This window comes from Ruegeria sp. G12, from assembly GCF_056533565.1.
In genome coordinates, this window is sequence record NZ_JBQFOO010000009.1 from 112,928 (window position 1) to 164,780 (window position 51,853).

Genomic DNA, 51,853 nt, shown 5'->3' on the forward strand with positions numbered 1-51,853 from the left:
TGCGGATCGAGAGCACTGTTGAAACAGCCCGGGCGCTTGGTCCAGATCAACTGGCAGCGGACCGTCGCTGGACAGCCCGGACCATTCTCCGGCCAACAAAGGAAACGCGACAGTCACGAGGACCAGCGAGGGCAGGGCTCGTTTTCTTAGCAGTCGAGGCAAGGGGTAATCTCTTTAGCAGAAACAATTGGCTGAAACATACCCATCTTTGACTTCTTGCCAGAAGCCTAAACTTGTCCGGCAACCCGCAGGTTGTCAGAAGTCAATCTCAACCCCCGGCAGGTTCAGCTCTTTCATCATGTCGCGCAATTCTTGCCGCGCGGCGATGTTCGAGATGTTCAGTTGCTTGACCCCGATATCTTTGAGGTCCAGCAGGGTCAGCCCGCGCGGGAACAGCTCGCGGAATATCACCCGCTCGGAAAAGCCAGAGGCGACGCGGAAGCCGATGCGTTGTGACAGCATCTCAATCGCGCGCTGCATCTTTTCCTTGTTGACCATGCGCTGGGTGCCGACCCGGTTGCGCACGACGACCCAGTCGATGGGTTTCAGCCCCGCCTGCGCCCGTAATTGGCGCGCGTTCCAGACCATCTCGGAATAAACCGAGGGCCCCAGAATTTTCTCACCCTTGGTGTCGATCCGCGCCAGCAGGTCGAAGTCAATAAAGCTGTCATTCAGCGGAGTGATCAGCGTATCGGCCAGCGAATGCGCCACCTGACTGAGCCTTGTGTGCGAGCCGGGGCAGTCGATGAGGATGAAATCGCTGTCGCTTTCCAGCTCGGATACGGCTGCGGACAGGCGGTGGTCATAGATGTTCTCACCCGGTTTCAGCTTGCTGGCGTCGATCTCGGGCAGGTCGTGGTGGCGGGGGCTGGGCAGGGCAATCTCTGAGCCGTTCAGGAAGTTGCCGCGGTTCTCGAAATAGCGACCGAGGCTGCGCTGGCGCAGGTCCAGATCCAGCGTGCTGACCTTGTGGCCCAACCGCGCCAGCGCGGTCGCCACATGCATGGAGACGGTCGATTTGCCTGCGCCGCCCTTCTCGTTCCCCACTACGATGATATGTGCCATGCCTGTATTCCCATGTCCCGCCGTGCTTGCCCACACGTTGTTGCCAGCCACTATATGTTGTGTTTGCGGGGAAGAAAAGAACCTCAAGCGGCCGTTTGGGGCTTTCTGTGGCCCAAATCCGGAAAACCAAACGCAGGTCGCAGGTTACGAGAGACGCGCTTGCCAAATCGCGGCCCGTGATTCACTGTCCAACTCAGGGTCCGGGAAGGAGAGCGCGGGTTGGAGCACCTGTTTCTGAACGTTCTGAACGTGGTTCTGCCCGTTCTGATCTGCGCCGGAATCGGCTATTGCCTTGCGCTGATCAAGGCCCCGTTCGACAACAAGGTGATCGGCGGCATCGTCTCGAAGGTCGGGTATCCGACGCTGATCATCTCGCACCTGTCCACCACCAGTCTGGCCGTTGGTACCTTTCTCGACATGATGGCCGCTGCCGCTTTGGCAATTGCTGGGTTCGGCGTTCTGGGGTTCGTGGCGCTCAAGGCGCTGCGCCTGCCGGTAAGGGCATTTCTGACGCCCCTGATGCATGGCAATGTGGGCAATATCGGCCTGCCGATCACGCTGCTGGCGCTGGGCGATGCGGGCATGGCCTATACGATGGGATTTGTCGTCGTCGTGCTGATCAGCATCTTCACCGTCGGCATGTGGATCCCGGCGGGGCAGTTTTCGCCGAAGAAACTGGCGAGTTCTCCGATCATTTACGCAGTAGCCCTGTCGCTGATCCTGATGGCGACGGGCACCAGCCTACCACGGCCGATTGCCAAATCCTTTGACATTTTGGGTGGGCTGTCGATTCCGCTGATGCTGCTGACGCTGGGGCATACTCTGGCGACGCTCAGGATCAAAAGCTTGGGCCGGGCGGTCCTGCTGACAGTGTTGCATCTGGCAATGGCCATCGCAATCGCAAGCGCCCTGATCTGGCTGTTCGGCTTTACCGGGGCCGAGCGTGGCGCGCTGATCCTGTGCTGCCTGATGCCGTCCTCGGTCGCGACCTATTTGTTCATCGACCAGCATGTGCCGGAATACGGGCCGGATGTTGCGGGGTTCATCCTGGTCTCGACCCTGACCACGATAGTCGTCCTGCCGGTGGCGTTGTCCTACTGGATTTAACGCGGCCCCTATGCGCAGACATCGGAATTTGTTTTAATGTCTTTGTGTTAGCCGCAGACAGATTTCCCGGGCCCCGGTGGCCCGGTCAGATTTCAGGGGCGTTTTGATGTCGAACACCGAGTCTACCCAATCCTCCGACATGACCGGCCCCCGCGTGGTTCTGGCGATGACGGCGATCTGCATGATGGTTGTCGGCTTCAACACGACCGCCGTTGCCACCATTCTGCCCAACCTCAAGGCCGAGTTCGATCTGACGCCGTCCGGCCTTCAATGGGTGATGGCAATCTACACGGTGGCCAGCGCGACCCTTGTCACCATCGTCAGCCGGCTTGGCGACATAACCGGCAAGATGGGCGTGTTCTTCTTTGGCATGATCGTCTTTGCCTGCGGCTCGGCCACCGTTTTGGTTGCGCAGGACGGCACCATGCTGCTAATCGGGCGCGGCGCACAGGGGGCGGGCGCTGCGGCTCTGTTCGGAACCTCACTTTCGGTGCTGACCGCCGCTACTCCCGAGGCACAGCGCGCAGGCGTCACCGGGGCATGGGGTGCCATTGTCGGGTTGGCCGTCGGGGTGGGGCCAATCGTGGGCGGCAGTTTTGCCCATTACATCAGCTGGCGCGCGGTTTTTGCCGCTGATCTGATCCTGCTGGCGGTGGCATTTTACATCGGCCTGCGGGTCAGCAAGCGAAAATACGTGCCAGACACGCGGTTGGAGGGTGCAACCTTCGACTACCCCGGCGCAATTGCCATCGTTCTGCTGCTGGGCCCGCTGTCCTTCGCCCTCAGCAATGGCGAGAGCAGGGGCTGGGACACCGCCTTGACCCTTGTGCCGCTTGGCATCGCCGCAGTGGCTGCTGTCGCGCTGGTCATCACTTCGCGGCGCAGCGATGACCCGTTGATCGAGCTGCGCTATTTCCGGCATCCACGGTATTTCATGGCGGCGGCAGGTATGTTCTTTGCGGGCTTCACGCTGTTCTGCTTTTTCGTCTATTTCAACGTGTTTGTACAGTCGCCAGACACCTTCGGCTACTCGTCCATCAGTGCAGGCATCTCGATCCTGCCGCTCAGCGTCAGCATGTTCGTCATCTCGGTCACGGCCCCACGCTTTCTTGCACCCTACAGTTTCCAATGGCCGATTATTCTGGGGATGGGGGCGATGGCCTGCGGGTTCTGGCTGCTGGTGACGACAACGAACACCACTGACTATGCCGAGATATGGTGGAAGCTGGTGATCGTCGGCGTTGGGATCGGCATCTGTTTTTCCCTGCTGCCCCGCCTGGGCCTGCGTCTGCTGCCGGAAGAGCATATGGGGCAGGGGTCAGGCGTGATCAACGCGTTTCTCTACTTTGGCGCAACGATGGGCGCGGTGGTCGGTGGCCTTGCCGAGGCCATCACAACCCGCTCTGGCCTGACCGAGGTCATCAACGCGCTGCCCGCCGGGTCTACCCAACGCGAAGACCTGGCTCATGCCCTGACCCACGGCACGCCGGGTCAGGTGCAGCAACTGATCGCAGGGCTGGACCCGGATACCGGAACGGCCTTGGCCAAGGCGCTGCGTGATTTGCAGGACAACGCGTTTGACAGCGCGATGTTTGTAGCCGCCATCGCGGCACTGATCGCCATGGTGCTGGCGCTGTTGCTGGTGCGGGGGCCGGTGCCGCCATTGCACAGCGCGGTGGAATTGACACGGGACAAACAGTGAAGGCTCTGTAATCCCTTTATTATGGATGCAGTCGGGTTTAGTCGCGACTGCCTGTGCCCCGAGCGTGCAGATCGGCGGGGGCACCGGTTGAGCTACAATCTGCGGTGGATTAAAAAACTGCGTTAAACCTGCTTGAAATCCCGAAGCTCCGGAAGGAAACGCAGAGCATGATTGCCTACGTTACAGTCGGTGCCGACGACATGGCACGCGCGAAACGGTTTTATTCGGCCGTCTTGCCTGCTCTTGGCTACGAGTTGGAGGAGGGGCCCGAGGGGCTCAGCTATGCGCTGCCCGTGCACCCGGGCCAGCCACCCGTTTTACCCGAGTTCTACGTCAAGCCGCCCTTTGACGGACGCTCTGCCTCAGCAGGCAACGGGTCCATGGTTGCGTTTGAGGCGCGTAACCAAAAGCAGGTTCGCGATCTTCACGCGGCGGCGCTTTTGGCGGGCGGCTCCGACGACGGCCAACCGGGTTTTCGCGCCTCTTATGGTGCCAATTTCTATGTTGGCTACCTCCGCGATCCTCAAGGCAACAAGATTGCCCTGTTCTCCAGCAATCCGAACGAACCGGGGCGAGACGGTTAATGTGAACTTAGCAAGCTGCGAAATCCATCCGCAAATGGCGGGAATACGGTCTTAAAGCCCGCCCACTCAAATCCAAAAACAAAAAAGGCCGCCCCAACGGGACGGCCTTTCGAATGCGAACCGGTTCAGGCTTAGAAGCCCAGACCTTCGTATTTCTTCTTGAACTTCGAGACGCGGCCACCGGCATCCAGCAGACGCGACGTTCCGCCGGTCCATGCAGGGTGCGAGGAGGGGTCGATTTCCAGAGCCAGCTGGTCGCCCTCGGCACCCCAGGTGGATTTCATCTGAACCACGGTGCCATCGGTCATTTTGACGTTGATGACGTGATAATCGGGATGGATGTCTTTTTTCATCTTTCCGCTCCTTACGCCTCGGCGCCAGCCTTGGGCTTGTAGTTGGTGACCTCTGCGATACGTGCGGATTTACCGCGACGAGTACGCAGATAGTACAGTTTGGCGCGACGGACGCGGCCACGGCGGACAACGGTGATGCTGTCGATGTTGGTCGAATACAGCGGGAACACACGCTCCACGCCTTCGCCAAACGAGATTTTGCGGACGGTGAACGATCCGGCGATGCCTTCGCCGTTCTTGCGCGCGATGCAGACGCCTTCGTAGTTCTGCACACGTGTGCGCGACCCTTCGGTCACCTTATAGCCGACACGGATGGTGTCACCGGCTTTGAAATCGGGGATGTCCTTCCCCAGGGCGGCAATTTGCTCCGCCTCAAGCTGTGCGATCAAGTCCATCGCAGGTACTCCTATCTGCTCGTGGTTGGTCCACGAAGTTTGGGCACGGCCTGAGAGCTCTTGGTCTTCACCGGGTCCTGCGTACAGCCCGCCAGAGGTCAGATCGAATGTTCCTTTGGTCCGGTCTGCGCGGACGCGTCCTTGCCGAAGAAAGCGGGACGTCACGCCATGTAGCAAACCAAAACACCGGAGTCGCTTGGCGCGGCACCGGATTGCGGTCGTTTAAGGAATTTGCGGACCGGGATCAAGCCTAAATCGCATTGTTAGTGGTGAGTTTCCGCCACCTTGAAAATGCGCCGTTGCCTTGTGCGCCGGATCGGGCATTCTGAGGGGAATTACAAGAGCAGAAATATCAGGCAGGACCCAAACGATGCGATTTGCACTTACGTTGGCGGTTGCCGGGATCGTACTTCTGTCCTGCGGGCGAAGTGGCCCGCAGCCTCAGGTGATCGAGCCGTCACAAGTCGTGGACCGGACGGCCCCGTCGGTGATCTATCCGGATTTCGGAGACGCCGATCCGCATGACTGGGACGGGCGGCATCCCGGCCATTATCCGGTTCACGGGCTGGATGTCTCGCGATGGCAGGGGCCAATTGACTGGCGCAGGGCCAAAGCCTCGGGCGTCAGTTTTGCGTTCCTCAAGGCGACCGAGGGCGGCGATGTGGCCGATCCTATGTTCGACGACCACAGGCGCGGCGCGCAGGCGGCGGGTGTGCCGTGGGGGGCTTATCACTACTATTACTTCTGCCGCCCGGCGCATGAACAGGCCCGCTGGTTTATCGAGAACGTTCCCAAAGGGGCCGATCTGCCGCATGTGCTGGACATGGAGTGGACCCCGCATTCCAAGACCTGCACCCTGCGCCCCGACGGCAAAACCGTAAGGGCCGAGGCGCAGCGGTTTCTGAATATCCTCGAACGTCACTTCGGGCGCAGGCCGATTGTTTATACGACCGTGGATTTCTACGAAGACACCGACATCGCGCGCCTGCCGAAAACCGAGTTCTGGCTACGCTCCGTGGCGGGCCATCCGCGAGAGGTTTACCCCCGTACGATTTGGCGGTTCTGGCAGTACACAGGCACCGGGCTGGTCCCGGGCGTGCAGGGAGGTGTCGATATCAACACTTTCAACGGCACGCCGGAACACTGGGCCGCCTGGAAGGCGGGCGGGTCTTAGGTGGGAGATCCGTAGGTTTCGATCGTTCCGCCGCCAATCAGGTGATTCAGTCGCCGCTCACGCTCTTGTCCGAATGAGTTGCGAAGCCAGAAGGATTCGCCCTGGGTCAGTTCGCGGCGTTCAAAGCCCTGCTCGCGCATGCAGCGGTCCACCTGATCAATCTCACCCTGCGCCCGCAGTTGGTCTTCGAAGGGAGCGGTTGCCGCAGGGCCGATAATGATGCCCCAAAGCAGGATGTTTGTCGCATAGGCGCCGATGACGGCGCTGGTGCCACCCTCATCGGCTTGCTGGGCGCAACCGTCCAAGGCGACCTTGGCCGAATAGGCGTTGTGACCGTCTTTCGTGGGAACCGAAGGCGCAAGAGGTTTGGAACTGCAAGCGGATGCAAGCAGAAGGCTCAAAAGTATAATCTTTTTCATGGTTTGGTCTGGGTATTCTTCTTGTTTGGCTATTCAAAAGTCGTCGATTTTCAGGATGAGTATCCCGCGCTTTGATCAACTTCAAAGGGTGTCGTCGCAAGTTTTCCACGTGCGACCCGTAAGCCACAGTCGCGCCGTTCAGTCGGCTGCGTCGCCCTTGGATTTCGCGTAGGCGTCCCAAATATCTGGCCGTCTTTCCCGAGTGATCTCTTCAGCCATTTGGTGCCGCCATTCGGCGATACGGCCGTGGTGGCCGGACATCAGCACATCGGGGATCGGGCGGCCATTCCACTCGGCGGGGCGGGTGTATTGGGGGTGCTCCAACAGGCCCGAGGAGAAGCTTTCCTCCTCGGTCGAGGCCTGATTGCCCAATACACCGGGGATCAGGCGCACGGTGGCGTCGATCAGAGCTTGTGCTGCGATCTCACCACCGGTCATGACGAAATCGCCCAAGCTGACCTCCTGAACGCCGTAATGCTCCAGCACCCGCTCATCGACGCCTTCGAACCGGCCACAGAGCAAAGTCATGCCATCACAGCGCGCGAGGTTTTGCATCATGCGCTGGTCCATCCGGCGTCCACGCGGGCTGAGGTAGATCAGCGGCCAGTTGCCTTGCACCCCGGCCATCGTGTGCTCGATTGCCGCGCCCAGCACATCGGCGCGCAGCACCATGCCCGCGCCGCCGCCCGCTGGCGTGTCATCGACGTTTCGGTGCTTGCCGATGCCAAACTGGCGCAGATCAACAGTCTCTAGCTGCCACAACCCTTCTTGCAGCGCTTTGCCGGTCAGGCTTTCCCCCAGAACGCCAGGAAAGGCCGAGGGGAACAGGGTGATGATCTTGGCCTTCCACACCCCGTGCAAATCCGGCGTGGGCGTCAAGAGCTCTCGCGGTTTCAGGGTTGGGCGGATCGCCTTGCGTCCATGAGATTTTGAGGGCGTGTCGGTCATCAGTGGCGGGTCAGTTCATCTTGGGCGGATTGAATAAGCGCCTTCTTTTGCGCCATTAACGCGCTGTCGTCCAGCGCCGAGCGGTTCAGCGCCAGCATTTCCGACAAGACCGCATCGGGCAGGCTGGGATTGGCTTTGCGCGGCAGCACTAGCTGCATGGCTTTTGAGCGCGGCAGGTCCAGGAATTTGGCAAAAGGTGCGCCGGGGCCGAACCGGCGCTGTCGCAGGTCTTCCAGCCGTTCTGTCTGTACGGTGACATCGGGAAGCGCATCGCGGATTGCGTCGGCTGTTTCGCGCAACTCGGGCAGGTGATCGAGATTGGCGTGGAAATCGTCGAAATCCTGCACAAGGCGCGTGCGCTGCAGGTCGTGGGCCCACAGGCTGCGCAGCCAGTCGGGCTTTTCGCGCAGGGATACGTAGACGGTTATGTCCACCTCCTCGCCAATCAGGCGGCGCTTTACCGCACTGACCAGAGTGGCGGCCAGAACGGGGGCCGCAGCGTAGCCCTCGGCGCTGTTTCTGCTGGGGCGCAGGCCTGCGAAATTCTCTTCGCTCAGGATCAGGCCGCGGCGGGTTCCGAAATCGAGCGTGGCTAGAAATTCGTTCAACTGGCCGCCGAAATCGGCAAGCGTGCCGTCCAGCCGGTAGATCGAGTGGCGCGTGGCGGCGTCGGCCAGTCCGTTCTTGCGGGTCTTGTAGGGCAGAACCAGCGAGAAATTTGGCCAGATCAGTTCCCGGTTTTCATAAAGGAACGACTGTGCTGCAGTGGTCCCGGTTTTGTGCAGACCCAGATGCAGCAGAACGCGCCGCATCAAAACAGGCCTTCGGGCGGGTCGGCGATGATGCGGCGCTTGTCCAGATCGACGGTGGGCACGCTGTCCAGCGTGAACGGCAGCAGAACGGTGGCTTTCAGCCCCGGTCCCTGTAGTTCCAACAGGTCCGCCGCGCCGTGGTTCTGCACCGCCTTAACCTTCCCCAGAAGGGTGCCGCCGGTGTCATAGACCTCAAGCCCGATCAGGTCGGTGTGGTAGAATTCATCGTCTGGCAGCGAGGGCAACTGATCACGCCGCGCATAAAGGCGCAGGCCGTTGATCGCGTCGGCCTGTTCCTTGGTCTCAACCCCGCCCAACCGCGCGGCAAAGCCGTTCTTGATCGACCGGGTCAGGACCAGCGGATAGCGCTCCTTGCCAGCCTCGTCCGTCAGGGGCGAATAAGCCTCGATATCCTCGGGAACGGCGCAGAAACTTTTCAGCCGCACCTCGCCGCGCACGCCATAGGATCCGGCAATGCTGCCGACGCAGATCAGATCACTCATTTTTACTACCCGTCACACATAGCCCGTCCTGCCATTGCCCGATCCCCTCGCAGGCCTCGCGCTGGTTGCTGCGTTCAAAGAACACGCCGACAATAAAGGCGATCATCAGCAGGATGGGAAGCCGTAACAATCCGAACATAGCTATCTTACCTCGATCGGCAGGGCAGAGGTCCGGTTTTCCCAACCGACCTGTTCCAGTTCCGGCGTGTCCGACAGGGTTTCCGGCCAGCCGACGCAGAAATAGCCGATCAGCCGCCAGTCATCAGGCACATCCAGATCGCGCGCCATTTGGTCGGGGTCCAGAATGGAGACCCAGCCCAGCCCCAACCCCTCGGCCCGCAAGGCCAGCCAGAACAGGGTGATGGCCGAGACCACCGAATATCGCCGCATCTCGGGCATCGTACCCGCACCCAGCCCCTGCCCCTTGTCGGTGGCATCGTCGCAGAACACGGCCAGTTGCACCGGGGCCTCTTGCATCCCCGACAGCTTTAGCTGGCTGTATAGCTGCGCCTTTTCGCCGGAATAACCGGTCAGCGCGTCGCCATTGGCGGTTTGGAAATTCTGCAGCGCCGCGGCGCGCGCGGCCTGACTTTCGACGCGAATGACGCGCCAGGGTTCGCTCAGCCCCACCGAAGGGGCCAGCCGAAACGCGTCGAGGCAGCGCGTCAGCACTGCCTCGTCCACAGGATCGGTGCGGAACCGGCGCACATCGCGCCGGAGCCGCAGCAACAGATCGAACTGCGTGCGAAAATCGTCTGAAAAAGCCTGATCCCGCACGTGCCCGCCTGCTTATTCTTCCGCAGCCGCTTCTTCAGCTGGTGCTTCAGCAGCTTCAGTTGCCTCAGCGGCCTTGGCTGCTTTTTCTTCCGCGCGCTCCTGAGCTTTCTTGCCCGGGGTGCCCTTGTTGGGGTTGTTGCGCTCGGCCTTGTCGCGGGCGCCGGCTGCTTCCAGCATGCGGGCGATCCGGTCGGTGGGCTGCGCGCCCTGATCCAGCCAGTACTGGATGCGCTCCATGTTCATTTTCACGCGCTCTTCGCTGTCTTTCGGCAGCAGCGGGTTGTAGGTGCCCAGCTTCTCGATGAAACGGCCATCGCGGGGCATACGGCTGTCAGCCGCAACAATGCGATAGAAGGGACGCTTTTTCGAGCCGCCGCGGGCGAGACGAATTTTCATTGCCATGGTGGTATCTCCTTTGAATGGCGTATCCGGGGTAAGCCCGGTTTAGTTCTGATGCTTCTTATGGTGTCGGATGACTTCCTGAATGATGAAATTCAGAAAAGCCTTGGCGAAATCAGGGTCCAGATCGGCCTCCTTCGCCAGGTCTTCTAACCGTGCGATCTGCGCGGCTTCGCGCGTGGGGTCGGACGGGGGAAGGTCGTGTGTCGCTTTCAGCTTGCCAACAGCCTGCGTGTGCTTGAACCGCTCGCCCAGCGTATAGACAAGGATCGCGTCCAGCCGGTCGATGCTTTCGCGATGCTCTTTGAGCAGCGTGGCAGCCTGTGTCACGGGGTTGGTCATGGGCCGGTCCTCTTGTCGGTCAGGTCGGTCTGCGGGTGACGCCAGATCTGGGCGGTCAGGCCCAAAAGCTTGGCATTCTCAACTTCCAGCTTTGCGCCAAGGCGTTCGGCCAGGGCGCGCGAACGGTCATTTTCGTGGGCGATGTACGAGATCACGCCGTTCAGCCCCTGATGCCGCGCGGCATAGTCGCGGGCGGCCTCTGCGGCCTCATATGCCAGACCTTTCCCCTCGGCTTCAGCTATCACGGTCCAGCCCAGTTCAGGTTCGGCCCACCCCGGCACGTCGATGATACCGGCCCAGCCGACAAACGCGCCGCTGAATTCCTCGGTCAGGTGCCACAAGCCATAGCCGCGCAGCGCCCAGTGTCCCAAACGACCGGCCAGCGAGGACCAACTGCCCAGCTCATCCTTGGGCCCGCCGACCATGTGGCTGCGTTCCGAGGCGTAAAAGGCAATCATCGCAGGCAAATCGTCCAGATGCGGCGCGCGCAGGATCAGGCGGTCGGTCTCGATGGTGGGGATTGTGAACGAGGTCATGCGTAAGCCTCCATCCCGCCATTCACCAGATCGCCCGGAGCCGGGTGCCGCCAAATCTCGGATTTGCCGTATTTGGGGTGTTCGTAGAGGTATTCGAACTGCGCACCCAGACGTTTGGCCACCGCCTTGCTGGCGTGATTGTCCAGATCAATCAGCGAGATCGCCGTCTCCCAGCCCAGCACATCATAGGCGTGGCTACGTGCAGCCTGCGCCGCCTCGGTCGCATAACCCTTGCCGGTGGCATGGGTCATCAGGGTCCAGCCGACTTCGGGCTCGGGCCAGCCTTCGGGAAACCACAGGCCAATGCGCCCAACATAAGCGCCGGTGTCCTTTTCATCGACGCTCCAATACCCGTAACCGCGTACGGCCCAATGCCCCAGAAGCGAGGCAAAGACCCGCCATACCTCATCCCGGCGCAGCGGGCCGCCGACGAACTTGGCCGCATCGCTGGCAAAGAACGCAGTGTCCGCGTCCAGATCAGCCTCGGACGGGGCGCGCATGATCAGGCGCTCGGTCTCAAGCCGGGGGATATGATCGTCGATCAGGTTCACTTTTTCTTACCAAACCCGCTGAGGCCCGGAGGCAGGCCCATGCCGCCGCCCAAGCCGGGCAGGCCGCCGGGCATCTTGCCGCCCATCGCCTTGGCCGCCTGTTCCAGCGCCTTGGGGTCCATGCCTGCGGCCATTTCCTCGGGCGAGGGGCCGCCTTTGCCGAACATGCCCTTCATGGCCTGTTTCAGCATCTTGCCTTTGCCCATCTTGCCCATCTTCTTCATCATGTCCGACATCTGCCGGTGCATCTTGAGCAGTTTGTTGAGGTCGCTGACCTCCATCCCCGAACCCGCAGCAATCCGTTTCTTGCGGCTGGCCTGCAGCAGCTGCGGGTTGGCACGTTCGCGTTTGGTCATCGACTGGATCAGGGCAATCTGCTGGCGTAGGATTTTGTCGTCGAGACCGGCCTGATCCATCTGCTTGGCCATTTTGTTCATGCCCGGCATCATGCCCATCATGCCCTGCATGCCGCCCATCTGGATCATCTGTTCCAGCTGCATTTTCAGGTCGTTCATGTTGAACTGACCCTTGACCATGCGCTTCATCATGCGCTCGGTCTGTTCCATCTCCATCGTTTCCTGGGCCTTTTCAACCAGAGCAACGATGTCGCCCATGCCCAGAATACGACCGGCGATCCGTTCCGGCTCGAAGGTTTCGAGCGCGTCCATCTTCTCGCCCAGACCCACAAAGCGGATCGGCTTGCCGGTAACCGCGCGCATCGACAGGGCCGCACCGCCGCGTCCGTCGCCATCCATCCGGGTCAGGACCACGCCCGAGATGCCAACCTTGGCGTCGAACTCCTCGGCCACCTCAACGGCGACCTGACCGGTCAGGCCGTCGACCACCAGCAGGGTCTCGCGCGGGTCGACCGCGTTGCGGACCTGCTCAACCTCGTCCATCAGCACTTCGTCGATATGCAGACGGCCTGCGGTATCGAGCATGTAGACGTCATAGCCGCCCAGCGTCGCCTGTTGCTTGGCGCGTTTGGCAATGTCGACGGGCTTCTGGCCGGGTACGATCGGCAGCGTATCGACGCCGACCTGCGTGCCGAGCACCGCCAGCTGATCCATCGCCGCCGGGCGATAGACGTCGAGCGAGGCCATCAGGACTTTCTTGCCCTCTTTCTCTTTCAGCCGTTTCGCCAGCTTACCGGTGGTCGTGGTCTTACCCGAGCCCTGCAGGCCGACCATCAGGATCGGGACAGGCGGGTTGTCGATTTTCAGCGTACCGGGGTCTTCCTCGCCGCGCAGGGTATCGACCAGCGCGTCATGCACGATCTTGACGACCTGCTGGCCCGGAGTGATCGACTTGGTGACAGCCTGACCAGTCGCCTGTTCCTGCACCTTTTTGACGAACTCACGCGCCACCGGCAGCGAGACGTCGGCCTCAAGCAGGGCAACGCGAACCTCTCGCAGGGCGGTTTTGACGTCTTCTTCGGACAGGGCACCCTGTTTGGTCAGCCGGTCAAAGACGCCGGAAAGGCGTTCGGATAGATTTTCAAACATGCCTTCGGCCTCCTTAGCCGGTTGTCTGGTGGCGCTTCTCAGATAAGAAACGCCGGTTAATGCACAATTGCCCCCACGGGCGAAACTCGCTGGTGGGGGGCGATCCCTGAACGACTCAAGGGACCGGAAGGGTACTCTCTTCCGGATGTTTGGGGCGGCTTATGTAAATCAGTTCACAGAGTCAAGACCGGGCTGGCTGTAGACCTGTACTCCGTCATCGGGCACGGTTTGCCTGAAACGCGGTTTTGTGGCACGCTGCTGGGGTATTTTTTACTGGTTTGCGTGGTGAGGGGTATTTTTATGAAAGTATTAACGCATGTGGTGAAGAAAGGCGAAAATCTGAACAAGATTGCCGCCAAGTACGGATACAAGAACTTCGACATCATTTATAAGCACAAGGAAAACGCAAAGTTCCGGAAATTGCGGCCGAACCCGTCGAAAATAATGCCGGGGGATGAAGTCAGGATACCTCCGGCAAATTCTGCGGCGATGGTGGTGGACAGAAAGTCGCTTAAAGAAATTGAAAGCGTTCTGGCCAGCTTGAAGAAAAACCGGAAAGAGGCCGCACAGGATTTCAAGGCGCTTCGCAAGGATGTCACGTCGGAATACCTCAAGGTGAAAAAGGCCAGCGACAAGAACGATCTGAACGCGCTGTTGCTGACCCTTGGTACGGGTTTGGCGTTTAAGGTTGGCGCGGCCTACAAAAGCACGCAACTGGCAGGCAGCAAGCTGATCCTGCACAACAAGAAATTCCTCAAGCAATTCGTGATCGACAAGGGCATTCAGGATTCCCAGTTCATCGCGCAAGCCTTCCGCGACGATATCAAAGAGACCACCACCGCCGGGCTTTGGGGAAAGCGCGCTGTCTCGGTTATTGCGGGTTTGATGACGCCCTCGTTCTGGGCCGGGGCGGCGATTGAGGTCGCCAAGGGGAACTGGGACCCGGTCAAATGGACCAACGCGCTGAAACGGATCGAGAAATCGGCGCTGAGCAAAGTGGGCGAGGTTGAAAAGAATGCGTTGCAGAACCTGGACCTGCGTATCGCGAAATACGAAAAAGCGCTGAAGATGGCGCGGAGCATGGCCAAGGGCTGATCCCGAAATAACTTCCCCGGTTGCATGTCAGCGCAGGCTTCGGCATCACGCTTGTGTCGAAGTCATTTCCCCGGGGGTGCTATATGACCGCATCGGATACCTAAGCCGACAACCTGCCCATCAGTTCGGACGCGCTGCTGGCGCAGCTTGACGCGTGGGGGCTGCCCTATCGGCTGCACAGTCATATCCCGCTGCGAACGGTCGAAGACGCAAAAGGGGTCGAGGATCAGTTCATGGTTCCGGGCGAGAACGCCTTGCGCCTCAAGAACCTGTATCTGCGGGACAAGAAAAAGCGGAACTATCTGGTGACGTTGGAGCAAAGCCGCGAGATTGACCTGAAAGCCCTTGGGGCCGAGTTGGGGATCGGCAGCCTGTCTTTCGGGTCGGCGGATCGGCTGATGCAGAACCTGGGCATTCGCCCCGGCTCGGTCAGCCCGCTGGCGATGATCACAGGGGTCGGGGCTGGGGTGCGGTTCTTTATGGACGCTGCCGCCCGGCAGGCGGATGTGATCTATATGCACCCGCTGGTCAATGACCGGACCGTTGCAATGGCGCGCTCGGACGTGATGGCGTTTTTTGATCGGATCGGGTGCGAGGTGGGCTGGTTGCCCTAGGGGACGCGCCTTGCGGCGCAGGCCGGGGCTCCGCCCGCTCGGGCTGAAACTGTCCTCCGGACAGTTTCTGTAACGCCCCTCACCCTCCGGCGGAGGTATTTTTGAACAGAAGAAGGAGCGGGGGCTTTAGGGTCCGGTCAGGGCTTTGTTCAGGGCCGCCGCGACATGAGCGGCGGAGGGGTTGATGAACAGATGGCCGTCTGCTTCGAACATCGGGTCGTCGAGGTGATCGGGGAAGGCCAGCGGCAGTTCGGTGCAGGCCAGCAGGATCGCCGTGCCCGGTTTGGCTTGGCGGTTGCAGAAGTCCAATAGGCGTTTGTGGGCCGTTGCTGACGCGCCTCCGTAAAAGTCGGTGTCGATCATGGCCTGCATTTCGGCGATGTCGTCCTCGGGCAGGCGGTCATTGGCGCGAATACCCTCGGTGGCGAGGCGGTCGGCGTAGTTGGTGGCCTGCATTGTGACGGTCGTTCCCAGAACCAGGGCGTCAGAGGCGCCGCTTGTGGCTGTGACCTCGGCGGTGGCGTCGAAGATGCTGAGGATCGGTATGGACACGCCCTGACGGATCGCGTGCAGCCGCGCGTGCGGTGTGTTCGAGGCGATGATGCCGAAATCGCAACCGGCGCGTTCCAGCGTCAACAGGGCATCGCGGAAGACCGCGTCGAAGGCGGCCCAACTGGCTTCATCCCCCGCCACACCGCGCAAGGCGCGGGTTTTGGCCTGCGTGACGGATTCGATGGTCATCGGCGGGATTGGGAGAGGCGAGCCGTGGCCGCGTTCGGCGAAATGGCGCCCGGCACCTTCGGCAATTGCCCTGTAGTAGTCCACGGTCGAGGCCCAGCCGACACCGCCCAGAATTCCGATTTTCTTCATGAGAAACGCCCAGCCTGCCAAATCCTGTTTCGGTGCAGACTGGACGTTTCGCGGCACAAAGGCCAGAGGGGATCAGGCGGCCAGTTCCGATACCGCCTTGTGGGCGCTGTTTAGTGCAGCTTCGGCGTCCAATGCCATCTGATCGGCGGCTATGACATCGACATCGGTGATGCCGATGAAGCCCAGCACGTGTTTTGCGTAGTTGGTGGCAAAGTCGATCTCGGACCCGACCGCCGTGCCGCCCGAGGCGATGGCGAGGATCGCGCGTTTGCCATCCAGTAGACCCTTGGGGCCAGCCTCGGTATAGGAAAAGGTCAGGCCCGCGCGGGCGACCAGATCAATCCAGGCCTTGAAGGCGGCGGGGACCGAGAAATTGTAGATCGGCAGGCCGATGACAATTGTGTCTGCGCGCTGCATTTCCGATACCAGCTCGTCCGACAAGGCCAGCTGATCGCGCTGCACTTCGTCACGCTGATCGGCGGGGGTGAAGTTGGCGGCGATCCAGTCCTCCGTCAGCAGGGGCAGAGGCGTGGCCAGGTCGCGGCGGATGATGCGCCCGGCGTCCAGATGGCGAACGATCCGGTCGGACAAGTCGCGAGTGGCCGATCCGGTGCGGCGGGCTGAGGCGTCGATATGCAGGATGGTCTTGGTCATGGTTTTGGGGTCCTTCTGGTCAGGGAAATCTTGCTGCCCCCAATATGAATGTTGCATTGGTGAACAAAACTCGGATACATCAACATTGAATGTTGGAAATTGCACAGAAGAAGATGTGTCATGGACAATTGGGATGAAGTGAGAACCGCTTATCAGGTGGCGCGCATGGGAACCGTCAGCGGCGCGGCCGAGGTTTTGGGCGTGCACCACGCCACCGTGATCCGCCATATCGACGCCATCGAGGCGCGGCTGGGAGTCAAACTGTTCCAGCGCCATGCGCGGGGCTACACGCCAACCGAGGCTGGTGAAGACCTGTTGCGTGTGGCGCAGGCGACCGAGGATCAGTTCAACCAACTGGTCGGACGGATGAAGGGGCGGGGCGATGATGTCTCGGGCGAGCTGGTCGTGACGTCTCTGGCCTCACTTGCGCCTTTGGTGGTGCCGACGCTCAGCGCGTTTCAGAACGCGCATCCCGGCCTGATCGTGCGGTATCTGACCGGCGACCGCCTGTTCCGGCTGGAATATGGCGAGGCGCATGTGGCCATCAGGGCCGGGGCTGCGCCGGATCAGCCGGACAACGTTGTGCAGCCCTTCATCTCGCAAGAGGTCGGGTTGTTTGCCAGCAAGGACTACATCGCGCGGCGGGGGAAACCTTCGGGCGTGTCAGATTTCGCTGATCATGCGTTTGTGGGCAATGACGATGAAAACAGCCGCGCCCCGTTTGCCCGATGGCTGCGTGAAAATGCACCGGCCGAGGCGATCACCTTCCGGTGCTCGAACAATTTCACCGGGGGCGAGGCGGTTTTGGCCGGGGCGGGCATCGGGTTCATGGCCCGGTGGGAGGCTGCGCGCCACCCCGATCTGGAAGAGGTCATGGCGCCGTTGCCGGAATGGTCCGGCAAGCTGTGGCTGGTGACCCATGTGGACCTGCACCGGACGACCAAGGTGCAGGCGTTTTTGAAATTTCTTAAAGAACAGGCCAAGGGCTGGCTACCATGAGCCCACAGGCGCGCGGCCATCTGGCCATGCTGACCTTTTCTGCGCTGGTGGCGGGCAGTTTCTCGCTGGGCTCGATCATCGCCAATGAGATTGCTCCGGCGGCGCTGAACGCCATGCGCTTCGCCATTGCTGCGCTGGTGATCGGGGTTGCGGCCCTTGTCACCACCGGCTTGTCGCGTGATGCGGCGCAGGCACCGTGGCGGTACCTGATATTGGGCGGGTTGTTCGCCACCTATTTTGTATTGATGTTCTACGGCCTGCAAACCGCCCCACCGGTCAGCGCCGCTGCTGTGTTTACCCTGACGCCTGTCATCTCGGCCCTTGCGGGCTGGGTCCTGTTGCGGCAGATCACGACGCCCCGCATGGCGCTGGCCCTGATCGTGGGCGCAATCGGGGCGCTTTGGGTGATTTTCCGAGCGGACTGGCAGGCGTTCCGCCTGTTCGAGATCGGGACCGGAGAAATCATCTATTTCTGGGGCTGCGTCGCGCATGCGGTCTACACGCCGATGGTGCGCAAGCTGAATCGGGGCGAGCCTGCTGTGGTGTTCACCTTCGGCACGCTCGTTTCGGGCTTTCTGGTTCTGCTTGTATTCGGGTGGTCCGACATTGCCGCGACCGATTGGCTGAACCTGCCGTTCATCGTCTGGCTGGGTATTCTATACCTGTCATTCTTCGCAACAGCGGCGAGTTTCGTTCTGGTCCAGTTCTCGGCCCTACGGCTGCCCTCGGCCAAGGTCATGGCCTATACCTATCTGGTGCCAAGCTGGGTCATCCTGTGGGAGATCGCTTTGGGCAATGGTGTGCCCACCGGCCTGATTTTGGGCGGGGTTGTTCTGACCGTTGTGGCGCTGTTGCTGTTGTTGAAAGAGGAGGCTCCGACACCAATCCGGCGCTTGTCCGATTGAGGCTTGCTTTCCGCGCAAGCCATGTAAAGCTCACCCCCTAAACGGGGCAATCGAAAGGACGCAGAAAAATGAATCGGATCTTTGTCGCCGGGGTTGCGCTTTCGATCTCTGCGTGCAGCCAAACAGGCACCTCTGAGACGGACCTGCAGGCCAGTTGCGAGGCGCTGGTGGTGGCCGAAACAGGTGTTCAGGCCGACGGGGTGCGCGCCACGGGCACCCAGATCGCGCCCACCGGCTCGGTCACAACGGTCGCTGTAGAGGGCGCGACGGCCCCCTGGTTGTGCCGCGCAGATGCGACCGGGGTTGTGACAGGGGTGGAGTTCAGCCAGGAAGGCTAGCCGGAAGCTTCCCGTTCGAAACTGTCCGTTGAGGCAGATCAAGGTCGATATATGCACATTTCCCTATGCTTTGCGGCGAGGAGGAATTTGCCATGTACAAACATATCATGTTCCCGATGGACCTGCATCTGCCGTCCGAGGTTCGCAAGGCTGCGGACGTTGCAGCCGAGGTAGCCAAGTGGCAGGGCGCGAAAATCACCGTTGTCAGCGTAACCGGAACTGATCCGGCTCAGACAGACTCGGCGGTTCATAAAGATTTGCGTGCGTTTGCGGATCAACTGTCCAGAAACAGCGGGACCGAGGTCGCGTTTCGCAATATCCACTCGGTCGACGTGGCCGTTGAAGTTGACGGTGATCTGGCCAAGGCGGCTGACGAGATCGGCGCGGACCTGATCGTGGTTGGCACCCATGCGCCGCGGATCACCGACTATATCTTTTCTAGCCACGCGGGGTTTCTGGCGAAGCATGCCGGCGTGTCGGTCTTTGTAGTCAGATAGCGCTAGTCGTCGCCCGCGGGCAGTTCGACTTCGAGAAACCGTTCAAACGCATCCAGGTTGACCGGTTCGAACTGCCCGAACCCCTGCATCCAGACCGAGGCTGCGCGCAGGGCGTCTGGTTCCAGCTTGCACCACTTCACCCGACCGCGTTTCTCTTGGCTAATCAGCCCGGCTTTGGTCAGAATGACCAGATGTTTCGAGATCGCAGCCAGCGACATCTCGAACGGTTCCGCCACGTCCGTGACGGCCATATCATCCTCAAGCAGCATCGCAAGGATGGTGCGGCGGGTGGGATCGGCAAGGGCCGCGAAAACGGTGTCGAGGTCGTTGGGCATGCCCGTGCTGAACCACAGCCCCGAAGTTTGGTCAACCATTTGGTTGAATATGCGGATTCAGGTCTTTTGGCGTGTGGCATCCGGATTGGCCGGAATCCTGATTAGGCTACGAGTAACGAATTTCATTTAAAATCAATATTTTAATGTGCGACAATCCAGGCGCGCAACCCCGTTGACTCTGTGCCCGCAGCCCCTTAGCACCCTACCCAAGACTGTACGAGGGACCCGCCCGTGACCGATGATGACCAAAAGCAGCGTATGGCGCAGCTTGAGGCCAAGATCGAAGCGGCGAAAAAGGCCAAAGCGCCCAAGCCCCGCGCAGATGCTGACGTGTCCGGGGGCGAGCTTGCCTGGAGGATGGTCATCGAAATGGTATCCGGTCTGGGGATCGGATTTGGCATCGGATACGGGCTGGACAGCCTGCTCGGGACGATCCCGATTTTTCTGGTGCTGTTCACATTGCTGGGCCTTGTCGCGGGCGTGAAGGTTATGCTCCGCAGCGCGAAAGAGGTTCAAGAGAAACAAGCGGCTGCAAGCGCAGCCGAGAAGGACGAGAGGGACTGAACGTGGCGACCGAGACCACCGCAGCAGAAGGCAGCAGCCTGGTATTCCACCCGATGGACCAGTTCATCGTCAAGCCGCTTTTTGGCGACGGTGCGATTGCCTGGTACACGCCCACCAACGTGACTTTGTGGATGTTCCTGGCGATTGCCGCGATTTTCGGCCTGCTGGTGCTCAGCACGTCGAAGCGCGCGATTGTACCGACCCGAATGCAGTCGGTGGCCGAACTGGCCTATGGTTTCATCTACAAGATGCTGGAAGACATCTGCGGTAAGGAAGGCGTCAAGTACTTCCCCTATGTCATGACCCTGTTCATGTTCATCGTCTGCGCGAACTTCCTGGGTATGATCCCGACATCCTTCACCACCACATCGCATTTCGCCGTGACCATCCCGCTGGCGCTGGCCGTGTTCCTGACCGTAACCGTTCTAGGTTTCGTCAAGAACGGTGCCGCGTTCTTGGGCCTGTTCTGGGTCTCCAGCGCGCCTTTGGCGCTGCGTCCGGTTCTCGCGATTATCGAGCTGATCTCGTACTTCGTACGCCCGGTCAGCCACTCCATTCGTCTTGCTGGTAACGTCATGGCAGGCCACGCGGTGATCAAGGTGTTCGCAGGCTTTGCCGCGATTGCCGTGATCTCGCCCGTGTCGGTTCTGGCGATCACCGCTATGTACGGCCTCGAGGTCCTCGTGTCCTTCATTCAGGCCTACGTATTCACCATTCTGACCTGTGTTTATCTGAAAGATGCGCTGCATCCGTCGCACTAAGGTCCGAACACCCAACATCGAAACTTCCAATTCGTAAGGAGACACATCATGGAAGGCGATCTCGCACACATCGGCGCAGGCCTGGCAGCAATCGGTTCCGGCGCAGCCGCAATCGGGGTGGGCAACGTTGCAGGCAACTTCCTGGCCGGCGCCCTGCGCAACCCTTCGGCGGCTGCTTCGCAGACCGCAACCCTCTTCATCGGTATCGCATTCGCAGAAGCGCTGGGCATCTTCGCATTCCTGGTCTCGCTGCTGCTGATGTTCGCCGTCTAATCTGCGGAACCTGATCCTTACGCGCAGGTGGGTCCAAGCCATAGCGGCCCACCTGTTGTAAAGACAACGTTCCGACGGAGGACATCATGGCGACTGAACCCATTAGCGAAGAAGTAGTTGGCTCGTGCGTCGACTCGCATGGCTCTGCCATCGGGATGCCGCAGCTCTGCTTCGATTGGTTCCCCAACCAGATTTTCTGGCTGGTCATTACGCTGGTCGTCATCTTTCTGGTCCTGTCCCGCGTGGCTCTGCCCCGCATCGCGGCAATCCTGGCTGAACGTCAGGGGACCATTACAAATGACCTGGCTGCGGCCGAAGATCTGAAGGCCAAGGCGGTCGAGGCCGAAGAGGCCTATAACAAAGCGCTGGCCGATGCCCGTTCTGAGGCACAGCGTATCGCAGCGGAAGCCCGCGCCGAAATCCAGTCTGGTCTGGATGACGCGATTGCCAAGGCCGATGCGGAAATCGCTGCAAAAGCAGCTGAATCGGAAAAAGCAATTGCCGAAATCCGTTCCGGCGCGCTGGAAAGCATTCAAGTGGTTGCCAAGGATACGGCGGCTGAACTGGTCACCGCACTGGGCGGCGAGGCAGATGCCAAAGCTATCAACAGTGCCGTAGACGCGCAGACGAAAGGATAAGTGACATGCGGAACACTCTTGCCCTTATCCTGACCGTCGGTGCCGCCAGCCCCGCGCTGGCCGCAAGCGGCCCGTTCTTCTCGCTTGGCAACACCGACTTTGTCGTCCTGCTGGGCTTCATCGTCTTCATTGCGGTCCTGTTCTACTTCAAGGTCCCCGGCATGATCGGCGGTGCGCTGGACAACCGGGCCGCTGGCATCAAGTCCGAACTGGACGAAGCCCGCGCCCTGCATGAAGAAGCGCGCAGCCTGCTGGCCTCGTATGAGCGTAAGCAGCGCGAAGTTCAGGGTCAGGCCGATGCCATCGTCGAAGCGGCGAAAGCAGACGCGGCTCTGGCGGCGGAACAAGCCAAGGTCGATCTGGAGAAATCCATTGCCCGTCGTCTTGCGGCCGCACAGGACCAGATCGCATCAGCCGAAGCTTCGGCTGTGAAAGAGGTGCGCGATCAGGCGGTGTCCGTCGCGGTCTCGGCAGCAAGCGCCGTTCTGGCCAAGCAGATGACAGCAGCTCAGGCAAACAAGCTGATCGACGCGTCCATCGCGGATGTCGGCGAAAAGCTGCACTGAGACTGACAGACAATCTGACAGAAAACCCGGCCTCAGCGCCGGGTTTTTTCTTTGCCACGTTATCCCTGGCTTGGAAGTTTGTTCAAGATGTCTGCGTGGTCTTTTGAGGCGACAAAGACTTGGGGCAACTCATCCAGGACCGCGTCGATCGGATCGTACAAAGCCGCGGCCTGCGCCAGAATGTCGTCAGGAATGGTTTTTTTGGCACGTTCAACCCGTTCGGGCACCTGGAACTTGAGGCCCAGAAAGTCGGCAACGTCAGCCTGCCGAGTCCAGATGGCCTCATAATGTAGGCACAGAACCGGAGAGTCTTCGAAAGTGCCCCAGCGTTCCATCTGGCTGGCCTGATTTAGAACGTCGCGCCGGAACAGATCCTCGACCGGGCCCGAGGCATGAAGGTGGTCGAAATGCTCATCCACCCAATCCCGCCCGAACCGTTCTATCGCAGAATAGACCGACAGTGCGGAATCCTTTGTTGAGCCAAAGCAGAAAAGCGTTTTCACATTTGCCCGGGTTTTTAGCGCGTCCGGAAAATCATGCGTTTTGACCAGCGTTCCGGGGTGTAGCGCTGCGGTTTCCAGCCGCGACTCGAACACCGATTTCGCCCTGCGTGGCCGATGCCGCCGCTTGTTTGCCTGACGCAGAGCGTCATACATCAGCGTGCTACCAGACCGCCCGTTGCTGGCAACGATAATACAGGGGTCGTTAACAGGGGTAAGGCGACGTAAGAGATTGATCATTTTCAGCTTGTGCTTGCTCAATTTCGACCAGGTGCCAGGTTTTTGCTGATGGTGCAGTCGCGTAAACATCTTGTTGCCCGGATGTCTACCTTTTTTCGCACAGTTCACCCGTTGTGGATGTGGACGAAGTTTAGATTCCATTCTCGATTGGGGCGGAAAAAACTCATGCCTGCCCGGTTTCGTGGTCCAGCCGCTGCCGCGCGATTTCCTCGTTCTTCTCGGCCTTTTGCTGATCCGCCATGCAGCGTTCCACAAAGTTCAGATGCTGTTCCACCGCATCCCGCGCCTTTGACGGGTCGCGCGCCTGAAGGGCGGTGTTAATGGCGCTGTGCTGGTTCAGGATGGCCTCGCGCGTGGCGCGCTGCTGGAACATGATTTGCCGGTTGTAGAACACGCCCTGCCGCAGCAGATCGTACATCGAACGCATCATGTGGAGCATGATGACGTTATGACTGGCCTCGATGATGGCCATGTGAAACTCGGCATCCAGCCGGGCCTCATCCTCGGCGGCGTTGCGGGCGTGCGCGGTTTCCATCTTGTCGAAAATGGTCTGGATCACCTTCAGGTCGCTGCCGGACCCCAACCGCGCTGCGCGCTCTGCTGCCAACCCCTCCATGTCGCGGCGAAATGAGAGATAGTCGAACACCGCCTCGTCATGGCTGCTGAACAGGCGGATCAGGGCGGGGGCGAAGGCTGAGCCCAGAACTTCGGCCACGTAAATCCCGGACCCGGCCTTGGCGGTCAGCAATCCCTGCGCCTGCAACTCGGAAATTGCCTCGCGCAACGAGGGGCGCGAAACCCCCATCCGGTCGGCCAGTTCGCGTTCCGGGGGCAGCCGTTCGCCGGGGCGCAGGATGCCCCGCAGGATCAGCAACTCGATCTGACGCACGACGGCATGTGACAGCTTTTCAGTTTGAACTTTGTGAAAGGGCATGGGGCGTTCCGGAATTGGTCAAATCATATGACCACGCATCCAAACCGGGTTCAAGAAGCGGGAGAAATCACAAAGGCTGAAATATTAGGTCAGTATTATTGACTTTAATTGAAGCGCCCTTACGCTGCCAAAATCCAGTTCGGAGGAGCCTGATGTCTACCCATCCGCTATTCGCCACCCGCACGTCGCGCATGAAAGCCTCGGAGATTCGCGAGTTGCTGAAACTCTTGGACCAGCCGGGCATCATTTCTTTTGCGGGCGGTATCCCGGACCCGGCCCTGTTTCCGGCGGATGCCTTTGCGCAGGCCTTTCAACAGGCGTTGGGTCCGGACACACGGGCGCAGGCGCTGCAGTATTCAGTCAGCGAGGGGTATGTCCCGTTGCGCGAATGGCTGGTCGATCATATGCGGCAGATCGGCGTGGAGTGCGCGCTGGACAACGTCCTGATTACATCGGGCTCGCAACAGGCGCTGGATTATCTGGGGAAGCTCTACCTGTCTTCCGGCGATACGGCGCTGGTCGGGTGGCCGACCTATCTGGGGGCGATTGCGGCCTTCAACGCCTATGAGCCCCGTTTTGATCGGCTCGGCATCGGTGAGAACCGGGGTGCGGCGGAATATGCGGCCGGGACCGGCAAGGTCAAATTCGCCTACCTGTCGCCCGATTTCGCCAACCCGACCGGGAAAACAGTGGACCTGCGCGGCAGAGAGGCGCTGTTGGATCTGGCCGATGATCTGGATTGCGCCGTAATCGAAGACGGGGCCTATCAGGCCTTGCGATATGACGGCGCGCCAATCCCGCCCGTTTTGGCGCTGGAACTGGCACGCAAAGGGTCGATCGAGGCGTGCCGAACGATCTATTGCGGCAGTTTCTCGAAAACCCTGTCCCCCGGTCTTCGGATGGGATGGGTGGTTGCGGCCAAGCCGGTCATTTCGCAATTGGTTCTGATGAAACAGGCGGCCGATTTGCACTCGGCCACCATCAACCAGATGGCGGTGCATCAGGTGGCGCAGACCTGTTTCGAGACGCACATCCCCAAGGTGCGCCAGACGTACCGCGCGCGGCGCGATGCCATGCTGGCGGCGCTGGAGGTAAATATGCCCGACGGCGTTCAGTGGACCCGCCCCGAGGGCGGAATGTTCATCTGGCTGACCCTGCCTGCGGGAACCAACGGGGGTGATCTGCTGGCGCGGGCTCTGGACACGGTCAAGGTCGCCTTTGTGCCGGGTCAGGCCTTCTTCCCCGATGGCGGCGGTGCCAACTCGATCCGCCTGAGCTTCTCAAACTCGGATGAGGACACGATCCGCGAGGGCATACGTAGGTTGGGTGTCCTCCTGCGCGGATGACGGAAAGGTTCTGTTAACCATATTGGCCCATAGCTGGCGGTATGATCCGCTATCTGCCCCTTCTGCTGCTGGCCGCCTGTTCGGCTGGCACGCCTTACTTCCGCGATCAGCCGGCCACACGTATCGCGGTGAACGGTAGCGTGTTCGACGTCCGCGTCCGCAATGAACTGGCCGAGGCCGTGCGCGTGAACCCGCAATACGCCCCGCGTCTGGGTCCGATCCGCGACCGGGCGGCATTGGCCATGGCGCAGGTCTCGGGCTGTCCGATTCTGGATGTGCTGGGCGATGCGGCGGTAACGGTGGGGGTTCTGGGCTGTGACCGCGAGCTGGGGGAAAAGCTGATTTTCGGCGCGCTGCTCCGCCGCCCCTATGAATGCGTGAACTACGGCTATTCCGGCGGATACGGCTATCAGGTCTTTGAATGCACACCGTACTGAGATACGCGGGTCTGCGCGTAGTTTCGCCAAGATGTTGTGGATAACTCGGGCGAATGACCCATATCCTGCGCAATCACGTTGACACCTCGCCCCTCGGTTGCGCACAGTTCTTGAGTACAGGAATCACACCAAGAGCAGCCATTTGCGTTTCAGCAAACTCAAACTGACCGGCTTCAAAAGCTTTGTGGACCCGACCGATCTGATCATCGCGGACGGGCTGACCGGAGTGGTGGGCCCCAACGGCTGCGGCAAATCCAACCTGCTAGAGGCCCTGCGCTGGGTGATGGGCGAAAACCGCCCCAAATCCATGCGCGGCGGCGCGATGGAGGATGTGATCTTTGCCGGGGCCGCGACCCGGCCCGCGCGCAATTTCGCCGAGGTGGTCCTGACCATGGACAACTCGGAACGTCTCGCGCCTTCGGGTTTCAACGACAGTGACCAGCTTGAGATCGTCCGCCGCATCACCCGCGATGTGGGCAGCGCCTACAAGACCAACGGCAAGGACGTGCGTGCCCGCGATGTGCAGATGCTGTTCGCCGATGCCTCAACCGGCGCGCATTCGCCCGCGCTGGTGGGCCAGAACCGCATTGCCGAGTTGATCAACGCCAAACCCCGCGCGCGTCGGCGCATTCTGGAAGAGGCGGCTGGCATCTCGGGGCTTTACCAACGCCGCCACGAGGCCGAGCTGAAACTCAAAGGCACCGAGGCGAACCTGACCCGCGTCGACGACGTGCTGGAACAGTTGGGCGGCCAGCTGGCGCAACTCGCCCGTCAGGCCCGTCAGGCCGCGCGCTATCGTGAGATTGGCGAGCAGTTGCGGCAGGCCGAAGGGATGCTGCTCTATCGCCGCTGGAAAGAGGCCGACATGGCCCGTCAGACGGCGGAAGACAAGCTGCGTGACCGGCTGACCGAAGCCTCGCGCGCCGAGGCCGAGGCCCGAGAAGCCGCCGCCAAACGCGCTCAGATCGAAGAAACACTGCCGCCCCTGCGCGAAGAAGAGGCTATCGCCGCTGCCGTTCTGCAGCGCCAGATGGTGCAGCGCGATCAGCTGAGCGATCAGGAAACCCGCGCGCGTCAGACGATTGAAACGCTGACCAACCGCATCCAGCAGCTTGGCAACGATATCGAACGCGAATCCGGCCTGAACCGCGACGCGGGTGAGATGATCGAACGGTTGGAATGGGAGGCCCGCGAGCTTGCCAAAGCCGCCGAAGGCTATGACGAAAAGGTGGCTGAGGCCGCGGAGGTTGCCCGCGAGGCCGCCTCGGTCCTGCAGGATCGCGAAGATCACCTGTCGCAGGAAACCGAGGATATGGCCCGTCTCGTGGCTCGTCACCAATCGGCGCAGCGTCTGGTCGAGGACAGCCGCAAGACATTGGCTCGGTCCGAGGGCGAAGAGGAAAAAGCCCGCGCCGCCGTGGATGAGGCGCGCGCGGCCCTGACCCGCACCGCCGAGGCCTTCGAGACCGCGCAAGAGGGCGAAGAAGAAGCCCGCGAAGCCGCCGAAGCTGCCGAAGAAGCGCTCGCTGCCGCCGATGAGCTGCGCAATGACACGCAGGCGCGTGAGGCCGAGGCGCGCGCGAAACGGTCCGAGGCCGAGGGCGAGTTGGGCGCGATCCGGGCCGAAACCACTGCGCTGGCCAAGCTGGTGGAACGCGACACCGCCGAGGGCGGGCAGGTTCTGGACCTGCTGCGCGTCGCCTCGGGCTATGAAAAAGCGCTGGGCGCGGCCTTGGCCGATGACTTGCGCGCCCCGCTGGTTGAAGGCGACGGCCCATCAGGCTGGGTGCAGGTGGCAGGTTACGACAGCGATCAACCGCTGCCCGAAGGGGTTGAACCGCTGGCGCTGCATGTCTCGGGCCCCGACCGCCTCAGCCGCCGCATTGCACAGATCGGGTTGGTCGATTCCGATCAGGGCGCGCGTCTGCAAGCCGCGCTGAAACCCGGTCAGCGCTTGGTGTCGCGCTCGGGCGACCTGTGGCGCTGGGACGGGTTCCGCGCTTGGGCTGAGGATGCGCCAAGCGCCGCTGCCCTGCGTTTGGAACAGCTCAACAAGCTGGAAACGTTGAAACAGGAACTGGCCCGCACCGAGGCGCAGGCCGATGGCGCCCGCGCCGCCCATGAGGCGCTGTCGCAGCAACTGGCCGACGTGACCGAAGCTGACCGCCGCGCCCGCGAGGCCCGCCGCGCCGCCGATCAACGCATGGCCGACACCGCGCGCCAACTGTCCCGCGCCGAAGCAGATCGAAACTTGGCGCAGGGCAAGCTGGAAACCCTGACGCTTGCGGTGGACCGCCACAAGGACGACGCCATGTCCGCCCGCGCCCAGCTGCGCGAAGCCGAGGGCGCGTTGACCGGGCTGGGCGATCTGGACAGCGCCCGCGCGCAGGTCGAGGACATCAAACAGACGGTCGAGGCCGCGCGGATCACCATGCTGACCCACCGCTCGACCCATGACGAATTGCGGCGTGAGGGCGAGGCCCGGACGCGGCGCAGCCAAGACGTGACGAAAGACCTCAGCGGCTGGAAGCACCGTCTTGAAACCGCTGAAAAGCGCATCGCGGAACTGGCCGAACGCAAGGAAAGTTCTGAAGAGGAATTGCAAGAGGCTATGGCGGCCCCCGGCGAGATTGCCGAGGCGCGCGAGGAACTCAACGAGCTGATCGAAACCGCCGAAGCCCGCCGCGCCGAGGCCGCCGACAAGCTGGCCGAGGCCGAGACCGAGCAGCGCGAGGTTGTGCTGGCCGAGCGTGAAGCCGAACGTCTGGCCTCGGAAGCCCGCGAAACCCGAGCGGCGGCTGAGGCGCGCTGTGATGCGGCCAAGGAAAGCGTGATGGCGGCAGCCGAACGCATCGCCGAGGATCAGCAACTGACGCCCAACCAGTTGCTCAACCAGTTGGACGTGAACCCCGACCAGATGCCCGCCGCCGACGCGCTGGAATCCGAGGTCAACCGCCACAAACGCCAACGCGACGCGATGGGCGCGGTGAACCTGCGCGCCGAGGAGGACAGTAAGGAAGTTCAAGAAGAATTCGACACGCTGAACGGCGAAAAGGCCGATCTGGAAGAGGCGATCAAAGCCCTGCGCAGCGGCATCGCCAGCCTCAACCGCGAAGGCCGTGAGCGTCTGCTGACCGCGTTCGAACAGGTGAATTCCAACTTCGCCATGCTGTTCAAGCACCTCTTTGGCGGTGGTGAGGCCAATCTGGTCATGGTCGAAAGCGACGATCCGCTGGATGCGGGGCTGGAAATCATGTGCCAACCGCCGGGCAAGAAACTCTCGACCCTCAGCCTGTTGTCGGGCGGCGAACAGACCCTGACCGCCACCGCGCTGATCTTCGGCGTCTTCCTCGCCAACCCCGCCCCGATCTGCGTGCTTGATGAGGTTGACGCGCCGCTGGATGACGCCAACGTCACCCGGTTCTGTGACTTGCTGGACGAGATGTGCCGCCAGACCGACACCCGGTTCCTGATCATCACCCACCACGCGGTGACCATGGCGCGGATGGACCGTCTGTTTGGTGTGACAATGCAGGAACAGGGCGTCAGCCAACTGGTCTCGGTCGACCTCAAGAAAGCCGAGCAGATGGTCGCCTGACTGATAACTGCATCGTTATGCCTGTTGCAGGGCGCTTCGGGCTAGACTGTCCGAATGACCCGCTATCTGATCCTTGCTCTGCTGGCTGCCAGCCCGGCGATGGCCACCGAATGGGCCACCAAATCTGGAGACATTCCCCTGTCGCCTGACGAGCTGGACGCGCTGGCAGGCCGCACGCTGACTTTCTATGACGACGGGCAGGCCGCGTTCTCAGCCGGAGGGGCCTATTCCTATACCTACGCCAGCGGAGATGCTGCCTTTGGCACCTATTCCATCGCCGAGGACGGCAGCGTCTGCATCGCCTACCGCAATGGCTTCAGCCGGTGCGATTTGTACGTGCGGAGTGGGGAAAGGCTGATTCTGATTGATGAGAAAGGGGATCGGTATCCGGTGCGGCCGGAGTGAGACTTGAAAGTGCATCCCACGCCGAAACTCGCAATAATTTTTTAATTTGCGTTCTTAGGTGGCATACACGAACTGAAACAATTAGCTAGCATCTCGTCTTAATTCGTCGGAGACGCTCCTAGTGCATGATGCAACTTCAACCGTAGTTTCTTTTCTTCAAGGTCGCCTGATCAGAGGTTTGGGCCCAAAAAATCTGCTTTACCTCCATAACCCCAAGGCGGGTTGCTCCTTTGTTCTTAGCCATCTTTGGGAAATTTCGGGAATGCCTCCGGGGAAGCGTATTCATAACGTCAAACAAAGCCCGTTCGAGTATAGAATCGAGTTTTTTCCCAATATTGAGAATGCGTTTGTGTTCAGTTTCGCAAGAAACCCATTTGCAAGATGCTTGTCCGCTTACAATGAAAAAGTAAATCCAAACACAATCAAACGCGATGAAAACGTCTGGGGGAAATTTGCAAAAAAGTACTCGCTGGCCGAAGACGCCAAGCTTTCTTTTGCCGATTTTGTAGAACTGATCTCAAATGATCCAGACCCCTTGAGCCTCGATCCGCATTGGCGTCCGCAGCACATCAATATTTTGAATGCGGCGGTGCGCCCAAATTTCATCGGTTATGTCGAGACTCTGAACGAAGATTTTGGCCTCGCAATGAGGAGAGCGGGTGTTGAAGATGCAGTGGTCGAATCCCGCGAAATCAACAAAGGGTCGAGCGATACGCGCGGTGGGTTACAACAAGCCCTTTCGGAAGACCGAGTTGTTGAAAACCTTGTTGAGCTTTATCGGCATGACTTTGAGGCCTATGGATATTCCTGCGACCCTGCGGCTCAGATCAAAAGCTCTTCCGCACCTGTCATCGCCGAAGGCACGCATCCTGTCCTCAGAAATATATCGCGGCTTTTGGCAGCAGTGCCGCGGGATCAGTCACTTGAGTTCGGCCAAAGCGATCGGAGTGCGCCCTTGTTTCTGGACTTGCAGGAAGCCATCTGTGGCAACAAAGAACACCCGGGCATCTGGGATAATTTGGATGAGGCTGCGCGGTTGCAGCAATTCCGGCTGCAAGATCGCCTAAACAGAACCGAAGACGCGCTTCGCGCATCAGATGCGGCATTTCGTGCGGTGCAGGAAAACCCATGGCCGCTGTTGACCAAAGCTGTTATGGGGCGCCTGAGCAAAAGAAAGCACCGCGATAGGCTAAACTGATAGAGCTTGTTGATGGCGTTTGGGCTGATGGCTGCGAACGTGTAACGACAGGTGTGTTTGCAAAGCGTGGGTCGCGTCAAGAAGTTCCGATTTGGTGCGTAACGACCCGCGTGTCTCACAACCGCCCCAACAAATCCACTGTCGGCCAGGCATCCGCAGGCAGCCCCAACCTCACCTGCTCGGCCTGCACGGCAGCCCGCGTGCCCGCACCCAGAATACCGTCGATCTTGCCCACGTCGTACCCGCGCGCCTGCAGTTTGCTCTGCAGTTGCTTCATCTGCGCCCCTGACAGACCTTGCGCCGGGTTGCCCGCGTCGTAAATCTGCGCGCCCTCAAGCCGGGTGCCGAAATAGGCGGCGGTCATGACGTAGACGAAGCTCTGGTTCCATTCGAAATAGACATCGAAATTCGGGTAGGCCAGAAAGGCGGGACCTTTGTGCCCCTGCGGCAGGATCAGTGAGGCGGGCAGGTTGGCCAGTGAGCCGCTGCGGGCCTGCACGCCCATCGCCTGCCACTCGGACACCGGGCGCGGTTTGCCAGGGCCGGACAGGGACCAATCCATCTGTGCGGGCACCGTCACTTCTTGCAGCCACGGCTGGCCTGGTTGCCAGCCCAGATGCGACAGCATTTTCGCGCCCGACATCAGCGCATCCGGAGCTGAGGTTTTTAGCGAGACCGTACCGTCTCCGTCTCCATCGACTCCGTTTTCCAGTATGTCGCGGGGCAGCATCTGCACCATGCCTATCTCTCCGGCCCAGGCACCGGTGGTGCGGGCGGGGTCGAAATTGCCCTGGCTGTAGAGCTCGATTGCGGCGAAGATTTGCGGTCGGAACAGTTCAGGGCGGCGGCAGTCATGGGCCAGTGTCACCAACGCGTTGCGGGTATTGAAATCGCCCTGAAAGGACCCGTAATCGGTCTCGAAGGCCCAGAAGGCCAGAAGCACGCCGCGCGAAATGCCGTACTCCTGCTCGATCCGGTCAAAGACCGCGTCGTATTTTCTCGACATGGCCTTGCCCCGATCGATCCGGTTTTGCGAGATCAGGCGGCGGGAGAACTCGATGAACGGTTTCTGAAACACGCCCTGCGCCCTGTCGGCCTTGAGCACCGCGCTGTCCTGCTGCACGCCTTTGAAGAAGGCGTCCACCGTGGCTTTGTCATAGCCTTGTTGGACCGCCTCGGCCTTCAGCCCGTTGACGAAGGAATTGAACCCGCCGCCACACTGGGCAACAGCAGGTGAGGCGAGCAAGGTGGCGACGACAATGCCAGAGAGAATGCGCATGGACAGGTCCGTTACAGAATAGAGCTGACCCCAACCGACACTGACACGAGGGCAAGCGCAAGCCCCCAGACGCGCCACAGCATGTAACATGCGCGGAAAATTTCCTCTGCGCCGATCTCGCGGGGGGCGTCGCCGTTGACCCAGGCCAGATCGCGCACCTGCCCGTCATAGCTGCGCGGCCCGGCCAGCGCGACGTTCAGGGCGCGGGCCATGGCGGCCTCGGGCCATCCGGCGTTGGGCGAGACGTGGTGGTTTGCATCGGCCAGTATGGCGCGCCAGTGTGCCCATTGGCCAGAGAGCGCGACGATCATCGCGCAGGTCAGGCGGGCTGGGATCAGGTTCAGCAGGTCATCGAACCGCGCCGAAGCCCAGCCGAACTCGCGGTATTTGTCGTTGCGGTAGCCGATCATGCTGTCCGCCGTGTTCACGGCCTTGTAGATCAGAATGCCGGGCAAGCCCGCGACCAGAAACCAGAGCGCAGGCGCAATAACCCCGTCGCTAAGGTTTTCTGCCGCGCTTTCGATGGCCGACCGCGCGACCTGTCCTTCGGTCATGTCCCGCGTGTCACGCGAGACGATGCGTCCGACCATTTCCCGCCCTTCGGACAGCGAGGACTGCAAAGCCGTGCCCACATCCCGAACATGCGTGACCAGCGATTTCTGCGCCAGCAGGATGGCGCAGACTAGCACCTCGACCACGGGGCCTAACCACGCCAAGGCCCACGCGACGGCCCCGGCTGTCAGGATCAGGACTAGCAGAACCGCCACGCCTTTGATCCGCCGCTGTGTGCCGTGGTTGAGGCGTTTGTCCAACCAACCGATCCCGTTGCCGATGATCACCGCCGGGTGCCTGACGCGGGACCACAGCCAGTCGGGCTCGCCCAAAGCAGCGTCCAGGCACAGGGCGCAGGCCAACAGCAGCGGGGTGCTCACAACGCGGCCTCCAGCCGGTGCCATCCGTCCGAGGGTGGCAGGCCAAGGCGCAGATAGGTTTGGGAATAGGGGAAGATGCGGCTCCAGATACGGGCGCGGGCCAGACGGTCCCGCCGTGCGGTGGCGTTGTCGACCTCGTAGAGACGGAACAGCGTTGTTCCTCCGACCAGTGCCGCGCCCTTGCCAGTGATCAGGGTGTCCAGCCGCGCGGTCTCCTCCGCCAGCCGCGCGCGGGTGGCAGAGGCCCAATCGGTGTCCTGCAGCGCTTGGGTGCCGATGCGCAGCGCCGGGCCGGAGACCGCCCATGGGCCGGTCAGATCGTTCAGGCGAGCGATCAGATCGGGATGGCCGATGGCAAACCCCAGCCGCAGCCCCGCCAGCCCCCAAAACTTGCCGAAGCTCTTGAGTACGATCACCCCCGGTCGGCGCGTCAGATGGATCAGCGATGCGTCGGGGGCCACGTCACAAAAGCTCTCGTCAATCACGGTCAGCGGGGCGTCGGCATCCGAGGCCTGCCAGATCCGCCCATCGGGATTGTTCGGATGAACGATGACGCGGGCGTCGGCAGGGCCATCCGCGACAACGCGCCAGCCCTGTGCGGTGAAAGCGGCGGCATGTTCGTTATAGGTCGGCGCGGTGATCTGAACGCGGCCCGGTTCACCCAACGCGGGCAGGCGCGCGATGAGGGCCGAGGCTCCGGGCGCGGGTAGAATTGCGGCCCCCTCCGGCACGCGCCAAAAGCCGCGTGCCGTGTCCGACAGGCGCTGAAACGCGCCATGATCGGGCAGTTCCATCCAGTCTGAAGGTTGCAGCCCCGCCACCTTATAGGGGTGCGGGTTGATCCCGGTGGACAGGTCGATCCAATCGCCGCGCGCGCCGCCATAGCGCGCCATGGCCCCATCCAGCCCGCCGCCATGATCGCGGGCACTGCGCGGGTTCAATCTGTCGTCCTGTTCCACCATCTGCTCTTGCCGGAATCGCCACAATGCGCTGCTTCAAGCGGATTTTTGCCGTCCACACAAGCGAATCCGCCCGATCACAGCCCTGTGCAGGCGTCGTTAACACTTTGTTAAGGAAATCGCGTGATCACGGATCGCAGGGATCGGCACTTACTCACCCATATCACGTGCCGAGGTTGTTGCAAATGAAAGTACTGATTGTTGAGAGTAACCCCGACCTCGGTCGGGTCTGGCAGCGGCATCTGCAAAGGCAGGGGGCCGAAGTCACGCTGGTGGAAACGCAAGAGGCAGCGATCCTTGCGCTCTACGGCGCGGATTTTGATATCATTGTGCTGGACCTGGTTCTGGAGACCGGCAGCGCACTGGCCGTGGCCGATTTCGCCAGCTATCGCCGCCCGGACGCGCGGGTGATTTTTGTCACCAACACCACCTTCTTCTCGGACGGGTCGATCTTTGCCCACAGTCCCAACGCCTGCGCCTATGTGCAAAGCGGCACGCCGCCAGAGGATCTGGCGGCGATGGTCGAACATTACGCTGCGGGCCGCTGATCCCGCCCGTGCGGTTCGTGATAGTCCAGAACCGGGTTCGTCGGGATGATCCGGTGCGGATTGATGCTGTCATGGCTGTAGTGATAGTGGCGCACGATGTGGTCCATGTTCACAGTCTCGGCGACGCCCGGCCACTGGTATAGCTCGCGGGTATAGGCCCAGAGGTTCGGATAATCGACCAACCGCCGCCGGTTGCATTTGAAATGCAGATGATACACTGGGTCGAACCGGATCAGGGTGGTGAACAGCCGCCAGTCGGCCTCGGTCACGCGGTCGCCCATCAGGTAGCGGTTTTGCGCCAACCGGGCGTCCAGCCAGTCCAGCGTGTCGAACAGGGGGGCAACGGCCGCGTCATATGCTTCCTGGGTTGTGGCGAAACCTGACTTGTAGACGCCGTTATTGACGTCGGAATAGATGCGGGCGTTAACCTCTTCAATGTCATCTCGCATAGCTCCGGGCCAGTAATCATCGGTGTTGCCCGTGATCCCATTGAATGCCGAATTGAACATGCGGATGATTTCCGAGCTTTCGTTCGAGACAATCGTTTTCTCGACCTTATCCCACAGGATTGGAACGGTGACGCGGCCCGAGTAGTTGGGATCGGCGCGGGTATAGATCTGATGCGCAAAGTCTGAGCCAAACAGCTTGTCCCCGGTTGCGCCATCTCCGTCCATCTCAAAGGTCCAGCCCTTGTCCAGCATGTCGGGATGCACGACCGAGACCGAGATGTGATCGCTCAGGTCCTTCAACTCGCGGAAGATCAGCGTGCGATGCGCCCAGGGGCAGGCGTGAGAGACATACAGGTGATAGCGCCCGGATTCGGCCTGAAAGCCGCCCTTGCCCGACGGCCCAGCGCTGCCATCGGCCGTGATCCAGTTGCGAAACTGCGCGGCGCTGCGTTTGAACGCCCCGCCGGTGGATTTGGTGTCATACCAGGTGTCGTGCCATACCCCATCGACCAACAGGCCCATATCAAGTCCTCCGCATGTGTTTCAGCAAAGATAGGGCGGTCTGGGGCCTGTTCCTATGGTCCGGCCCGCGCACCGGGCCTGCGCCCACGCACAACCCGGGCCTGAGATGTCTGCGCCACAGCAGGCAAGCAAGCGCCGCTATGTGACGCGGTTTACTGGATTTTTACATTCAGTCGGTCAAAATAGAGGGTGTGAGCGGGGGAATAGATTTATGAGTACCTATGTTTCAAAGGAAATACGCGCGGAATTGGATGCCGCGCGAATCGCTGCCCTGAAAAAGACCAGCCGTCTGCGGGTCGAGTTGGGCGACAATACATTCAAAATCCTCAAACTGTGGAAAGATGGTTTTTCGGTCGAAGCTGAAACCACACCGCGTCTGCGCGGGCTGGTCGATATTTATGACGGGGCCAACCACCTCTACCAATGCCTCATCATCGCGGATGAGGAAGACGGCGGCGAAATGCGTTATGAATTCAAGCGCAGCACTGCCGCGCATGACAAAGCCCCGCTGGATTTCTACCGTGCCCCGGATGCGCCAATCGCGCTGTTGGGGAAGGAAGAGTAGCGGCCGGTCTCGGCCAGCCCTCTGACGCTGAGGCTACTGCAGATCGCCAAAGGCCGTCTTCAGGCGCACGCAGGCTTCTTCGACCCGTGCGCGTTGCGTGGCCAGATTGAACCGCTCGAAGGTTTCTCCGCCGGTGCCGAAGCCGGGGCCGGATGAGGTGGCGATGCGCGCGTCCTCGCGCAGACGCTTGACGAATTCACCGTGGTCCATCCCGGTGCCCGAGAAATCGACCCAAGCCAGATATGTCGCCTGCAGCGGCATCGACCAAAGGCCCGGAATCTCGGCGATGGCGGCATGGAACATCTGGCAGTTCTCGGCCAGATGCGCGACCTGCGCGTCGACCCATGCCGCCCCCTCGGGCGAATAGGCAGCGGTGATCATCGCCACCCCCAGCGCGCCGGGGTCATAATCCAGCGTCTGCAAGCGGTGCTTCATGTTGGCCCGCAGCTTGGCGTCGGGGATGATCATGTTGCCGGTGCGCTGGCCCGCGATGTTGAACGTCTTCGACGCAGCAGTCAGCGTCACGGTCCACGCCCGCGCATCCGGTGCGGCCACATCCATCGGCACGAAGGTATGGCCGGAATAAACCAGATCGTGGTGAATCTCGTCCGAGACCAGGATCAACCCGTTGCGTTCGGTAAATGCCGCCACCGCGCGCAACTCGTCCGGCGTCCAGACCCGACCCGAAGGGTTCTGTGGTGAACACCACAGCAGCAGCTTTTCGGACCCGTCCAGCCGCGACTGCGCATCGTCCAGATCAAGTGCATAGCTGTCGCCCTCCCGCACCAGCGGGCATTCCACCACGCGGCGGCCCGATTTGTTCACCTTATGGGCAAACTCATGGTAAACCGGCGAGAAGATGACGACCCCATCTCCGGGGTCGCTCCACACATCCAGACACAGCGCAATCGCGTTGCCCAACCCTTGCGAGGTCAGAACCCAATCGGTGTCGATCTCCCAATTGTGGCGGGTTTTCATCCACCACTGGACCGCGTTCAGGTAATCCGGGTGCATCCACGAATAGCCAAACGCCCCATGATCGGCCGCCTTGCGCACCGCCTCGATCACGCAAGGGGCGGTGGCATAATCGGAATCAGCCGTCCACATCGCCAGCCCATCCTCGGGCGAGACGCCGTACAGACGCTCCATCTTGTCCCATTTCGATGAATTGGTGCCCCGGCGGTCGATCAGGTCGTTGAAAGTCATGTCATCTCCATCTGTCGAGGCGAAAGCTAACCTCAATTCCGCCATGTGCAAGAGGGGCCGTTGCGGTGGCGGGCGCGATGGCCTAAATCAGCCCCATGAAACGCAATATCCTGATCCATCCCGACCCCCGCCTGAAAAAGGTCTGCGCTCCGGTGGCCGACATCACCGACGACCTGCGCAAACTGGCCGACGACATGCTGGAGACGATGTATGACGCGCCCGGCATCGGTCTGGCCGCGCCCCAGATCGGCGTGCTGGATCGGCTGATCGTGGTGGATTGCGTCAAGGAAGAGGGCGAGACCCCGCGCCCGCTGGTGATGTTCAACCCCGAGGTCATCGCGGCCTCGGATGAAACCAATGTCTACGAGGAAGGCTGCCTGTCGATCCCCGAGCAATATGCCGAGGTCACCCGCCCCAAGGTGGTCGACGTCACATGGCTGGACCGGGACGGCAATCTGCAGCAGGAAACCTTCGATGACCTCTGGGCCACCTGCGTGCAGCATGAGATCGACCACCTGAACGGCAAGCTGTTCATCGACTATCTCAAACCGCTGAAACGCCAGATGATCACACGAAAGATGCAGAAGCTAAAGCGCGAGAAGGCCCGCACATGACGGTGCGGACCTGCCTGCCATGGCCCGACAAGCGCCTGCGCACCAAGGCTGAGGACGTGCCCGAGATCACCGACGACATCCGCGCCATCTGGGATGACATGATCGACACGATGGAGGCGATGCCCGGCGTCGGCCTTGCTGCGCCCCAGATCGGGGTGATGCTGCGGCTGGCAGTTGTGGATGGCTCGACCCAGCGGGGCAGGGCGGTGCGTCTGGCCAACCCGGAAATCCTGCACAGCTCGGTCGAGCTGCGCGAACATGACGAGGCCAGCCCCAACCTGCCCGGCGTCTCGGCCAAGGTGAAACGGCCCCGCGCGGTGACGGTGAAATTCCTCAACGAACAGGGCCAGATCGACCGCCGCGATTTCGTGGGCATCGAGGCGACCAGCGTGCAGCACCAGATCGATCACCTGAACGGGCGGATGTATTTCGACCGGCTCAGCAAGGTCAAGCGCGACATGCTGCTGCGCAAGGCAAAGAAGATGGGTTGAAACCCCATCCTACGGAGGGACGGATGCGTATAATCTTCATGGGAACCCCCGATTTCTCGGTCCCGGTGCTGGACGCTCTGGTCGCTGCCGGCCACGAGATCGCCGCCGTCTATTGTCAGCCCCCCCGGCCTGCCGGGCGCGGCAAGAAAGACCGCCCCACGCCGGTCCACGCGCGGGCGCAGGCGCTGGGCCTGACCGTGCGCCACCCGACCTCGCTGAAATCACCCGAGGAACAGGCCGGTTTTGCCGCGTTGAACGCAGATATCGCCGTGGTCGTGGCCTATGGGCTGCTGTTGCCGCAGCCTATTCTGGACGCGCCCGCCCATGGCTGCCTGAACATCCACGCCAGCCTGCTGCCGCGCTGGCGCGGGGCCGCGCCGATCCACCGCGCGATCATGGCGGGCGATGCGCAGACCGGCATCTGCATCATGCAGATGGAGGCCGGGCTGGATACCGGCCCCGTGCTGCTGCGCGAGGCCACCGATATTGGACCGGAAGAAACCACCGCCGGGCTGCATGACCGCCTCTCGGCGATCGGGGCGGCGCTGATCGTCAAGGCTCTGTCCGATCTGCCCAACCTGCGCCCCGATCCGCAGCCCGAAAACGGCGTGACCTATGCCGAAAAGATCGACAAATCCGAGGCCCGCATCGACTGGTCCGCCCCCGCGACCGAGGTCGACCGCCACATCCGCGGGCTTTCTCCGTTCCCCGGCGCGTGGACAGAGGTGCAGGGCGACCGCATCAAGCTGCTGGCCTCGCGTCGGGCCCAAGGGCAGGGCTCCCCGGGCGAGGTGCTGAACGATCAGTTGACCGTGGCCTGCGGCACCGGCGCGGTCGAGCTGCTGCGCCTGCAACGGGCGGGCAAGGGCGCGCAGGACAGGGACACGTTTCTGCGGGGTTGGCCCATCCCGGCCGGCACCCGCCTGCTGTCGGAGTAACGCCATGTTCATGATCCTGATGGGCACCGTCGTGATTGCCGGTATCGTCGGCTACCTGTCCGAGAAAACCGGCTTTACCCATAACGGATACCTGCCATCTATCATCATCTGCGTTGGCGGGGCCTTCCTGTTCTATTTCGTCCGCATCATGTTCGGCATCAGCTTTGGACCGCCGGGGCTGGACGCTGTGCTGTCTTCGATCGGCGCCCTGATCATCGTGCCCACCCATTGGAGGAAATGACATGCCCATCGTCGCCCTGATCATCATCGGTGCCGCCGCAGGCTTCGTCGCCACCCGCCTGATGCGGATCGAGGCCGACATTCCCACCACCATGCTGATCGGCATCATCGGCGCGCTGGTGGGCGGGCTGATCCTGCGCACTCTGATCACGGTGATGGGCTGGCTATCGGGTTTTGTCGGCGCGGTGCTGGGGGCGTTGCTGGTGATCTGGCTTTGGCAGACCTACAGGCGGCGCTGACCGCTATCGCGCCTCACACGCAGCCGCCGAACCTAACGCAGGGGCCGCGCGCGTGGTCATGTCGAACCGGTTCGCCTCGGCTGAGGTCATCCAGTGCATCTCATCCTCGGATGCGACATCCAGCGTGAACCAGTAGAAGGCTGGGTCGACGCCGATATCCCCGAAATAGGCCAGATACCTGTCATGCTCCGGGTGCCCCGCGGGCAGCTCCGCGGCCACATACCCGCCGCCGCCCCAACTGTGGACGCCGACGCAGGCCCCGGGCTCCAGCACCCGCCGGTTGCCCGCCAGAAACAGGTCGGTCCCGCCCGATGCGACCAGCCCGTCCGAGGGCACCACCGTATCGAACCCTTCCGCGCGCACCACGCGGCTGAAGACCACATTGGCGTCATCATCGACCGAACCTTCGATGTTCTGCAGCACCAGCGTTCTGATCTCGGGGTTTTCGTCGATTACGTGCTCAAAGGCGCGGAGCGTTCTGTGGTCGATCGTGCCGGTTGCGACGATCCGATCTCCCTCGGCGGTGAAACTGATCGGAGTGTAAGGGTCCGCGCAGGCCGCCAGCAGCGACAAGACGGCTGGACAGAGAAATCGGAAGGTCATCGGCATCTTTCCATCCTTACCTTAGTTCCGTGGCGGCCGCGCCTTGTAGACCGGCAACTGCCAGCCAAACAGCAGCGACCCCGCCCGCAGCGCCCAGCAGGTCAAGGCGCATAGCCCCAGCGCTGGCAGGCCTTCAAGCCCCAGACGTGTCGCCAACACTGCCATCAAGGCCCCGGCAAAGGCGCAGGAGACATAAAGTTCGCCCTGTTTCAGCACCAGCGGTACCTCGTTGCAGACCACATCGCGCATCAGCCCGCCCAGACAGCCCGTGGTGACGCCCATCAGCACCACGATGGTGCCAGACTGGTCCAGTGACAGCGCAGCACCGGTTCCGGCGGCGACCGCGATGGACAGCGCAAAGCTGTCCAGCCAGATCAGCCAGTTGTACCGGCTCTCGACCAGATGTGCGGTGAAGAAGACCAGCACGGCCGCCCCGACCGCGATCAGGATGTAATCCGGCTGGCCGACCCAGAAGACCGGATGGCGGTTCAGCAGCAGATCACGCACGGTGCCGCCGCCCACCGCCGTCAGGCAGGCGATGAAGGCAAAGCCCACCAGATCAAGCTGCGCCCGGCTGGCCACCAGCGCCCCGGTCAGCGCAAAGACCAGAACCGAGGCGTAGTCCAACAGAGCAAGGCCGCTCACGCCTGCGCCTTTTTTGGTTTGAACGGCGCCATGCCTGCACGGGCCAGTTCATCGGCCTTTTCGTTTTCGGGATGGCCTGCGTGGCCCTTGACCCACTCCCATGTCACCTCGTGGCGGGTCTGCGCCTCATCCAGACGCTGCCACAGATCGACATTCTTGACCGGCTTCTTGTTCGAGGTTTTCCAGCCGTTCCGCTTCCACCCGAAAATCCACCCCGTCACACCGTTCTTCACATAGGCGCTGTCAGTGACAACGGTGATGGTCGAGGGACGTTCCAGCGTCTCAAGCGCGCTGATCGCGGCCAGCAGTTCCATGCGGTTATTGGTGGTCTCGGCCTCACCGCCGTTCAGTTCACGTTCCTTCAGAACCGTCTCACCATCCATCGCGCGCAGCAGTACGCCCCAGCCACCAGGGCCGGGATTGCCGGAACAGGCCCCGTCGGTATAGGCAAACAGCTCAGCCATGGGCCAGCACCAGAATGAAGCCATCGTAAGACCCGGCCAGACCTTTACCGACGCCGGTTGTGATCTGGTCGATGGTGAACCCGGTCTCGGCCAATGCCTCCTCAATCTCGGTTTGTGAGAAATAGGTGTAATATCGATCCAACTCGTCGCGATGTTCTCCGGTTCCCAGCTTCAGGCCAAGGAAGAATATGCCCGCGGGCTTCAGGGCCCGATGGATCGCGGCCAGATGGCGGGGGAAATCTGCTCGCGGCGCGTGAAGCAGGGAAAAGCTGGCATAGATGCCGTCATATTCCGCGCGCTCGGTCACATTATCAAACGTCCCCAGATGCGCATCAACGCCGCTGTTGCGGGCATGTTCGACAAAGGCCGGGGTCGCATCCAGCGCACGCACCTTTAGCCCTGCACGTATAAAAAACGCGCTGTCTGAACCGGGGCCCGAGCCCAGATCCAGCACATAGCCGCCTGCGCGCACGGCATCGGCAAACTCTGTCCTCGCCTTTAGCTGTTCGGCGGGCAGGGGGATGCTCAGGTATTCGAATACACGCTTGGTATACGCGTTAATCGTTTTCTGATCGGTCACAGGTACACTCCGACAGACAGGCACAGGATGACGATGGCGGTCAGCAGGATGCGCAGTTTCATCCACCAGCGCGGGGCCAGCCCCCAATACCAGAACATCGCGTCCAGCATCAGCAGGCCAGTAAAGCCCACGATCAGGTTGATCCCGGCGCTGACCGGGCCGCCACCGGTCATGAAGAACGCCCACAGCGCGGGCAGAACGGACAGCGTGTAACAGATTGTGGCCCTTCTGCCCGAGGTCTTGGTGGCAAAGCCCCACAGGATGCCTGACATGAAGCTGAGGATCACCGAGCCGTAGAACAATTGTATGTAAGGCCCGACGAACCGGGACCCCAGCGCCTGACGGCCCCAGTCGTTCAGATCGCCGTTCAGATAGGTCAGCGCGCCCCAAACGAACGGGATCAGGCCCGCGAGGCCTAGATACAAAGGGGCCTTGGGCACGCCGTTCATGCCGGTTGCCGCAACACCCGCGGCACTTTGAATTCCACGTTTTCCTGCGCGGTTTCGACCAGTTCGACCGTCACGTCGTAATGGTCGCGGAAGGCGTCGATCACCTCGTTCACCAGAACCTCGGGGGCCGAGGCCCCGGCGGTGATCGCGATGGTCGAGATGCCCTGCAGGGCGCGCCAGTCGATTTCGGTCGCGCGCTGGACCAGTTGCGCATAGTCGCAACCGGCGCGCGAGGCGACCTCGACCAGACGGCGTGAATTCGATGAGTTCGGTGCGCCGACCACCAGCAGGGCGTCGGATTTGGGGGCCACGGCCTTGACGGCCTCTTGCCGGTTGGTGGTGGCGTAACAGATGTCTTCCTTGTGCGGCCCGACGATGGCGGGGAACCGGGCTTGCAACGCTGCGATGATGTCTTTGGTGTCATCGACCGACAGGGTCGTCTGGGTGACAAAGGCCAGCTTGTCAGGGTTGCGCACCTGAACTTCAGCCACATCCTCGACCGTTTCGACTAGCAGAACCTCGCCCTCGGGCAGTTGTCCCATGGTGCCGACGGTTTCAGGGTGGCCCTTGTGGCCGATCATGATCATCTGCAGACCGGCCTCGGCATGGCGCTGTGCTTCGACGTGGACCTTGGACACCAGAGGGCAGGTGGCGTCAACATAGATCATCTCGCGCTGTTCTGCCGTCGCGGGTACGGATTTCGGCACGCCGTGGGCCGAGAAGATCACCGGGCGGTCATTGGGGCATTCGTCCAATTCCTCGACAAACACCGCGCCCTTGGCGCGCAGCCCGTCGACGACGAATTTGTTATGCACGATTTCATGGCGCACATAGACCGGCGCGCCCCATTTCTGCAGCGCCATCTCGACGATCTTGATGGCGCGGTCCACGCCCGCGCAGAACCCTCGCGGGGCGGCCAGATAAAGTGTCAGTGGCGGCTTGGTCATGTCGCTGTCTCCTTAAGGCACAGGTAAGTCTTTTCCTTGCCTTGGTCCAGACAGGACCGCGTCATTCATCTGACATGAATCGGTGCTAGCCAGTAGCTGTTTGAGCACCTGACCATAGTTAAAGAGGCGCGGCCAAGGTGATAAGCCCTGACCGCGCCATCATTCCCCCCGGAAGTGAGTGGCCGGGTCTTAGTGTCCACCTGCAGCGGCGACACTGCGGGGCTCTGCTGGCATCTCGCGCGGAGGACGGCCAATGACGTCGCGCAGGTCCTCAAGCTCGATGAAGTTGTCGGCCTGGCGGCGCAGCTCGTCCGAGATCATCGGCGGCTGGCTTCGGATGGTCGACACGACCGAGACGCGCACGCCCTGACGTTGCAGGCTGGCAATCAGCGGGCGGAAATCCCCATCGCCCGAGAACAGCACAATATGATCGACACGCGGTGCCAGTTCCATGGCATCGACAGTCAGTTCGATATCCATGTTTCCTTTGACTTTCCGACGCCCCATGCTGTCGGTGTATTCTTTGGCCGGTTTGGTGACCATGGTGAAGCCGTTGTAATGCAGCCAGTCAACCAGTGGGCGGATCGGCGAATACTCGTCGTTTTCCAATAGCGCTGTGTAGTAGAAGGCGCGAAGCAACTTGCCGCGACGCATAAATTCCTGCCGCAGAAGTTTGTAGTCTATGTCAAAACCGAGTGCTTTTGCTGCGGCGTAAAGATTCGAGCCGTCGATGAACAGCGCTAGCCGTTCGTCCTTATAAAACATAATAGTCCCTTCCGGTATAAACCAGAACGCAACGTGATGAGTGAGTGAGTGTAAAATGTGGCGCGCGCTGGTGTGCCTATAATTAGGGCTTTTATCATGCATCGCAAGTATGCAATTCGCCGAATATAGAGGATTTAATGAGTGAATCCGTGCAAAATGTCGTTATTGCCCTGGGTGCCAATCTCAGGTTGAGAGGAAACAGTCCCAAGGTGACGCTTCAACTGGCCCTTGACGCTTTATCGCGTCAGGGCGTGCTGATTCGTGCCACCAGCCGGTTCTTCGCGACCCCCTGTTTCCCGGCGGGGGCGGGGCCGGATTACGTCAATGCGGCGGCGTTGGTCGAGACGGACAAAGGCCCTTTGGACCTGCTACAGGTGCTGCACGATGTTGAACATGAATTCGGGCGCGAGCGCGAGCAGCGCTGGGGGATGCGGACGCTGGATCTGGATCTGGTCTGCTACAGTGACCTGGTGCTGCCTGATCCTGCGGTGTTTGACCACTGGCTGACCCTGCCCGCACAAGCACAGCGGCAGGAAGCACCCGATCAACTGGTTCTGCCGCATCCGCGCCTGCAGGACCGAGCGTTTGTACTGGTGCCGATGGCCGATGTGGCCCCCGATTGGCGGCATCCGGTGCTGGGACAGACGACCCGAGAGTTGCTTGCCGCACTGCCAGCCGCAGATATCGCCGGGGTCACGCCCTTGTGATCCGCGCATTTGCAGCATTTCCTGCTTGTCAAGGCGTTCAAACAGCCTTAGATAAACCTCTTCCTGACATGGATTCACTAACGGAGAGCGCCCAATGGCCCGCGTGACGGTTGAAGATTGCGTAGACAAGGTTCCAAACCGGTTCGAACTGGTGATGCTTGCCGCCCATCGTGCGCGCGAGATTTCCGCCGGTGGCCCGATCACCGTGGACCGCGACAACGACAAGAACCCGGTCGTTTCGCTGCGCGAAATCGCCGATGAGACCCAAAGCGCCGATGAACTTCGCGAGCGCCTGATCGAGGCCAACCAGACCCAGATCGAGGTCGACGAGCCGGAAGAAGATCAGATGGCGCTGCTGATGGGTGCGGAATCGGATAAGCCCGCCGATGACGACATGTCCGAGGAAAAACTGCTGCGCGCTCTGATGGAGGCTCAAGGCCAGGGGTAATTCCCAAACACGAAGGTGCGGACCGGATGATTTCTGCTGAAGACCTGATTGCGCTGGTCCGCAACTACAACCCCAAAACCAATGCTGACCGCATCACCCGCGCCTATGAATTTGGCAGGCAGATGCATGAAGGGCAGTTCCGACATTCCGGCGAGCCCTATTTCTCTCATCCCGTCGCCGTTGCCGCCATCCTGACCGAACAACGTCTGGATGATGCGACCATCATCACCGCCCTGCTGCACGATACGATCGAGGATACCAAGGCCAACTACGGCAAGGTGTCTGAACTGTTCGGTGAGGAAGTCGCCAAGCTGGTCGATGGTGTCACCAAGCTGACCAACCTGCAGCTGTCCAGCCGCGAAACCAAACAGGCCGAGAACTTTCGCAAGCTGTTCATGGCCATGTCCAAGGACTTGCGGGTCATTCTGGTCAAACTGGCCGACCGTTTGCACAACATGCGCACAATCAAGGCGATGCGCCCCGAAAAGCAGGTTCAGAAGGCGCGCGAGACGATGGATATCTACGCGCCGCTTGCGGGCCGCATGGGGATGCAATGGATGCGCGAGGAGCTTGAAGATCTCGCTTTTCGCGTCCTGAACCCCGAAGGCCGCCAGTCGATCATCCGTCGCTTTATTACGCTGCAACGAGAGACCGGCGACGTCATCCACCGGATCACCGGCGACATGCGGTTTGAACTGGAAAAGGCCGGGATCGATGCCGAGGTGTTTGGCCGCGCCAAGAAACCCTATTCGATCTGGCGCAAGATGCAGGAAAAGGATCAGGGCTTCTCGCGCCTCTCGGACATCTACGGCTTCCGCATCATTACTCAGACCGAGGAAGACTGCTACCGCACCCTCGGCGCGATCCACCAGCGTTGGCGCGCGGTGCCGGGGCGGTTCAAGGACTACATCAGCCAACCGAAATCGAACGGCTATCGCTCGATCCACACCACGGTTTCGGGGCGGGACGGCAAGCGGGTCGAGGTTCAGATCAGAACTCGCCAGATGCACGACGTGGCCGAAACCGGCGTTGCGGCGCATTGGTCCTATCGCGACGGTGTGCGCTCGGAAAACCCGTTTGCGGTCGATCCGGCCAAATGGATCGCCAATCTGACGGAACAGTTTGACAACGAAGAGGATCACGAAGATTTCCTCGAAGCCGTCAAGCTTGAGATGTATTCGGACCAGGTGTTTTGCTTCACGCCCAAGGGCGATGTGGTGAAACTGCCGCGCGGGGCAACGCCGATTGATTTCGCCTATGCGATCCACACCAGAATTGGCTATTCCTGCGTGGGGGCCAAGGTGGATGGCATCCGCGTACCGCTGTGGACGCGGCTGAAAAACGGGCAATCGGTCGACATCATCACCGCCGACGGCCAGACGCCGCAGGTGACATGGCTTGAGATTGCGGTGACCGGCAAGGCCCGCACCTCGATCCGCCGGGCGCTGCGCGAGGTTGACCGCGAGCGCTTCATCAAGCTGGGCAAGGAACTGGCGCGTGCGGGCTTCGAACATGTAGGCCGCAAATCCACCGACAAGGCGTTGGAGACGGCCGCAAAACACCTGCGCCTAAAGGACAGGCACGAATTGCTGGCCCGTCTGGGCAGCGCCGAACTGACCGCTCATGATGTGGTCAAGGCGGTCTATCCCGATCTGGCCAAGGATGAAGGCGATGCCATCCCGCTGCGCCGCGCCGTGATCGGTCTGGAGCCGGGTCAGAAATTCGACCGCGCGCCGTGCTGCCAGCCGCTGCCGGGCGAACGCATCGTCGGCATCACCTATCGCGGCAAAGGTGTGGTGGTGCACGCCATCGACTGCGACCGCCTGAGCGAGTTTGAAAACGAACCCGAACGCTGGGTCGATCTGCACTGGCACTCGGGCACCCACCCCGCCGTTTACGGTGCGACGCTTGATATGACCATCGGCAATGACGCCGGGGTACTGGGGCGTATTTGCACATTGATCGGCGAGAAAAAGGCCAATATCTCGAACCTCGAATTTGTTGACCGCAAACCGGATTTTTACCGTCTGCTGATCAATGTGGAACTGCGCGACCTGGAACAGTTGCATTCGCTGATGCTGACGCTCGAGGCGGACAGCGATGTTGCGGCGGTCGAACGGTTCCGGGAAAGCGCGAAAACCGCCGTTGCGGCTGGCTGAGAAAGGGTGAGCAGGAGTGGTTTTCAAGCGCCGAGATCGCCGCTCAGCCGTTCAAGTCGCGTCCGAGTTCGTCTATCCGCGCGGCGGCTGGACCCGCGCCTTTCACTACGTCAAACATCGCGTCCGCCGCCTGCCTGACAGTCCTGAACGCATCGCGCGCGGCATAGGGGCAGGGGTGTTTGCCGCCTTTACTCCCTTCTATGGGCTGCACTTTCTGGTCGCCGCCGTTCTGGCGCGTTTGTTCAACGGCAATATACTGGCTGCGCTGTCGGGTACGTTCTTTGGCAACCCGCTGACTTATGTTCCCATCGGCGTGGTCAGCCTGCAAACCGGTCATTTTCTGCTGGGTACCCGCTTTCGCAAGGGTGACACCGACGGGCTGATGGGCAAATTCGCCGATGCGATGGGCGATCTGAAAGACAATTGCATCGCCATGTTCACCGGGCGTGAGGCCGACTGGCATGGCCTCAGCCGGTTTTATGACGATGTGTTCTTTCCCTACATGGTCGGTGGCGTCATTCCGGGCATCGTGGCGGGCGTGGCCTGCGCCTATCTCAGCCTGCCATTGATCCGCACCTATCAACAACGCCGCCGCGCCAAGATCAAAGCGAAATTTGAAGAAATCAAACGTCTTGCGCAGGCAGAGGCTGACGTTCCGGTGACAAAACCACTAGGCTCGGCCCAAGGGACAATGAAGGATTCGAACGATGTCTGACAACCACCTGCGTCTGGGCGTGAATATCGACCACGTGGCCACTATCCGCAACGCGCGCGGCGGGGCGTATCCTGACCCGATCCGCGCCGCGAAGCTGGCCGAAGAGGCCGGGGCTGACGGCATCACAGCTCACCTGCGCGAAGACCGTCGTCATATCCTTGACGCTGATATCGAAGGATTGATGGACACGCTGAATTTGCCGCTGAATTTCGAAATGGCCGCGACGGACGAGATGCAGAAGATCGCCTTGCGTCACAAGCCACACGCGGTCTGCGTCGTTCCGGAAAAACGCGAGGAACGCACCACCGAAGGTGGGCTTGAGGTCGCGCGCGAGGAAAACAAGCTGGCCCATTTCATAGCGCCCCTGCGCGATGTCGGCTGCCGCGTCTCGATCTTCATCGCTGCCGACCAACGCCAGATTGAGGCTGCCCACCGCATCGGGGCCGAGGTGATCGAGTTGCACACCGGTGCCTATTGCGACTTCCACGCCGAGGGCAAACCGGACGAGGCCGCCCGCGAACTTGAGGCCTTGCGCGAAATGTCCGCCTATGCCCATTCGCTGGGTCTGGAGGTTCACGCGGGCCACGGCCTGACCTATGACACCGTCAAGCCCGTCGCAGCCTTCCCCGAAGTGCGCGAGTTGAACATCGGCCACTTCCTGATCGGCGAGGCGATCTTTCTGGGCCTCACCCCGGCTATCACCGAGATGCGCCGCCTGATGGATGAGGCGCGGGAATGATTGACCTGACCTCCCTCGCCGTAACGGCCTTGGCCTTCTTTATCGTTGCGGTCTCGCCGGGCCCTGCGAATATCTCTAACGCCGCCATCGCGATGAGTTACGGGCGCAAGATCAGCCTCATCTACGGTTTGGGTTTGTCCTGCGGTCTGGTGTTCTGGGGGCTTGTTGCCGCAAGCGGTATGGGCGCGGTGCTGCAAAGTTCGCTCTACGTCCTGATGGTGCTCAAGGTTTTGGGTGGTCTCTACCTGCTGTGGTTGGCATGGCAATCGGGACGGTCCGCGCTGCAGCCTGAGGCAACCAGAGTGTCCGTCCCGGCCAATGGCAAATGGTTCTGGCGCGGGCTGATCCTGAACCTGTCCAACCCGAAATCGGTGATTGCATGGATGGCGGCATTGTCAGTGGGCCTCGGCCCGGATGATGGCTTGTTGTCTGTTGTTGCTGCGACCCTGATCTGCATTGGGGCGGGTTTTCTGAACAACTTCCTCTATTCCATGCTGTTTTCGGTCAGTGGCATGATGGCTGGGTACCGCCGGTTCCGGCGCTGGATCGACGGGGTCGTCGCCGGATTGTTCGCGGTTGCCGGTCTCGGCCTGATCAAATCGGCTTTTGCGCGATGATCACACCCGGTTTCATCGCCATTTGGTTCGCCTGGATCATGGCCGGAGGATCCCCCGGACCCGCCACCATGGGCATCGCCGGAACCGCCATGAACGAAGGACGCACCGCCGGTCTGGCCTTTGCGCTGGGCATCTGCGCAGGTTCCGCCGCCTGGGGTATTGCCGCCGCACTGGGCCTGTCGGCGATCATGCTGGCCAATGTCTGGGTGTTCGAGGTGATCCGCTATGTCGGCGTGGCCTATCTGGGCTGGCTGGCGCTCAAAGCGCTGCGCCGGGCGATGACCTCGGATGAGGTCGCGCTGGGCAATCCGGTTACGGGTTCGCTGGGCACTATCTTTGCCAAAGGCGCGGCCATCCACCTGACCAACCCCAAAGCGATCCTGAGTTGGGGCTCGATCTACGCCATCGTCGCGCCGAATGACGCCAGCCTGTCCATGCTGCTGGGCTATTTCGGCCTGCTGTATGCGGGCTCGCTGGTGATCTTCATCGGCTACGCCTTCCTTTTTTCGTCCGAGCGCATGGTCCGCACCTACCGCCGCGCCCGCCGTTGGTTCGATTTCGCCTTCGCTGGGTTCTTTGGGCTGGCGAGTTACAAGATTCTGACGGTGCGGTTGTCGTGAGAGGTTCGGACGCGTGAATTTCAATCTTCTCAGATACACAGCGGTGTTTTCCGGTGCATTTCTTGTCATTCACGTCTTGGGCATTATCGAAATGATTTGGTTGCTTCTGTCTTTAGAAAGCGATTTCAGCAATTGTCTGGGAACTAAGTGTCTTTTCCTCAGGTTGGGGTCTCTTTTGGGCCCGCAAGTCCTGGATCAGCTGTTTCTCTATCTTTCTCTCGTGTACCTTGCGGCCTTTGCAATCGCCGCATTGGCCGAAGGGCGACGCTACCACCATCTGAACTCGTCCGCGCCATCTAGCATAAACATGTTGTCTGGCTCAGTCGCCATGGCGGTAATTGGGATGGGTGTCACCGTTTTCTTTGTCGTGCTTTATCGCGCTCTGATTTCTGTGCAACTTTCTCTGCAAGAAATTCTTTTCACGTCCTGGGGGCTACTTTTGTCCGCAGCCTTACTGGTCATTGCATCCATTATTTGCCGCATTTTCTTTGGGATCGGTTTGCGACAGGCGCGTCAGCGGCGATCCGTTTCGGAAGGCGCACAATCATGATCCTCGGCATCGGCACAGACCTTGCAAATATCGAGCGCATTCAGGGCACACTCGACCGCTTCGGCGACCGGTTCCGCAACCGGGTCTTCACTGATATCGAACAGACCAAGGCCGAACGCCGCGCTGACACCGCAGGCACCTATGCCAAACGCTGGGCCGCGAAAGAGGCGTGTTCCAAGGCGCTGGGCACCGGCCTGCGCATGGGGATCGCGTGGAAGGATATGGCCGTCACCAACCTGCGCACCGGCCAGCCCGTGATGCATGTCACCGGCTGGGCCGCCGAGCGCCTGCGCGAGATGACGCCCGAAGGCCACGAGGCAATCATCCACGTCACCCTGACCGATGATCACCCCTGGGCGCAGGCCTTTGTGGTGATCGAGGCGCGCCCGCTTCAAGATAGCGCCACCCGGCCTTGACTCGCCCCCACCCGCCCCGCATGTAGCACCCCAAACACGCAAGGACTGGAGAGCAGTATGGCCGAGGAAGCCAAAACCGGAAGTGGCATCTGGGAAACGATCAAAACTATCGTTTACGCCCTGCTGATTGCAGGCGTCTTCCGGACCCTGTTCTTTCAGCCCTTCTGGATTCCCTCAGGCTCGATGAAAGAAACCCTGCTGATCGGGGATTTTCTGTTCGTCAACAAAATGGCCTATGGCTATTCTTACGCCTCGTGTCCCAGCCTGATCATCCCCAGCGTCGGCCTGAATATCGATGCCGAAGACGTTTGCGGCTGGATGAAAGGCGAGGATGGAAACCGCATCTGGGGCGGCGAGCCTGAACGCGGCGATGTCATCGTTTTCCGCCACCCCGTCACCGGGCGCGACTATATCAAACGGCTGATCGGCCTGCCGGGCGACCGAATTCAAATCCGCGAAGGCCAGATCATCCTGAACGGCACCCCGGTGCCGCAGCAACCCGATGGTG

The 51,853-nt window shown here is 61.0% G+C and carries 68 protein-coding genes (1 of these 68 only partly in view); 37 read left to right on the plus strand and 31 right to left on the minus strand.

Annotation, left to right across the window (positions count from 1 at the left end):
* Positions 1-255: 255 nt before the first annotated feature.
* Complete coding sequence (locus tag ACR0JN_RS18625; RefSeq protein ID WP_480818258.1) at positions 256-1,065, minus strand: division plane positioning ATPase MipZ; 810 nt, start codon at positions 1,063-1,065, stop codon at positions 256-258.
* Positions 1,066-1,284: 219 nt separating this feature from the next.
* Here ACR0JN_RS18625 and ACR0JN_RS18630 point away from each other — a divergent pair, with 219 nt between their 5' ends.
* From ACR0JN_RS18630 to ACR0JN_RS18640, 3 genes are all read left to right on the plus strand, one after another.
* Positions 1,285-2,172 carry an AEC family transporter gene (locus tag ACR0JN_RS18630; RefSeq protein ID WP_480818257.1) on the plus strand — a complete coding sequence of 296 codons (888 nt, stop codon included), beginning with the start codon at positions 1,285-1,287 and terminating at the stop codon, positions 2,170-2,172.
* Positions 2,173-2,278: 106 nt separating this feature from the next.
* A complete protein-coding gene (locus ACR0JN_RS18635; RefSeq protein WP_480818256.1) occupies positions 2,279-3,874 on the plus strand; it encodes an MFS transporter in 1,596 nt (531 codons plus the stop codon).
* Positions 3,875-4,041: 167 nt separating this feature from the next.
* A complete protein-coding gene (locus ACR0JN_RS18640) occupies positions 4,042-4,458 on the plus strand; it encodes a VOC family protein (protein WP_480818255.1) in 417 nt (138 codons plus the stop codon).
* A 131-nt stretch (positions 4,459-4,589) separates the two neighbouring features.
* Here ACR0JN_RS18640 and rpmE read toward each other — a convergent pair whose 3' ends face one another.
* Together rpmE and rplS are read right to left on the minus strand one after the other, a co-directional pair.
* A complete protein-coding gene (gene rpmE, locus ACR0JN_RS18645) occupies positions 4,590-4,811 on the minus strand; it encodes a 50S ribosomal protein L31 (RefSeq protein WP_170531455.1) in 222 nt (73 codons plus the stop codon).
* An 11-nt stretch (positions 4,812-4,822) separates the two neighbouring features.
* Positions 4,823-5,206, minus strand: a complete 384-nt coding sequence (gene rplS, locus ACR0JN_RS18650) for a 50S ribosomal protein L19 (protein WP_170575547.1) — start codon at positions 5,204-5,206, stop codon at positions 4,823-4,825.
* Between the two features lie 370 nt (positions 5,207-5,576).
* Here rplS and ACR0JN_RS18655 point away from each other — a divergent pair, with 370 nt between their 5' ends.
* Entirely contained in the window at positions 5,577-6,380 is an 804-nt protein-coding gene (locus ACR0JN_RS18655; protein ID WP_480887897.1) for a glycoside hydrolase family 25 protein, read from the plus strand.
* Here the strand turns inward: ACR0JN_RS18655 and ACR0JN_RS18660 are convergent.
* The 11 genes from ACR0JN_RS18660 to ffh form a co-directional block, all read right to left on the minus strand.
* Entirely contained in the window at positions 6,377-6,799 is a 423-nt protein-coding gene (locus tag ACR0JN_RS18660; protein ID WP_480887899.1) for a hypothetical protein, read from the minus strand. The genes ACR0JN_RS18655 and ACR0JN_RS18660 overlap by 4 nt on opposite strands.
* 138 nt (positions 6,800-6,937) lie before the next feature.
* Positions 6,938-7,747, minus strand: coding sequence for a tRNA (guanosine(37)-N1)-methyltransferase TrmD (gene trmD / locus ACR0JN_RS18665; RefSeq protein WP_480887901.1), 810 nt, complete (start codon positions 7,745-7,747; stop codon positions 6,938-6,940).
* Positions 7,747-8,559, minus strand: a complete 813-nt coding sequence (locus ACR0JN_RS18670) for a hypothetical protein (protein ID WP_480887904.1) — start codon at positions 8,557-8,559, stop codon at positions 7,747-7,749. Before ACR0JN_RS18670 ends, trmD begins: the two co-directional genes overlap by 1 nt.
* Positions 8,559-9,062: a ribosome maturation factor RimM gene (gene rimM, locus ACR0JN_RS18675; protein WP_480887906.1), complete on the minus strand. Its 504-nt coding sequence runs from the start codon at positions 9,060-9,062 to the stop codon at positions 8,559-8,561. The genes ACR0JN_RS18670 and rimM overlap by 1 nt, the downstream gene beginning before the upstream one ends.
* Positions 9,055-9,201 (minus strand): hypothetical protein, encoded by a 147-nt coding sequence (locus ACR0JN_RS18680; protein ID WP_480887908.1) that lies wholly within the window; start codon positions 9,199-9,201, stop codon positions 9,055-9,057. Before ACR0JN_RS18680 ends, rimM begins: the two co-directional genes overlap by 8 nt.
* A 2-nt stretch (positions 9,202-9,203) precedes the next feature.
* Entirely contained in the window at positions 9,204-9,839 is a 636-nt protein-coding gene (bluB, locus tag ACR0JN_RS18685; protein WP_480887910.1) for a 5,6-dimethylbenzimidazole synthase, read from the minus strand.
* A 12-nt stretch (positions 9,840-9,851) separates the two neighbouring features.
* Positions 9,852-10,241 (minus strand): 30S ribosomal protein S16, encoded by a 390-nt coding sequence (gene rpsP / locus ACR0JN_RS18690; protein ID WP_480887912.1) that lies wholly within the window; start codon positions 10,239-10,241, stop codon positions 9,852-9,854.
* 42 nt (positions 10,242-10,283) lie between these two features.
* Entirely contained in the window at positions 10,284-10,580 is a 297-nt protein-coding gene (locus ACR0JN_RS18695; RefSeq protein WP_480612253.1) for a chorismate mutase, read from the minus strand.
* Complete coding sequence (locus ACR0JN_RS18700; RefSeq protein WP_480887915.1) at positions 10,577-11,116, minus strand: GNAT family N-acetyltransferase; 540 nt, start codon at positions 11,114-11,116, stop codon at positions 10,577-10,579. Before ACR0JN_RS18700 ends, ACR0JN_RS18695 begins: the two co-directional genes overlap by 4 nt.
* Positions 11,113-11,667, minus strand: coding sequence for a GNAT family N-acetyltransferase (locus ACR0JN_RS18705; RefSeq protein WP_480887916.1), 555 nt, complete (start codon positions 11,665-11,667; stop codon positions 11,113-11,115). The genes ACR0JN_RS18700 and ACR0JN_RS18705 overlap by 4 nt, the downstream gene beginning before the upstream one ends.
* Positions 11,664-13,172: a signal recognition particle protein gene (ffh, locus tag ACR0JN_RS18710; RefSeq protein WP_480887919.1), complete on the minus strand. Its 1,509-nt coding sequence runs from the start codon at positions 13,170-13,172 to the stop codon at positions 11,664-11,666. The genes ACR0JN_RS18705 and ffh overlap by 4 nt, the downstream gene beginning before the upstream one ends.
* 300 nt (positions 13,173-13,472) lie before the next feature.
* Here ffh and ACR0JN_RS18715 point away from each other — a divergent pair, with 300 nt between their 5' ends.
* Positions 13,473-14,267 carry a hypothetical protein gene (locus ACR0JN_RS18715; protein ID WP_480887921.1) on the plus strand — a complete coding sequence of 265 codons (795 nt, stop codon included), beginning with the start codon at positions 13,473-13,475 and terminating at the stop codon, positions 14,265-14,267.
* Positions 14,268-14,380: 113 nt separating this feature from the next.
* Entirely contained in the window at positions 14,381-14,881 is a 501-nt protein-coding gene (locus ACR0JN_RS18720) for a prolyl-tRNA synthetase associated domain-containing protein (protein WP_480888069.1), read from the plus strand.
* 126 nt (positions 14,882-15,007) lie between these two features.
* Here the strand turns inward: ACR0JN_RS18720 and ACR0JN_RS18725 are convergent, their stop codons facing one another.
* Positions 15,008-15,751: an aspartate/glutamate racemase family protein gene (locus ACR0JN_RS18725; RefSeq protein WP_480887923.1), complete on the minus strand. Its 744-nt coding sequence runs from the start codon at positions 15,749-15,751 to the stop codon at positions 15,008-15,010.
* Positions 15,752-15,823: 72 nt separating this feature from the next.
* Positions 15,824-16,405 (minus strand): FMN-dependent NADH-azoreductase, encoded by a 582-nt coding sequence (locus ACR0JN_RS18730; protein ID WP_480887926.1) that lies wholly within the window; start codon positions 16,403-16,405, stop codon positions 15,824-15,826.
* Positions 16,406-16,525: 120 nt separating this feature from the next.
* Here ACR0JN_RS18730 and ACR0JN_RS18735 point away from each other — a divergent pair, with 120 nt between their 5' ends.
* From ACR0JN_RS18735 to ACR0JN_RS18750, 4 genes are all read left to right on the plus strand, one after another.
* Positions 16,526-17,404: a LysR family transcriptional regulator gene (locus tag ACR0JN_RS18735; protein WP_480887927.1), complete on the plus strand. Its 879-nt coding sequence runs from the start codon at positions 16,526-16,528 to the stop codon at positions 17,402-17,404.
* Positions 17,401-18,309 (plus strand): DMT family transporter, encoded by a 909-nt coding sequence (locus tag ACR0JN_RS18740; protein ID WP_480887930.1) that lies wholly within the window; start codon positions 17,401-17,403, stop codon positions 18,307-18,309. Before ACR0JN_RS18735 ends, ACR0JN_RS18740 begins: the two co-directional genes overlap by 4 nt.
* Before the next feature lie 68 nt (positions 18,310-18,377).
* Positions 18,378-18,647: a hypothetical protein gene (locus tag ACR0JN_RS18745; protein ID WP_480887933.1), complete on the plus strand. Its 270-nt coding sequence runs from the start codon at positions 18,378-18,380 to the stop codon at positions 18,645-18,647.
* Positions 18,648-18,739: 92 nt separating this feature from the next.
* Positions 18,740-19,144, plus strand: a complete 405-nt coding sequence (locus ACR0JN_RS18750) for a universal stress protein (RefSeq protein ID WP_480887937.1) — start codon at positions 18,740-18,742, stop codon at positions 19,142-19,144.
* 2 nt (positions 19,145-19,146) lie between these two features.
* Here the strand turns inward: ACR0JN_RS18750 and ACR0JN_RS18755 are convergent, their stop codons facing one another.
* Positions 19,147-19,479 (minus strand): ArsR/SmtB family transcription factor, encoded by a 333-nt coding sequence (locus ACR0JN_RS18755; RefSeq protein ID WP_480818293.1) that lies wholly within the window; start codon positions 19,477-19,479, stop codon positions 19,147-19,149.
* 231 nt (positions 19,480-19,710) lie between these two features.
* On the opposite strand from ACR0JN_RS18755, the gene ACR0JN_RS18760 reads away from it, so the two are divergent.
* From ACR0JN_RS18760 to ACR0JN_RS18780, 5 genes are all read left to right on the plus strand, one after another.
* Complete coding sequence (locus tag ACR0JN_RS18760; protein ID WP_170673619.1) at positions 19,711-20,043, plus strand: AtpZ/AtpI family protein; 333 nt, start codon at positions 19,711-19,713, stop codon at positions 20,041-20,043.
* A gap of 2 nt (positions 20,044-20,045) precedes the next feature.
* On the plus strand, positions 20,046-20,804 hold the full coding sequence (locus ACR0JN_RS18765; protein ID WP_170587982.1) for a F0F1 ATP synthase subunit A: 759 nt from the start codon (positions 20,046-20,048) through the stop codon (positions 20,802-20,804).
* A 48-nt stretch (positions 20,805-20,852) separates the two neighbouring features.
* Complete coding sequence (locus ACR0JN_RS18770) at positions 20,853-21,077, plus strand: F0F1 ATP synthase subunit C (RefSeq protein WP_005981269.1); 225 nt, start codon at positions 20,853-20,855, stop codon at positions 21,075-21,077.
* Positions 21,078-21,163: 86 nt separating this feature from the next.
* On the plus strand, positions 21,164-21,715 hold the full coding sequence (locus tag ACR0JN_RS18775; RefSeq protein WP_480887939.1) for a F0F1 ATP synthase subunit B': 552 nt from the start codon (positions 21,164-21,166) through the stop codon (positions 21,713-21,715).
* Between the two features lie 5 nt (positions 21,716-21,720).
* Positions 21,721-22,281, plus strand: a complete 561-nt coding sequence (locus tag ACR0JN_RS18780; protein ID WP_480818235.1) for a F0F1 ATP synthase subunit B — start codon at positions 21,721-21,723, stop codon at positions 22,279-22,281.
* A gap of 59 nt (positions 22,282-22,340) precedes the next feature.
* Here ACR0JN_RS18780 and ACR0JN_RS18785 read toward each other — a convergent pair whose 3' ends face one another.
* Together ACR0JN_RS18785 and ACR0JN_RS18790 are read right to left on the minus strand one after the other, a co-directional pair.
* Entirely contained in the window at positions 22,341-22,937 is a 597-nt protein-coding gene (locus ACR0JN_RS18785; RefSeq protein ID WP_480887942.1) for a hypothetical protein, read from the minus strand.
* A gap of 247 nt (positions 22,938-23,184) precedes the next feature.
* Entirely contained in the window at positions 23,185-23,955 is a 771-nt protein-coding gene (locus ACR0JN_RS18790; protein ID WP_480887944.1) for an FCD domain-containing protein, read from the minus strand.
* 152 nt (positions 23,956-24,107) lie between these two features.
* On the opposite strand from ACR0JN_RS18790, the gene ACR0JN_RS18795 reads away from it, so the two are divergent.
* From ACR0JN_RS18795 to ACR0JN_RS18815, 5 genes are all read left to right on the plus strand, one after another.
* Positions 24,108-25,301, plus strand: coding sequence for an aminotransferase-like domain-containing protein (locus ACR0JN_RS18795; RefSeq protein ID WP_480887946.1), 1,194 nt, complete (start codon positions 24,108-24,110; stop codon positions 25,299-25,301).
* A 41-nt stretch (positions 25,302-25,342) separates the two neighbouring features.
* A complete protein-coding gene (locus ACR0JN_RS18800; protein WP_480887948.1) occupies positions 25,343-25,738 on the plus strand; it encodes a hypothetical protein in 396 nt (131 codons plus the stop codon).
* A gap of 142 nt (positions 25,739-25,880) precedes the next feature.
* Entirely contained in the window at positions 25,881-29,336 is a 3,456-nt protein-coding gene (locus ACR0JN_RS18805) for a chromosome segregation SMC family protein (protein ID WP_480887952.1), read from the plus strand.
* A gap of 54 nt (positions 29,337-29,390) precedes the next feature.
* Positions 29,391-29,741 (plus strand): hypothetical protein, encoded by a 351-nt coding sequence (locus ACR0JN_RS18810; RefSeq protein WP_480818229.1) that lies wholly within the window; start codon positions 29,391-29,393, stop codon positions 29,739-29,741.
* A 121-nt stretch (positions 29,742-29,862) separates the two neighbouring features.
* Complete coding sequence (locus ACR0JN_RS18815) at positions 29,863-30,939, plus strand: sulfotransferase family protein (protein ID WP_480887954.1); 1,077 nt, start codon at positions 29,863-29,865, stop codon at positions 30,937-30,939.
* A gap of 115 nt (positions 30,940-31,054) precedes the next feature.
* Here ACR0JN_RS18815 and ACR0JN_RS18820 read toward each other — a convergent pair whose 3' ends face one another.
* The 3 genes from ACR0JN_RS18820 to cobD are packed head-to-tail and all read right to left on the minus strand — an operon-like array spanning position 31,055 to position 34,112.
* The gene (locus tag ACR0JN_RS18820) at positions 31,055-32,218 is read right to left on the minus strand and encodes a lytic murein transglycosylase (protein WP_480887956.1); all 1,164 of its coding nucleotides are present in this window, start codon (positions 32,216-32,218) and stop codon (positions 31,055-31,057) included.
* Between the two features lie 11 nt (positions 32,219-32,229).
* Positions 32,230-33,150, minus strand: coding sequence for an adenosylcobinamide-phosphate synthase CbiB (cbiB, locus tag ACR0JN_RS18825; RefSeq protein ID WP_480887959.1), 921 nt, complete (start codon positions 33,148-33,150; stop codon positions 32,230-32,232).
* Positions 33,147-34,112, minus strand: a complete 966-nt coding sequence (gene cobD, locus ACR0JN_RS18830) for a threonine-phosphate decarboxylase CobD (protein ID WP_480887961.1) — start codon at positions 34,110-34,112, stop codon at positions 33,147-33,149. Before cobD ends, cbiB begins: the two co-directional genes overlap by 4 nt.
* 182 nt (positions 34,113-34,294) lie before the next feature.
* Between cobD and ACR0JN_RS18835 the strand changes: the two genes are divergently transcribed.
* Positions 34,295-34,657, plus strand: a complete 363-nt coding sequence (locus ACR0JN_RS18835; RefSeq protein ID WP_480887965.1) for a response regulator transcription factor — start codon at positions 34,295-34,297, stop codon at positions 34,655-34,657.
* Here ACR0JN_RS18835 and ACR0JN_RS18840 read toward each other — a convergent pair.
* Positions 34,639-35,628: a glutathione S-transferase family protein gene (locus tag ACR0JN_RS18840; RefSeq protein ID WP_480887967.1), complete on the minus strand. Its 990-nt coding sequence runs from the start codon at positions 35,626-35,628 to the stop codon at positions 34,639-34,641. The two genes, ACR0JN_RS18835 and ACR0JN_RS18840, sit on opposite strands and share 19 nt — an antisense overlap.
* Before the next feature lie 211 nt (positions 35,629-35,839).
* Between ACR0JN_RS18840 and ACR0JN_RS18845 the strand changes: the two genes are divergently transcribed.
* Complete coding sequence (locus ACR0JN_RS18845; protein ID WP_480887971.1) at positions 35,840-36,193, plus strand: hypothetical protein; 354 nt, start codon at positions 35,840-35,842, stop codon at positions 36,191-36,193.
* A gap of 33 nt (positions 36,194-36,226) precedes the next feature.
* On the opposite strand, the gene ACR0JN_RS18850 is transcribed toward ACR0JN_RS18845, so the two are convergent.
* Positions 36,227-37,399 (minus strand): MalY/PatB family protein, encoded by a 1,173-nt coding sequence (locus ACR0JN_RS18850; protein WP_480887973.1) that lies wholly within the window; start codon positions 37,397-37,399, stop codon positions 36,227-36,229.
* Positions 37,400-37,494: 95 nt separating this feature from the next.
* Between ACR0JN_RS18850 and def (ACR0JN_RS18855) the strand changes: the two genes are divergently transcribed.
* The 5 genes from def (ACR0JN_RS18855) to ACR0JN_RS18875 are packed head-to-tail and all read left to right on the plus strand — an operon-like array spanning position 37,495 to position 39,921.
* Positions 37,495-38,013 (plus strand): peptide deformylase, encoded by a 519-nt coding sequence (gene def / locus ACR0JN_RS18855; RefSeq protein ID WP_480887975.1) that lies wholly within the window; start codon positions 37,495-37,497, stop codon positions 38,011-38,013.
* On the plus strand, positions 38,010-38,504 hold the full coding sequence (def, locus tag ACR0JN_RS18860) for a peptide deformylase (RefSeq protein WP_480887977.1): 495 nt from the start codon (positions 38,010-38,012) through the stop codon (positions 38,502-38,504). The genes def (ACR0JN_RS18855) and def (ACR0JN_RS18860) overlap by 4 nt, the downstream gene beginning before the upstream one ends.
* Before the next feature lie 23 nt (positions 38,505-38,527).
* On the plus strand, positions 38,528-39,442 hold the full coding sequence (gene fmt / locus ACR0JN_RS18865) for a methionyl-tRNA formyltransferase (protein WP_480887979.1): 915 nt from the start codon (positions 38,528-38,530) through the stop codon (positions 39,440-39,442).
* Positions 39,443-39,446: 4 nt separating this feature from the next.
* The gene (locus ACR0JN_RS18870) at positions 39,447-39,683 is read left to right on the plus strand and encodes a hypothetical protein (protein WP_480534255.1); all 237 of its coding nucleotides are present in this window, start codon (positions 39,447-39,449) and stop codon (positions 39,681-39,683) included.
* Position 39,684: 1 nt separating this feature from the next.
* Positions 39,685-39,921, plus strand: a complete 237-nt coding sequence (locus ACR0JN_RS18875; RefSeq protein WP_480887981.1) for a GlsB/YeaQ/YmgE family stress response membrane protein — start codon at positions 39,685-39,687, stop codon at positions 39,919-39,921.
* A 3-nt stretch (positions 39,922-39,924) separates the two neighbouring features.
* Here ACR0JN_RS18875 and ACR0JN_RS18880 read toward each other — a convergent pair whose 3' ends face one another.
* From ACR0JN_RS18880 to ACR0JN_RS18910, 7 genes are all read right to left on the minus strand, one after another.
* Positions 39,925-40,530, minus strand: coding sequence for a COG3904 family protein (locus tag ACR0JN_RS18880; protein WP_480887983.1), 606 nt, complete (start codon positions 40,528-40,530; stop codon positions 39,925-39,927).
* Between the two features lie 15 nt (positions 40,531-40,545).
* Complete coding sequence (locus tag ACR0JN_RS18885) at positions 40,546-41,169, minus strand: trimeric intracellular cation channel family protein (protein ID WP_480887987.1); 624 nt, start codon at positions 41,167-41,169, stop codon at positions 40,546-40,548.
* Positions 41,166-41,633, minus strand: a complete 468-nt coding sequence (gene rnhA / locus ACR0JN_RS18890; protein WP_480818214.1) for a ribonuclease HI — start codon at positions 41,631-41,633, stop codon at positions 41,166-41,168. The genes ACR0JN_RS18885 and rnhA overlap by 4 nt, the downstream gene beginning before the upstream one ends.
* Entirely contained in the window at positions 41,626-42,213 is a 588-nt protein-coding gene (locus ACR0JN_RS18895) for a class I SAM-dependent methyltransferase (RefSeq protein WP_480887990.1), read from the minus strand. The genes rnhA and ACR0JN_RS18895 overlap by 8 nt, the downstream gene beginning before the upstream one ends.
* Positions 42,210-42,662 (minus strand): DUF3429 domain-containing protein, encoded by a 453-nt coding sequence (locus ACR0JN_RS18900; protein ID WP_480887994.1) that lies wholly within the window; start codon positions 42,660-42,662, stop codon positions 42,210-42,212. The genes ACR0JN_RS18895 and ACR0JN_RS18900 overlap by 4 nt, the downstream gene beginning before the upstream one ends.
* The gene (gene ispH / locus ACR0JN_RS18905; protein WP_480887996.1) at positions 42,659-43,609 is read right to left on the minus strand and encodes a 4-hydroxy-3-methylbut-2-enyl diphosphate reductase; all 951 of its coding nucleotides are present in this window, start codon (positions 43,607-43,609) and stop codon (positions 42,659-42,661) included. The genes ACR0JN_RS18900 and ispH overlap by 4 nt, the downstream gene beginning before the upstream one ends.
* A gap of 189 nt (positions 43,610-43,798) precedes the next feature.
* Positions 43,799-44,374, minus strand: coding sequence for a LabA-like NYN domain-containing protein (locus ACR0JN_RS18910; protein WP_170686665.1), 576 nt, complete (start codon positions 44,372-44,374; stop codon positions 43,799-43,801).
* A gap of 137 nt (positions 44,375-44,511) precedes the next feature.
* On the opposite strand from ACR0JN_RS18910, the gene folK reads away from it, so the two are divergent.
* From folK to lepB, 10 genes are all read left to right on the plus strand, one after another.
* On the plus strand, positions 44,512-45,081 hold the full coding sequence (folK, locus tag ACR0JN_RS18915; protein WP_480887998.1) for a 2-amino-4-hydroxy-6-hydroxymethyldihydropteridine diphosphokinase: 570 nt from the start codon (positions 44,512-44,514) through the stop codon (positions 45,079-45,081).
* A gap of 94 nt (positions 45,082-45,175) precedes the next feature.
* The gene (gene rpoZ / locus ACR0JN_RS18920; protein WP_010437681.1) at positions 45,176-45,529 is read left to right on the plus strand and encodes a DNA-directed RNA polymerase subunit omega; all 354 of its coding nucleotides are present in this window, start codon (positions 45,176-45,178) and stop codon (positions 45,527-45,529) included.
* Between the two features lie 26 nt (positions 45,530-45,555).
* Complete coding sequence (locus ACR0JN_RS18925) at positions 45,556-47,688, plus strand: RelA/SpoT family protein (protein ID WP_480888000.1); 2,133 nt, start codon at positions 45,556-45,558, stop codon at positions 47,686-47,688.
* Positions 47,689-47,704: 16 nt separating this feature from the next.
* Positions 47,705-48,403, plus strand: coding sequence for a DUF2062 domain-containing protein (locus ACR0JN_RS18930; protein WP_480818208.1), 699 nt, complete (start codon positions 47,705-47,707; stop codon positions 48,401-48,403).
* On the plus strand, positions 48,396-49,142 hold the full coding sequence (locus ACR0JN_RS18935; RefSeq protein ID WP_480888004.1) for a pyridoxine 5'-phosphate synthase: 747 nt from the start codon (positions 48,396-48,398) through the stop codon (positions 49,140-49,142). Before ACR0JN_RS18930 ends, ACR0JN_RS18935 begins: the two co-directional genes overlap by 8 nt.
* On the plus strand, positions 49,139-49,759 hold the full coding sequence (locus ACR0JN_RS18940) for a LysE family translocator (protein WP_480888006.1): 621 nt from the start codon (positions 49,139-49,141) through the stop codon (positions 49,757-49,759). The genes ACR0JN_RS18935 and ACR0JN_RS18940 overlap by 4 nt, the downstream gene beginning before the upstream one ends.
* Positions 49,756-50,379: a LysE family translocator gene (locus ACR0JN_RS18945; protein WP_480888008.1), complete on the plus strand. Its 624-nt coding sequence runs from the start codon at positions 49,756-49,758 to the stop codon at positions 50,377-50,379. Before ACR0JN_RS18940 ends, ACR0JN_RS18945 begins: the two co-directional genes overlap by 4 nt.
* Positions 50,380-50,392: 13 nt before the next feature.
* Positions 50,393-50,929: a hypothetical protein gene (locus ACR0JN_RS18950; RefSeq protein WP_480888013.1), complete on the plus strand. Its 537-nt coding sequence runs from the start codon at positions 50,393-50,395 to the stop codon at positions 50,927-50,929.
* On the plus strand, positions 50,926-51,345 hold the full coding sequence (acpS, locus tag ACR0JN_RS18955; protein ID WP_480888015.1) for a holo-ACP synthase: 420 nt from the start codon (positions 50,926-50,928) through the stop codon (positions 51,343-51,345). Before ACR0JN_RS18950 ends, acpS begins: the two co-directional genes overlap by 4 nt.
* A 57-nt stretch (positions 51,346-51,402) precedes the next feature.
* Positions 51,403-51,853, plus strand: partial view of a signal peptidase I gene (gene lepB, locus ACR0JN_RS18960; protein WP_480888017.1) — the 5' portion only. It continues 389 nt past the right edge of the window; only the first 451 of its 840 coding nucleotides appear in the window; its start codon is at positions 51,403-51,405; its stop codon lies beyond the right edge, outside the window.

Excerpts from the sequence above, each read along its gene's own strand:
- ACR0JN_RS18730 (WP_480887926.1), bottom strand. The coding sequence starts at position 16,405 with ATGACCAAGACCATCCTGCATATCGACGCCTCAGCCCGCCGCACCGGA.
- ACR0JN_RS18875 (WP_480887981.1), top strand. The coding sequence starts at position 39,685 with ATGCCCATCGTCGCCCTGATCATCATCGGTGCCGCCGCAGGCTTCGTC.
- ACR0JN_RS18745 (WP_480887933.1), top strand. The coding sequence starts at position 18,378 with ATGAATCGGATCTTTGTCGCCGGGGTTGCGCTTTCGATCTCTGCGTGC.
- ACR0JN_RS18740 (WP_480887930.1), top strand. The coding sequence starts at position 17,401 with ATGAGCCCACAGGCGCGCGGCCATCTGGCCATGCTGACCTTTTCTGCG.
- ACR0JN_RS18870 (WP_480534255.1), top strand. The coding sequence starts at position 39,447 with ATGTTCATGATCCTGATGGGCACCGTCGTGATTGCCGGTATCGTCGGC.
- ACR0JN_RS18755 (WP_480818293.1), bottom strand. The coding sequence starts at position 19,479 with ATGCCCAACGACCTCGACACCGTTTTCGCGGCCCTTGCCGATCCCACC.
- ACR0JN_RS18695 (WP_480612253.1), bottom strand. The coding sequence starts at position 10,580 with ATGACCAACCCCGTGACACAGGCTGCCACGCTGCTCAAAGAGCATCGC.
- ACR0JN_RS18640 (WP_480818255.1), top strand. The coding sequence starts at position 4,042 with ATGATTGCCTACGTTACAGTCGGTGCCGACGACATGGCACGCGCGAAA.
- ACR0JN_RS18840 (WP_480887967.1), bottom strand. The coding sequence starts at position 35,628 with ATGGGCCTGTTGGTCGATGGGGTATGGCACGACACCTGGTATGACACC.
- ACR0JN_RS18725 (WP_480887923.1), bottom strand. The coding sequence starts at position 15,751 with ATGAAGAAAATCGGAATTCTGGGCGGTGTCGGCTGGGCCTCGACCGTG.
- rpoZ (WP_010437681.1), top strand. The coding sequence starts at position 45,176 with ATGGCCCGCGTGACGGTTGAAGATTGCGTAGACAAGGTTCCAAACCGG.
- ACR0JN_RS18820 (WP_480887956.1), bottom strand. The coding sequence starts at position 32,218 with ATGCGCATTCTCTCTGGCATTGTCGTCGCCACCTTGCTCGCCTCACCT.
- ACR0JN_RS18700 (WP_480887915.1), bottom strand. The coding sequence starts at position 11,116 with ATGACCTCGTTCACAATCCCCACCATCGAGACCGACCGCCTGATCCTG.
- cobD (WP_480887961.1), bottom strand. The coding sequence starts at position 34,112 with ATGGTGGAACAGGACGACAGATTGAACCCGCGCAGTGCCCGCGATCAT.
- fmt (WP_480887979.1), top strand. The coding sequence starts at position 38,528 with ATGCGTATAATCTTCATGGGAACCCCCGATTTCTCGGTCCCGGTGCTG.
- ACR0JN_RS18880 (WP_480887983.1), bottom strand. The coding sequence starts at position 40,530 with ATGCCGATGACCTTCCGATTTCTCTGTCCAGCCGTCTTGTCGCTGCTG.
- rimM (WP_480887906.1), bottom strand. The coding sequence starts at position 9,062 with ATGAGTGATCTGATCTGCGTCGGCAGCATTGCCGGATCCTATGGCGTG.
- ACR0JN_RS18790 (WP_480887944.1), bottom strand. The coding sequence starts at position 23,955 with ATGCCCTTTCACAAAGTTCAAACTGAAAAGCTGTCACATGCCGTCGTG.
- acpS (WP_480888015.1), top strand. The coding sequence starts at position 50,926 with ATGATCCTCGGCATCGGCACAGACCTTGCAAATATCGAGCGCATTCAG.
- ACR0JN_RS18625 (WP_480818258.1), bottom strand. The coding sequence starts at position 1,065 with ATGGCACATATCATCGTAGTGGGGAACGAGAAGGGCGGCGCAGGCAAA.
- ACR0JN_RS18680 (WP_480887908.1), bottom strand. The coding sequence starts at position 9,201 with ATGTTCGGATTGTTACGGCTTCCCATCCTGCTGATGATCGCCTTTATT.
- ACR0JN_RS18910 (WP_170686665.1), bottom strand. The coding sequence starts at position 44,374 with ATGTTTTATAAGGACGAACGGCTAGCGCTGTTCATCGACGGCTCGAAT.
- ACR0JN_RS18850 (WP_480887973.1), bottom strand. The coding sequence starts at position 37,399 with ATGACTTTCAACGACCTGATCGACCGCCGGGGCACCAATTCATCGAAA.
- rpsP (WP_480887912.1), bottom strand. The coding sequence starts at position 10,241 with ATGGCAATGAAAATTCGTCTCGCCCGCGGCGGCTCGAAAAAGCGTCCC.
- ACR0JN_RS18655 (WP_480887897.1), top strand. The coding sequence starts at position 5,577 with ATGCGATTTGCACTTACGTTGGCGGTTGCCGGGATCGTACTTCTGTCC.
- ACR0JN_RS18750 (WP_480887937.1), top strand. The coding sequence starts at position 18,740 with ATGTACAAACATATCATGTTCCCGATGGACCTGCATCTGCCGTCCGAG.
- ACR0JN_RS18715 (WP_480887921.1), top strand. The coding sequence starts at position 13,473 with ATGAAAGTATTAACGCATGTGGTGAAGAAAGGCGAAAATCTGAACAAG.
- ACR0JN_RS18900 (WP_480887994.1), bottom strand. The coding sequence starts at position 42,662 with ATGAACGGCGTGCCCAAGGCCCCTTTGTATCTAGGCCTCGCGGGCCTG.
- ACR0JN_RS18810 (WP_480818229.1), top strand. The coding sequence starts at position 29,391 with ATGACCCGCTATCTGATCCTTGCTCTGCTGGCTGCCAGCCCGGCGATG.
- def (WP_480887975.1), top strand. The coding sequence starts at position 37,495 with ATGAAACGCAATATCCTGATCCATCCCGACCCCCGCCTGAAAAAGGTC.
- rpmE (WP_170531455.1), bottom strand. The coding sequence starts at position 4,811 with ATGAAAAAAGACATCCATCCCGATTATCACGTCATCAACGTCAAAATG.
- rnhA (WP_480818214.1), bottom strand. The coding sequence starts at position 41,633 with ATGGCTGAGCTGTTTGCCTATACCGACGGGGCCTGTTCCGGCAATCCC.
- ACR0JN_RS18945 (WP_480888008.1), top strand. The coding sequence starts at position 49,756 with ATGATCACACCCGGTTTCATCGCCATTTGGTTCGCCTGGATCATGGCC.
- ACR0JN_RS18925 (WP_480888000.1), top strand. The coding sequence starts at position 45,556 with ATGATTTCTGCTGAAGACCTGATTGCGCTGGTCCGCAACTACAACCCC.
- ACR0JN_RS18800 (WP_480887948.1), top strand. The coding sequence starts at position 25,343 with ATGATCCGCTATCTGCCCCTTCTGCTGCTGGCCGCCTGTTCGGCTGGC.
- folK (WP_480887998.1), top strand. The coding sequence starts at position 44,512 with ATGAGTGAATCCGTGCAAAATGTCGTTATTGCCCTGGGTGCCAATCTC.
- ACR0JN_RS18835 (WP_480887965.1), top strand. The coding sequence starts at position 34,295 with ATGAAAGTACTGATTGTTGAGAGTAACCCCGACCTCGGTCGGGTCTGG.
- ACR0JN_RS18845 (WP_480887971.1), top strand. The coding sequence starts at position 35,840 with ATGAGTACCTATGTTTCAAAGGAAATACGCGCGGAATTGGATGCCGCG.
- ACR0JN_RS18780 (WP_480818235.1), top strand. The coding sequence starts at position 21,721 with ATGCGGAACACTCTTGCCCTTATCCTGACCGTCGGTGCCGCCAGCCCC.
- trmD (WP_480887901.1), bottom strand. The coding sequence starts at position 7,747 with ATGACCGACACGCCCTCAAAATCTCATGGACGCAAGGCGATCCGCCCA.
- ACR0JN_RS18775 (WP_480887939.1), top strand. The coding sequence starts at position 21,164 with ATGGCGACTGAACCCATTAGCGAAGAAGTAGTTGGCTCGTGCGTCGAC.
- ffh (WP_480887919.1), bottom strand. The coding sequence starts at position 13,172 with ATGTTTGAAAATCTATCCGAACGCCTTTCCGGCGTCTTTGACCGGCTG.
- rplS (WP_170575547.1), bottom strand. The coding sequence starts at position 5,206 with ATGGACTTGATCGCACAGCTTGAGGCGGAGCAAATTGCCGCCCTGGGG.
- ACR0JN_RS18785 (WP_480887942.1), bottom strand. The coding sequence starts at position 22,937 with ATGTATGACGCTCTGCGTCAGGCAAACAAGCGGCGGCATCGGCCACGC.
- ACR0JN_RS18635 (WP_480818256.1), top strand. The coding sequence starts at position 2,279 with ATGTCGAACACCGAGTCTACCCAATCCTCCGACATGACCGGCCCCCGC.
- ACR0JN_RS18935 (WP_480888004.1), top strand. The coding sequence starts at position 48,396 with ATGTCTGACAACCACCTGCGTCTGGGCGTGAATATCGACCACGTGGCC.
- ACR0JN_RS18660 (WP_480887899.1), bottom strand. The coding sequence starts at position 6,799 with ATGAAAAAGATTATACTTTTGAGCCTTCTGCTTGCATCCGCTTGCAGT.
- ACR0JN_RS18940 (WP_480888006.1), top strand. The coding sequence starts at position 49,139 with ATGATTGACCTGACCTCCCTCGCCGTAACGGCCTTGGCCTTCTTTATC.
- ACR0JN_RS18795 (WP_480887946.1), top strand. The coding sequence starts at position 24,108 with ATGTCTACCCATCCGCTATTCGCCACCCGCACGTCGCGCATGAAAGCC.
- ACR0JN_RS18770 (WP_005981269.1), top strand. The coding sequence starts at position 20,853 with ATGGAAGGCGATCTCGCACACATCGGCGCAGGCCTGGCAGCAATCGGT.
- ACR0JN_RS18670 (WP_480887904.1), bottom strand. The coding sequence starts at position 8,559 with ATGCGGCGCGTTCTGCTGCATCTGGGTCTGCACAAAACCGGGACCACT.
- ACR0JN_RS18735 (WP_480887927.1), top strand. The coding sequence starts at position 16,526 with ATGGACAATTGGGATGAAGTGAGAACCGCTTATCAGGTGGCGCGCATG.
- ispH (WP_480887996.1), bottom strand. The coding sequence starts at position 43,609 with ATGACCAAGCCGCCACTGACACTTTATCTGGCCGCCCCGCGAGGGTTC.
- def (WP_480887977.1), top strand. The coding sequence starts at position 38,010 with ATGACGGTGCGGACCTGCCTGCCATGGCCCGACAAGCGCCTGCGCACC.